General features: G+C 70.7%; 48 protein-coding genes, 1 tRNA gene, 1 pseudogene and 1 riboswitch (2 of these 51 cut by a window edge). Of the genes and pseudogenes, 7 read left to right on the top strand and 43 right to left on the bottom strand.

All coding sequences use genetic code 11. The features are described from left to right. Together ACGFNV_RS03035 and ACGFNV_RS03030 are read right to left on the bottom strand one after the other, a co-directional pair. A protein-coding gene (locus ACGFNV_RS03035; RefSeq protein WP_393618895.1) for a carbohydrate ABC transporter permease crosses the window boundary here: on the bottom strand, window positions 1–880 show its 5' portion. It extends 74 nt beyond the left edge of the window; only the first 880 of its 954 coding nucleotides appear in the window; its start codon is at window positions 878–880; the stop codon falls past the left edge of the window. Further along, entirely contained in the window at window positions 877–2,115 is a 1,239-nt protein-coding gene (locus ACGFNV_RS03030) for an ABC transporter substrate-binding protein (protein ID WP_393618893.1), read from the bottom strand. The genes ACGFNV_RS03035 and ACGFNV_RS03030 overlap by 4 nt, the downstream gene beginning before the upstream one ends. A gap of 387 nt (window positions 2,116–2,502) precedes the next feature. On the opposite strand from ACGFNV_RS03030, the gene ACGFNV_RS03025 reads away from it, so the two are divergent. Further along, entirely contained in the window at window positions 2,503–7,689 is a 5,187-nt protein-coding gene (locus ACGFNV_RS03025; protein ID WP_393618891.1) for a family 43 glycosylhydrolase, read from the top strand. 555 nt (window positions 7,690–8,244) lie between these two features. On the opposite strand, the gene yjfF is transcribed toward ACGFNV_RS03025, so the two are convergent. The 5 genes from yjfF to ACGFNV_RS03000 all read right to left on the bottom strand — a co-directional run bounded on the left by yjfF (window position 8,245) and on the right by ACGFNV_RS03000 (window position 14,191). Then, window positions 8,245–9,267, bottom strand: coding sequence for a galactofuranose ABC transporter, permease protein YjfF (gene yjfF, locus ACGFNV_RS03020; RefSeq protein WP_393618889.1), 1,023 nt, complete (start codon window positions 9,265–9,267; stop codon window positions 8,245–8,247). Beyond that, entirely contained in the window at window positions 9,267–10,388 is a 1,122-nt protein-coding gene (locus ACGFNV_RS03015; protein WP_393618887.1) for an ABC transporter permease, read from the bottom strand. Before ACGFNV_RS03015 ends, yjfF begins: the two co-directional genes overlap by 1 nt. Beyond that, window positions 10,385–11,923, bottom strand: coding sequence for a sugar ABC transporter ATP-binding protein (locus ACGFNV_RS03010; RefSeq protein ID WP_393618886.1), 1,539 nt, complete (start codon window positions 11,921–11,923; stop codon window positions 10,385–10,387). Before ACGFNV_RS03010 ends, ACGFNV_RS03015 begins: the two co-directional genes overlap by 4 nt. Before the next feature lie 100 nt (window positions 11,924–12,023). Beyond that, window positions 12,024–13,028: an ABC transporter substrate-binding protein gene (locus tag ACGFNV_RS03005; RefSeq protein WP_393618884.1), complete on the bottom strand. Its 1,005-nt coding sequence runs from the start codon at window positions 13,026–13,028 to the stop codon at window positions 12,024–12,026. A 134-nt stretch (window positions 13,029–13,162) separates the two neighbouring features. After that, complete coding sequence (locus ACGFNV_RS03000; RefSeq protein ID WP_393618882.1) at window positions 13,163–14,191, bottom strand: LacI family DNA-binding transcriptional regulator; 1,029 nt, start codon at window positions 14,189–14,191, stop codon at window positions 13,163–13,165. A gap of 477 nt (window positions 14,192–14,668) precedes the next feature. Here ACGFNV_RS03000 and ACGFNV_RS02995 point away from each other — a divergent pair, with 477 nt between their 5' ends. After that, window positions 14,669–15,232, top strand: coding sequence for a snapalysin family zinc-dependent metalloprotease (locus ACGFNV_RS02995; protein ID WP_393618880.1), 564 nt, complete (start codon window positions 14,669–14,671; stop codon window positions 15,230–15,232). Window positions 15,233–15,464: 232 nt separating this feature from the next. Further along, window positions 15,465–16,175 carry an alkaline phosphatase family protein gene (locus ACGFNV_RS02990; protein WP_393618878.1) on the top strand — a complete coding sequence of 237 codons (711 nt, stop codon included), beginning with the start codon at window positions 15,465–15,467 and terminating at the stop codon, window positions 16,173–16,175. 57 nt (window positions 16,176–16,232) lie between these two features. On the opposite strand, the gene ACGFNV_RS02985 is transcribed toward ACGFNV_RS02990, so the two are convergent. From ACGFNV_RS02985 to tdh, 8 genes are all read right to left on the bottom strand, one after another. Next, a tRNA-Pro gene (locus ACGFNV_RS02985) sits at window positions 16,233–16,306 on the bottom strand. A 246-nt stretch (window positions 16,307–16,552) separates the two neighbouring features. Next, a complete protein-coding gene (locus ACGFNV_RS02980; protein WP_393618876.1) occupies window positions 16,553–16,912 on the bottom strand; it encodes an MmcQ/YjbR family DNA-binding protein in 360 nt (119 codons plus the stop codon). 30 nt (window positions 16,913–16,942) lie between these two features. Further along, window positions 16,943–17,467 (bottom strand): GNAT family N-acetyltransferase, encoded by a 525-nt coding sequence (locus ACGFNV_RS02975; RefSeq protein WP_393618874.1) that lies wholly within the window; start codon window positions 17,465–17,467, stop codon window positions 16,943–16,945. Further along, a complete protein-coding gene (locus ACGFNV_RS02970) occupies window positions 17,464–18,042 on the bottom strand; it encodes a helix-turn-helix domain-containing protein (RefSeq protein ID WP_393618872.1) in 579 nt (192 codons plus the stop codon). The genes ACGFNV_RS02975 and ACGFNV_RS02970 overlap by 4 nt, the downstream gene beginning before the upstream one ends. Before the next feature lie 48 nt (window positions 18,043–18,090). Further along, the gene (locus ACGFNV_RS02965; protein WP_393619989.1) at window positions 18,091–19,464 is read right to left on the bottom strand and encodes a B12-binding domain-containing radical SAM protein; all 1,374 of its coding nucleotides are present in this window, start codon (window positions 19,462–19,464) and stop codon (window positions 18,091–18,093) included. A gap of 48 nt (window positions 19,465–19,512) precedes the next feature. Continuing rightward, on the bottom strand, window positions 19,513–20,415 hold the full coding sequence (locus ACGFNV_RS02960) for a LysR family transcriptional regulator (protein WP_393618871.1): 903 nt from the start codon (window positions 20,413–20,415) through the stop codon (window positions 19,513–19,515). Window positions 20,416–20,446: 31 nt separating this feature from the next. Next, window positions 20,447–21,646, bottom strand: a complete 1,200-nt coding sequence (locus ACGFNV_RS02955) for a glycine C-acetyltransferase (RefSeq protein WP_393619987.1) — start codon at window positions 21,644–21,646, stop codon at window positions 20,447–20,449. Window positions 21,647–21,664: 18 nt separating this feature from the next. Continuing rightward, a complete protein-coding gene (tdh, locus tag ACGFNV_RS02950; RefSeq protein ID WP_393618869.1) occupies window positions 21,665–22,693 on the bottom strand; it encodes an L-threonine 3-dehydrogenase in 1,029 nt (342 codons plus the stop codon). Between the two features lie 192 nt (window positions 22,694–22,885). On the opposite strand from tdh, the gene ACGFNV_RS02945 reads away from it, so the two are divergent. Further along, window positions 22,886–23,491, top strand: coding sequence for a GPP34 family phosphoprotein (locus ACGFNV_RS02945; RefSeq protein WP_393618868.1), 606 nt, complete (start codon window positions 22,886–22,888; stop codon window positions 23,489–23,491). A 49-nt stretch (window positions 23,492–23,540) separates the two neighbouring features. Here the strand turns inward: ACGFNV_RS02945 and ACGFNV_RS02940 are convergent, their stop codons facing one another. The 6 genes and pseudogenes from ACGFNV_RS02940 to ACGFNV_RS02915 form a co-directional block, all read right to left on the bottom strand. Next, entirely contained in the window at window positions 23,541–24,113 is a 573-nt protein-coding gene (locus ACGFNV_RS02940; protein ID WP_393618866.1) for a GAF domain-containing protein, read from the bottom strand. Window positions 24,114–24,173: 60 nt separating this feature from the next. Next, window positions 24,174–24,794, bottom strand: coding sequence for an ATP/GTP-binding protein (locus tag ACGFNV_RS02935; protein ID WP_393618864.1), 621 nt, complete (start codon window positions 24,792–24,794; stop codon window positions 24,174–24,176). Further along, window positions 24,772–25,143 carry a DUF742 domain-containing protein gene (locus ACGFNV_RS02930; protein ID WP_393618863.1) on the bottom strand — a complete coding sequence of 124 codons (372 nt, stop codon included), beginning with the start codon at window positions 25,141–25,143 and terminating at the stop codon, window positions 24,772–24,774. The genes ACGFNV_RS02935 and ACGFNV_RS02930 overlap by 23 nt, the downstream gene beginning before the upstream one ends. Window positions 25,144–25,145: 2 nt before the next feature. Next, a complete protein-coding gene (locus ACGFNV_RS02925) occupies window positions 25,146–25,583 on the bottom strand; it encodes a roadblock/LC7 domain-containing protein (RefSeq protein ID WP_393618861.1) in 438 nt (145 codons plus the stop codon). A gap of 2,059 nt (window positions 25,584–27,642) precedes the next feature. Continuing rightward, window positions 27,643–28,867: pseudogene (locus ACGFNV_RS02920) on the bottom strand (sensor histidine kinase); the annotation flags it as partial. Window positions 28,868–29,245: 378 nt separating this feature from the next. Next, window positions 29,246–30,478: an MBL fold metallo-hydrolase gene (locus tag ACGFNV_RS02915; RefSeq protein ID WP_393618859.1), complete on the bottom strand. Its 1,233-nt coding sequence runs from the start codon at window positions 30,476–30,478 to the stop codon at window positions 29,246–29,248. Window positions 30,479–30,681: 203 nt separating this feature from the next. On the opposite strand from ACGFNV_RS02915, the gene ACGFNV_RS02910 reads away from it, so the two are divergent. Together ACGFNV_RS02910 and ACGFNV_RS02905 are read left to right on the top strand one after the other, a co-directional pair. Next, the gene (locus tag ACGFNV_RS02910; RefSeq protein ID WP_393618857.1) at window positions 30,682–31,863 is read left to right on the top strand and encodes a Glu/Leu/Phe/Val dehydrogenase dimerization domain-containing protein; all 1,182 of its coding nucleotides are present in this window, start codon (window positions 30,682–30,684) and stop codon (window positions 31,861–31,863) included. Window positions 31,864–31,961: 98 nt separating this feature from the next. Then, window positions 31,962–32,582 (top strand): TetR/AcrR family transcriptional regulator, encoded by a 621-nt coding sequence (locus ACGFNV_RS02905; RefSeq protein ID WP_393618855.1) that lies wholly within the window; start codon window positions 31,962–31,964, stop codon window positions 32,580–32,582. 46 nt (window positions 32,583–32,628) lie between these two features. Here ACGFNV_RS02905 and ACGFNV_RS02900 read toward each other — a convergent pair whose 3' ends face one another. The 4 genes from ACGFNV_RS02900 to ACGFNV_RS02885 all read right to left on the bottom strand — a co-directional run bounded on the left by ACGFNV_RS02900 (window position 32,629) and on the right by ACGFNV_RS02885 (window position 37,929). Further along, the gene (locus ACGFNV_RS02900) at window positions 32,629–33,414 is read right to left on the bottom strand and encodes an SGNH/GDSL hydrolase family protein (RefSeq protein WP_393618853.1); all 786 of its coding nucleotides are present in this window, start codon (window positions 33,412–33,414) and stop codon (window positions 32,629–32,631) included. A 110-nt stretch (window positions 33,415–33,524) separates the two neighbouring features. After that, window positions 33,525–34,247 carry a DUF6250 domain-containing protein gene (locus ACGFNV_RS02895; protein ID WP_393618851.1) on the bottom strand — a complete coding sequence of 241 codons (723 nt, stop codon included), beginning with the start codon at window positions 34,245–34,247 and terminating at the stop codon, window positions 33,525–33,527. A gap of 242 nt (window positions 34,248–34,489) precedes the next feature. Beyond that, window positions 34,490–35,383: a peptidoglycan DD-metalloendopeptidase family protein gene (locus ACGFNV_RS02890; RefSeq protein WP_393618850.1), complete on the bottom strand. Its 894-nt coding sequence runs from the start codon at window positions 35,381–35,383 to the stop codon at window positions 34,490–34,492. Between the two features lie 4 nt (window positions 35,384–35,387). Then, a riboswitch (cyclic di-AMP (ydaO/yuaA leader) is annotated at window positions 35,388–35,549 on the bottom strand. A gap of 307 nt (window positions 35,550–35,856) precedes the next feature. Beyond that, a complete protein-coding gene (locus tag ACGFNV_RS02885; protein ID WP_393618848.1) occupies window positions 35,857–37,929 on the bottom strand; it encodes an alpha-galactosidase in 2,073 nt (690 codons plus the stop codon). Between the two features lie 222 nt (window positions 37,930–38,151). On the opposite strand from ACGFNV_RS02885, the gene ACGFNV_RS02880 reads away from it, so the two are divergent. After that, window positions 38,152–38,949 (top strand): tyrosine-protein phosphatase, encoded by a 798-nt coding sequence (locus tag ACGFNV_RS02880; protein WP_393618847.1) that lies wholly within the window; start codon window positions 38,152–38,154, stop codon window positions 38,947–38,949. A 56-nt stretch (window positions 38,950–39,005) separates the two neighbouring features. Here ACGFNV_RS02880 and ACGFNV_RS02875 read toward each other — a convergent pair whose 3' ends face one another. From ACGFNV_RS02875 to ACGFNV_RS02790, 18 genes are all read right to left on the bottom strand, one after another. Continuing rightward, window positions 39,006–39,128: a DUF6126 family protein gene (locus ACGFNV_RS02875; RefSeq protein WP_133925567.1), complete on the bottom strand. Its 123-nt coding sequence runs from the start codon at window positions 39,126–39,128 to the stop codon at window positions 39,006–39,008. Further along, window positions 39,125–39,757 (bottom strand): helix-turn-helix domain-containing protein, encoded by a 633-nt coding sequence (locus ACGFNV_RS02870; protein WP_393618845.1) that lies wholly within the window; start codon window positions 39,755–39,757, stop codon window positions 39,125–39,127. The genes ACGFNV_RS02875 and ACGFNV_RS02870 overlap by 4 nt, the downstream gene beginning before the upstream one ends. A gap of 73 nt (window positions 39,758–39,830) precedes the next feature. Then, window positions 39,831–41,252 (bottom strand): aspartate aminotransferase family protein, encoded by a 1,422-nt coding sequence (locus tag ACGFNV_RS02865; protein ID WP_393618843.1) that lies wholly within the window; start codon window positions 41,250–41,252, stop codon window positions 39,831–39,833. Continuing rightward, on the bottom strand, window positions 41,249–43,237 hold the full coding sequence (gene dxs, locus ACGFNV_RS02860) for a 1-deoxy-D-xylulose-5-phosphate synthase (RefSeq protein WP_393618841.1): 1,989 nt from the start codon (window positions 43,235–43,237) through the stop codon (window positions 41,249–41,251). The genes ACGFNV_RS02865 and dxs overlap by 4 nt, the downstream gene beginning before the upstream one ends. 28 nt (window positions 43,238–43,265) lie before the next feature. Beyond that, window positions 43,266–44,426, bottom strand: a complete 1,161-nt coding sequence (gene ispG, locus ACGFNV_RS02855; protein ID WP_393618839.1) for a flavodoxin-dependent (E)-4-hydroxy-3-methylbut-2-enyl-diphosphate synthase — start codon at window positions 44,424–44,426, stop codon at window positions 43,266–43,268. 4 nt (window positions 44,427–44,430) lie between these two features. Beyond that, window positions 44,431–45,453 carry an adenosyl-hopene transferase HpnH gene (gene hpnH, locus ACGFNV_RS02850; protein ID WP_133925571.1) on the bottom strand — a complete coding sequence of 341 codons (1,023 nt, stop codon included), beginning with the start codon at window positions 45,451–45,453 and terminating at the stop codon, window positions 44,431–44,433. A gap of 5 nt (window positions 45,454–45,458) precedes the next feature. Continuing rightward, the gene (locus ACGFNV_RS02845; RefSeq protein WP_393618838.1) at window positions 45,459–46,100 is read right to left on the bottom strand and encodes a 1-hydroxy-2-methyl-2-butenyl 4-diphosphate reductase; all 642 of its coding nucleotides are present in this window, start codon (window positions 46,098–46,100) and stop codon (window positions 45,459–45,461) included. After that, entirely contained in the window at window positions 46,100–48,196 is a 2,097-nt protein-coding gene (gene shc / locus ACGFNV_RS02840; RefSeq protein ID WP_393618836.1) for a squalene--hopene cyclase, read from the bottom strand. The genes ACGFNV_RS02845 and shc overlap by 1 nt, the downstream gene beginning before the upstream one ends. A 119-nt stretch (window positions 48,197–48,315) precedes the next feature. Beyond that, entirely contained in the window at window positions 48,316–49,380 is a 1,065-nt protein-coding gene (locus ACGFNV_RS02835) for a polyprenyl synthetase family protein (RefSeq protein ID WP_393619985.1), read from the bottom strand. Between the two features lie 71 nt (window positions 49,381–49,451). Continuing rightward, window positions 49,452–50,894, bottom strand: a complete 1,443-nt coding sequence (gene hpnE, locus ACGFNV_RS02830; protein WP_393618834.1) for a hydroxysqualene dehydroxylase HpnE — start codon at window positions 50,892–50,894, stop codon at window positions 49,452–49,454. Beyond that, complete coding sequence (locus tag ACGFNV_RS02825) at window positions 50,891–51,031, bottom strand: DUF6380 family protein (RefSeq protein WP_393618832.1); 141 nt, start codon at window positions 51,029–51,031, stop codon at window positions 50,891–50,893. The genes hpnE and ACGFNV_RS02825 overlap by 4 nt, the downstream gene beginning before the upstream one ends. Further along, window positions 51,031–51,981 (bottom strand): presqualene diphosphate synthase HpnD, encoded by a 951-nt coding sequence (hpnD, locus tag ACGFNV_RS02820; protein WP_393618830.1) that lies wholly within the window; start codon window positions 51,979–51,981, stop codon window positions 51,031–51,033. The genes ACGFNV_RS02825 and hpnD overlap by 1 nt, the downstream gene beginning before the upstream one ends. Next, the gene (gene hpnC, locus ACGFNV_RS02815; RefSeq protein WP_393618829.1) at window positions 51,978–52,880 is read right to left on the bottom strand and encodes a squalene synthase HpnC; all 903 of its coding nucleotides are present in this window, start codon (window positions 52,878–52,880) and stop codon (window positions 51,978–51,980) included. Before hpnC ends, hpnD begins: the two co-directional genes overlap by 4 nt. 359 nt (window positions 52,881–53,239) lie before the next feature. Next, window positions 53,240–54,016: an ABC transporter ATP-binding protein gene (locus tag ACGFNV_RS02810; protein ID WP_133925577.1), complete on the bottom strand. Its 777-nt coding sequence runs from the start codon at window positions 54,014–54,016 to the stop codon at window positions 53,240–53,242. After that, window positions 54,009–54,938, bottom strand: coding sequence for an ABC transporter permease (locus ACGFNV_RS02805; protein WP_393618827.1), 930 nt, complete (start codon window positions 54,936–54,938; stop codon window positions 54,009–54,011). The genes ACGFNV_RS02810 and ACGFNV_RS02805 overlap by 8 nt, the downstream gene beginning before the upstream one ends. Window positions 54,939–55,049: 111 nt before the next feature. Continuing rightward, window positions 55,050–55,895 (bottom strand): glycosyltransferase family 2 protein, encoded by an 846-nt coding sequence (locus ACGFNV_RS02800; protein WP_393619983.1) that lies wholly within the window; start codon window positions 55,893–55,895, stop codon window positions 55,050–55,052. 35 nt (window positions 55,896–55,930) lie between these two features. Next, complete coding sequence (locus ACGFNV_RS02795) at window positions 55,931–56,710, bottom strand: CDP-alcohol phosphatidyltransferase family protein (RefSeq protein WP_393618825.1); 780 nt, start codon at window positions 56,708–56,710, stop codon at window positions 55,931–55,933. Next, window positions 56,688–57,671: the 3' portion of an iron-containing alcohol dehydrogenase family protein gene (locus ACGFNV_RS02790; RefSeq protein WP_393618824.1), read on the bottom strand. It continues 78 nt past the right edge of the window; 984 of the gene's 1,062 nt are visible here — the last part of the coding sequence; its start codon lies beyond the right edge, outside the window; its stop codon occupies window positions 56,688–56,690. The genes ACGFNV_RS02795 and ACGFNV_RS02790 overlap by 23 nt, the downstream gene beginning before the upstream one ends.

Raw genomic sequence — 57,671 nt, 5'->3', positions numbered from 1 at the left:
AGATGAAGATCAGGACCGAGATCGCCGACCCGATGCCCAGGTTCAGCGCGGTGAACAGGTTGTCGTACCCGAGGATCGACACGGAGCCGGTGTCCTGGGCGCCCGCGGTCAGGATGTAGATGTTGTCGAAGATCCGGAACGCGTCCAGGGTGCGGAAGAGCAGCGCGACCAGGATCGCAGGCTTCATCAGCGGCACCATGACCTTGGTGAAGCGCTGCCAGGAGCTGGCGCCGTCCACCATGGCCGCCCTCAGGGTCTCCTCGGGGACCAGGGCCAGGCCCGCGAGCAGCAGCAGGGCCATGAACGGCGTCGTCTTCCACACCTCGGCGAGGATGATCAGCCACAGGGCGGACCACTGCTCGGTCAGCGGCGCCTCGCCCGAGGGCAGCAGCGCGGCGAGGTAGCCGAGATCCGGGGTCCAGGCGTACTGCCAGGAGAAGGCGGCGACCACGGTGACGATGCCGTAGGGGATGAGGACGGACGTACGGACGACGCCGCGCGTGAAGATCGTGCGGTGCATGACCAGGGCGAGGCACATGCCGAGGACCAGTTCGATGGCCACGGACACGGCGGTGATGAACAGCGTCACCCAGAACGCCTGCCACCAGAACGAGGAGGTCAGCACGGCCCCGTAGTTACTCAGGCCCACCCACTTCGCCTGCCCCGGAAACCGCAGGTCGTACCGCTGGAGGGACAGGTAGACGGCGTATCCGATGGGATAGGCGGTCACGGCGAGCATGACGATCACGGCGGGTGCGCACAGCAGCCAGCCGAGCCGTCGCTCCTGCCGGGCGCCCGCCGAGATCGCCGCCTGGTCCTGCTTCGGCTGCTCCGCCTCCGGGGGCTGCGGGGCTCCGGCCGGTTCGGCTTGCATGCTCACGGGATCACACCCTCGGATCGCAGGGCATCGTCGATCTGGCCCCTGATGGTCTCGATCGAGCTCACCGGATCGATCTCCGACGGCGGGGACAGCGTGTGGGAGACCGCGATCGAGATGTTCTGGTAGGCCGGAGTGATCGGCCGCACGCTCGCCGCCTGCAAGGAGGTCAGCACCTCCCGGGAGAACGGGTACGCCTTCATGAACGCCGGCTCGTCGTACAGGGCGCGCAGGGTGGGCGGCAGTCCGCCCTCGAGCGCGGCCGTGAGCTGGTTCTCCCGGTTGCGCAGGCACAGGGCCGCCTCGAAGGCGAGGTCGGGGTGGCGGGAGTAGGCGCTCACGGCCAGGTCGATGCCGCCGATGGTGGGCCGGGCCGGTCGGGCCGCGTCGACCCGGGGGTAGAGGGCCCAGCCGAAGTTCTTGAACAGGGCCGGGTTGTTCGCCTTCATCGACGGATAGACGAACGGGTAGTTGAGCTCGAACGCCGCCGTTCCCGACTCCATGGCGAGGCGGTTCTGGTCCTCCATCTGGTTGGACAGGGAGGGGTCCGCGCCCGGGGACGTCGCCAGCCGGCGCATGATCTCGGCGGCCCTGACGGCCGGCGGGCCGAGGGAGGGCGCGGTCGCGCTCGGGTTGAGGATGGAGCCGCCCGCGCTGTTGATCAGCGTGTTGAACCAGACGGTCAGGCCCTCGTACTGGGCGCCCTGGATCTCCACGAAGTGCGGCTTGCCCTGCTGGGCGAGGACGCGGGCCATGGCGATCATCTCGGCCCAGGTCTTGGGCGGAGTGGGGACCAGGTCCTTGCGGTACCACAGGAGCTGGGTGTTCGTGTTGTACGGGACCGCGTACAGCCTGCCCTTCCAGGTCGAGGTCTGCAGCGGTACCCGCAGGGTGCCGAGGACGGCCCGCGCCTTCGCGGCCCCGGTCCACTCGCGGATCCAGCGCGCCTCGGCGAACTCCGCCGCCCAGGTGACGTCCAGGCCCAGGATGTCGAGCGAGTCGTCCTTGGCGGCGAGCCTGCGGACCATCTGCTGGCGCTGGCCGTCGGCGGCACGCGGAAGCTTGTTGTAGCTGATCCGGTAACGGCCGCCCGACGCCTTGCTGCACCGGTCGGCGGCCTTCTGGAGCGCGCCGGAGTCATCGGGGAAGTTGTACCAGTTGAGGGTGGGCCGTCCGCCGCCCTCGTCGCTGCCGCACGCGGCGAGCATCGACGCGAGCAACGGCAGTACGACGAGCACCCGCAGCCCACGCCTTCTGCGGGGACGTGCCTTCTTCCCCACGTTCGGCCGACAGCCGCACCTCACGTGCACGCGCTCCACACCTCGCTTCCGGGACGGTGGCGCGGGGACGGGCCCCGCGAGGGTTCTCTCCCGCGAACGCTAGACGTCACATAACGGCAGACAAAGCACATATGACACCGAATAACCCGTACCGGCCAGTGGAGCCCTCGACCGTTCGGCTGGCCGGACATTGTTCGAGACCTCTTGACCTGGTGGTGTGTCACGTCTGACACTCGCGCAACGCGACGTCACACAGACGAAACCGGAGGGGCGCGCAGGGGGCGTCAGGTCCCGCCGCGCCCTCCTGTCGTTCCTTCAAGCCATGTCTCGACGAGGAGACTGTCCATGCTGCACACCCCCCGGCCCCGCGGCCGCGCGAGACGTAGGGCGGGCCGGCTCGCCGGACTGACCTCGGCCGCGCTGCTCCTGGGGCTCGCCGGACCGCTCGCCCCCGCCCGGGCGGCGGACATCACCGACGGTCTGGCCCTCTGGTACAAGCTCGACGCCGCCTCGGGCACCGTCGCGACGGACGCCTCCGGCAACGGCCGGGACGGCACCGTGAACGGCGCCGCCGGCTGGTCCGGCACCGGCGAGGGGCTCGCTTTCAACGGCTCGGACACCTACATCAAGGTGCCGAACAACATCATGAGCGGCATGGACTCGATCACCGTCTCGATGGACGTGAAGATCGACTCCACGCAGGCGACGCCGTACTTCCTCTACGGCTTCGGCAACACCAGCGGCACCGCGGGCAACGGCTACCTCTTCACCACCGGCGACGGCTTCCGGACCTCCATAGCCACCGGCAACTGGTCCACGGAACAGACGACCAGGCCCGGCGACTCGCACGCCCTGACCCGTGCCGTCTGGAAGACGGTCACCTACACCCAGACCGGCACCACCGGTGTGCTGTACGAGGACGGCGTCGAGGTGGGCCGCAACACGGCGGTCACCATCACGCCCGGCGCGATCGGCTCAGGCACCACCACGGCCGACTACGTCGGCAAGTCGGTGTATCCCGGCGACAGGCTCTTCAAGGGCCGGATCCGCGACTTCCGGGTCTACAACCGCGCGCTGGCCGGTACGGAGGTCGAGCAGCTCTCCCTCCCCGTGGCCACCCAGGGCGTCGCCGACGACAAGGCGGCCCTCACGCTCGGCGACACCGGCGCCGTCGTCTCCGACCTGACCCTGCCGACCGTCGGCACGGCCGGCGGCTCGAAGATCACTTGGGCCAGCGACAACACCTCCGTCGTGTCCGCCGCGGGCAAGGTCACGCGACCGCCCTCCGGTGAGCCGGACGGACACGCCACGCTCACGGCGACCCTGACGAAGGGCACCGTGACCGCCACCAAGAGCTTCGACGTCACGGTCCCCGCCGCCTTCGACGACGCCACGGCCACACAGCAGGCCGCCGAGGCGCTGACCGTGCACAACCTCGACGACGTCCGCGGCAACCTGACGCTGCCCGCGACCGGCGCCTACGACACCAAGGTCGCCTGGGCCTCCGCGAACCCGGACGTCGTCTCCGCCGGCGGAGTGGTCCACCGGCCCGCGCACGGTTCCGGCGACACCACCGTCGAACTGACGGCCACGGTCAGCAAGGGCGACGCGAAGGCGACCCGCGCCTTCACCGCCAAGGTGCCCGAACTCCCGGTCAAGGAAGCCCTCAAGGGCTACATGTTCAGCTACTTCACCGGCGAGGGCACCGCGGACGGCGAGCAACTGTACGCCGCCCTCAGCAAGGGCAACGACCCGCTGCACTGGCGGGAGTTGAACGACGGCAAGCCCGTCCTGACGTCCACGCTGGGCGAGAAGGGCCTGCGCGACCCGTTCATCATCCGCTCCCCCGAGGGCGACAAGTTCTACCAGATCGCCACCGACCTCAGGATCTACGGCAACGGCAACTGGGACGCCTCCCAGCGCACCGGCAGCAAGTCCATCATGGTGTGGGAGTCCACCGACCTCGTGCACTGGACCGACCAGCGCCTGGTGAAGGTCTCCCCCGACTCGGCCGGCAACACCTGGGCGCCGGAGGCGTTCTACGACGAGCAGCGCGGCGAGTACGTGGTCTTCTGGGCGTCGAAGCTGTACGACAACCCCGAGCACTCCGGCGACACGTACAACCGCATGATGTACGCCACCACGCGCGACTTCTACACCTTCAGCGAGCCCAAGGTGTGGATCGACCGCGGTTACTCGGTCATCGACTCCACGATGATCAAGCACGGCGGCGAGTACTACCGCTTCTCCAAGGACGAGCGGAACAACACCTCCTCCACCCCCGACAGCAAGTTCATCTTCGAGGAGAAGAGCGACTCGATCCTGAACCCGTCGTACACCCCGGTCGTCGCGGGCATCGGCAAGGGGACGATGAGCGCCGCCGAGGGACCGCTCGTCTTCAAGTCCAACACCGAGGAGAAGTGGTACCTGTTCGCCGACGAGTTCGGCGGCCGCGGCTACATCCCGTTCGAGTCGACCGACCTCGACTCCGGCCAGTGGACCCCGTCCACCGGCTACGACCTGCCCGCCAAGCCCCGCCACGGCACGGTGCTGCCGGTGACGCAGGCCGAGTACGACCGGCTGCTGCGCGCCTACCAGCCCGACCAGATGGTGGAGAGCGCCGAGGACATATCGGTGAAGACGCGTGTCGGTGAGGCACCGGTGCTGCCCGCCACCGTGATCGCGAAGTACGCCGACGGCGTCGAGCGTCCCGTCTCCGTCACGTGGGACGACGTCCCGGCGTCGGCGTACGCGCAGGCAGGCACGTTCACCGTGCAGGGCAGCCTGCCGGACGGCTCCGCGCTCAAGGCGAAGGCCGAGGTCACCGTCTCCGAGGAGGGCTCCGACGTACCGGCCGACCTCGTCCTGGACTACAAGTTCGACGAGTCCGGCGGCAACATCGTCCGCGACTCCAGCGGCCACGGCTACCACGGCACCTACGTCCGCACACCCGACTTCGGAACGGGCGTACAGGGCGGCTCCTTCAAGATGTCGGGCGGTAACAGCTCCTCCACCACCTCCCCGTACGTCCGCATCCCGAACGGCGTCCTGAAGGGCGCCGAGAGCGTCACCGTCTCCACGTACGTCAAGTGGAAGGGCGGGGACAACTTCCAGTGGCTCTTCGGCCTGGGTCCCGACAACAACAAGTACCTCTTCGCCACCCCCTCCAACGGCGGCGGCAAGCTGTTCTCGGCGATCACCAGGGCCACCTGGTCGGGTGAGAAGCAGATGACAGCGGGCTCCCCGCTCACCGCGGGCAAGTGGCAGCACGTGACCGTCACCGTGGACGGCCCGTCCGAGACGGCGGTCCTCTACGTGGACGGCGTCGAGGCCGCCCGCGCCACCGGCGTCACCGTCAAGCCGAGCGAGCTCTACGACGCCTCGAAGGGCTACTCCGGCTACATCGGCAAGTCCCTCTACTCCCCCGACCCGTACTTCGGCGGCGAGGTCGACGACTTCCGCATCTACAACCGGGCCCTCACACCCGCCGAGGTCCTCGAACTCAGCGGCAACACCACGGGCATCGCCGCGGCGACCCACCCGGCGCTGAAGGTCGACGCCATCGTCGACGACGCGCACAGCAGCATCACGCTGCCGCTGACCGAGGGCAGTGATGTCAGCGCCCTGGCACCGCAGTTCAGCCTCGCCCACGGCGCGTCCATCAGCCCGGCCTCCGGCACCCTGCGCGACTTCACCAAGCCGCAGACCTACGAGGTCACCGGCTCGGACGGCGCGAAGCGCACCTGGACGGTCTCGGCGCTGATCATGAAGAGCCCGGTCCTGCCGGGGCTCAACGCCGACCCGAACATCGTCCGCTTCGGTGACGCCTTCTACATCTACCCGACCACCGACGGCTTCGAGGGCTGGAGCGGCACGCAGTTCAAGGCGTACTCCTCCACCGACCTGGTCCACTGGAAGGACCACGGCGTGATCCTCGACCTGGGCCCCGACGTGTCCTGGGCGGACAGCAGGGCGTGGGCGCCGACGATCGCCGAGAAGGACGGCAAGTACTACTTCTACTTCTGCGCCGACGCCAACATCGGTGTCGCGGTCTCCGACTCGCCGACCGGGCCGTTCAAGGACGCCCTGGGCAAGCCGCTGCTGAAGGCCGGCCAGTACACCGGCCAGATGATCGACCCCGCCGTCTTCACCGACGACGACGGCCAGTCGTACCTCTACTGGGGCAACGGCCGGGCGTACGTCGTGCCGCTGAACGACGACATGGTGTCCTTCGATGCCGCCAAGGTCACCAACATCACCCCGAGCGGCTACAACGAGGGCTCCTTCGTCATCAAGCGCAAGGGCACCTACTACCTCATGTGGTCGGAGAACGACACCCGGGACGAGAACTACCGGGTCGCCTACGCCACCGGCCCCTCCCCGACCGGCCCCTGGACCAAGCAGGGCGTGATCCTCGAGAAGGACCTCTCCCTCGGCATCAAGGGCCCCGGCCACCACTCGGTGGTGCACGTCCCGAACACCGACGACTGGTACATCGCCTACCACCGCTTCGCCATCCCGGGCGGTGACGGCACCCACCGCGAAACCACCATCGACAAGCTGGAGTTCGACTCCGACGGCCTGATCAAGAAGGTCGTCCCGACCCTGACGAGCATCGACCCCGTCACCATCGTCCACGCGGGTCCGGACGCGAGCGGCACCGAGGGCAGCGCGATCTCCCTCACCGGCACCATCTCCGGGGCCAGCGGCCCCAAGTGGACGGTCCAGGACGGGGCGCCCTGCACCTTCTCCGACCCGGGGGCCATCCTCACCGCGCTCACCTGCGCGGACGACGGCACCTACAAGGTCACGCTGACCGGCGGCCGCAGCAGCGACTCGCTCACCGTCACGGTCGCCAACGCGGCCCCGGTGATCACGGCGGCGGCGGGACCGGGGCCGGTGGCGGCCGGCAAGGCGGCGGTGGTCACCGCGGACTTCACCGACCTCGGCACGGCCGACACCCAGACCTGCCGGGTCGACTGGAAGGACGGCACCGCGCCCACCACCGGCACGGTCACGGCCTCCCGCTGCCAGGCCACCCACACCTACACCGGGGCCGGAATCCACCGGCCGGAGATCACCGTCACCGACGACGACGGGGGCGCGGACAGCACCGAGCTGCCCGAGCTGATCGTCTACGACCGCGCGGCCGGTCCGATCGCGGGCGTCGGCATCATCTCCTCCCCGGCGGGCGCCTACCCGGCGAAGCCCACCCTGACCGCTCCGGCCGGCTTCTCCTTCGGGGTGGCGTACAAGAAGGGCGCGACCGTTCCCAGCGGCAACGCGACCTTCGACTTCGTCGCGGCGAAGCTGTCGTTCCGAGCCACGTCGTCCGACTGGCTCGTGGTCACCGACGCCGAGGCCCAGTACCAGGGCTCCGGCACCCTCAACGGCACCACCGGCTACGCCTTCCGCCTCATGGTCACCGACTCCCCGGACACCTTCCGCATCAAGATCTGGAAGAAGTCCACCGGCGCCGTCGTCTACGACAACCGCACCGGCAGCAAGGCCTACGGCATCATCTTCGGCTGACGCCAGGCTTTCACCCACCGAGCGGCGCCCGGGGCTCTACGGCCCCGGGCGCCGTTTCGTGTCTGAAGGCCGCCTCAGCGGGCCGGGCCCGCGGCTACGAAGGCAACCGGGAGACGCAGGCCGGCCCGTCGGGTTCGGCCACCTCTGGGACGGGCCTGCGCCACCTGCTGGGCTCAGCCCTCCACACACCGAACGACGTCCCGTGCGAGGGCCCTCCGAGAACTCGGGCTCCCTCGAACAGACGGCCCAAGCCGCCGAGCCCAGGCTCGTACGCCACCCGGGCCGGGCCCCTGCCACAGACCGGCCGGACGTCGGCGCCGAACGGCCCCTGCGCGGCTCTCAGCGCGCCCACGCAGCCGGCCACGGCCGAGGGGGCTGTACCGGCCCCGCCCAGCCGGGCGGGACCGGCCGAGGCCGACCTCCCACCCCCCTGCCCTTCCCCCCACGCCCCCGGCACCAACGCCGAAGCGGCCCGCCGCACGGTACGCGTGGTGCGTAGCTCGTGCGGCGGGCCGCTGAGGCTTGACGGGGCCTGGGGGTGTCCCCAGCGACGGCTCAGGTCTTCTTGCGGGCCGTCATCGCGCGCTGGATCAGGATGAAGGCGCACAGCAGCACACCCGTGGCGATCTTCGTCCACCAGGAGCTGAGCGTGCCCTCGAACTGGATGATGCTCTTGATCAGGCCCAGGACGAGGACGCCGAACAGGGTGCCCACGACGTAGCCGGAGCCGCCCGTCAGCAGCGTGCCGCCGATGACGACCGCGGCGATCGCGTCGAGCTCCATGCCGGTGGCGTGCAGCGGGTCACCGGACTGGATGTACAGGGTGAACAGCAGACCGGCCAGAGCCGAGCAGAAGCCGCTCACGGTGTACACGGCGATCTTCGTGCCGCCCTGCGGGAGGCCCATCAGCATGGCCGACTGCTCGTTGCCGCCGATGGCGTACACCCGGCGTCCGAAGCGCGTGTAGTGCAGCACGTAGAACGCCGCCGCGAGGACGACCAGGGCGATCACGGCCCCGAGCGACAGGAAGCCCGCCCCGAGCTGCACCTGGGTCTGGGCGAGGCTGCTCACGGAGGAGTCGCCGATGGAGATCGACTCCTTGCTGATGACCAGGCACAGGCCCCGGAAGAGGAAGAGACCGGCGAGGGTGACGATGAAGGGCTGGATCTCGAAGTTGTGGATCACGTAGCCCATCAGGAAGCCACCGAACGCCCCCACGCCCAGCGCGATGGGCACGACCACGAAGAGCGGCAGCCCCTGACGCTCCACCAGCCATGCCGTCAGCATGGTGGTGAAGCCGATCACCGAGCCCACGGACAGGTCGATGCCGCCGGACAGGATGACGAAGGTGGCACCGACGGCGGCGACCAGCAGATAGCCGTTGTCGATGAACAGGTTCATGAAGACCTGCGGTTCGGCGAACCCGTAGTTCTGGTACCGGCTCAGCCCGACCCCGTACATCACGAGGAAGAGCAGGGCCGTCACCAGGACGGGCAGGCGCCGGTCGCCGAGCAGACGCGTGACCTTGGACGTGGTGCTGCTGTCCGGGGCCGTGGGGGTCCGGGTGGTCGTGGTCATCACGACACCTCCATCTGGGGAGCGGCCTCGGTCTTCGCGACGCTTGCCGACGGTGCCTCGGCCGGCGTACCGCCGTCCTTGGCACCGGACTTGGGGCCGAACTTCGTACCGAACTTCGCGCCGAAGACCTTGGCGCGGAACTTCGGGGACTGCAGCAGGCAGACGACGATGACGACGGCGGCCTTGAAGACCAGGTTGGTCTGGGTCGGCACGCCGATGGTGTAGATCGTGGTCGTCAGGGTCTGGATGACGAGGGCGCCGACCACCGTGCCGCCGATGGAGAACCGGCCGCCGAGGAGCGAGGTGCCGCCGATGACCACGGCGAGGATCGCGTCGAGCTCGATCCACAGACCGGCGTTGTTGCCGTCCGCGGCCGAGGTGTTGGAGCTGATCATCAGACCCGCGATGCCCGCGCACAGCGCGCAGAACACGTACACCATGATCTTGATGCGCCGGGACCTGATGCCCACCAGGCGGCTGGCCTCGGCGTTGCCGCCGACGGACTCGACGAGCAGACCGAGGGCCGTCCTGCGGGTCAGCGCCACGGTGACGGCGACGACCACGGCCACCACGAAGATGGAGAAGGGCAGCGTCAGCCAGTAGCCGCCGCCGATCAGCTTGTACGGCTCGCTGTTGATGGTGATGATCTGGCCGTCGGTGATCAGCTGGGCGACACCGCGTCCGGCGACCATGATGATCAGCGTGGCGATGATCGGCTGGATGCCCATCCTGGCGACGAGGAAGCCGTTCCAGAGGCCGCAGACGACCGCGGCCAGCAGTCCGAGGCCCATGGCGAGCAGCACCCCGGCGAGGGCGCTCTGGTCGGACTGGTCGCTGATGTAGGAGCAGGCGAGGGCGCCGGTGATGGCGACCACGGCGCCGACGGAGAGGTCGATGCCGCCGGTGGCGATGACCAGGGTCATGCCGACCGCCACCAGGATCAGGGGCGAGCCGAACAGCACGATCGAGACGAGGCTGCCGTAGAGGTGGCCGCCGGTCATCTTGATCGCGAAGAAGTCTGGTGTGAAGGGAACGTTGACGAGCAGCAGGAGGACCAGCACCGCCACCGGCCAGAACAGGTGATGGTGTGTCAGCGCTCGCCATCGGGACGGTGTGCTCACTCGTGCTCTCCGCTCGCGATGGTCTCCAGGATCCGGCTCGGGGTGATCTCGGGCCCGTTGGCGATCTGCGCCACCAGCCGGCGGTCGCGCAGCACTCCGATGGTGTGACTGAGCCGGAGTACCTCCTCCAGCTCGGCCGCGATGTACAGGACGGACATGCCGTCCTCGGAGAGGGAGACCACCAGCTTCTGGATCTCCGCCTTGGCGCCCACGTCGATACCGCGCGTCGGCTCGTCGAGGATGAGGAGCTTCGGCTGGGTGATCAGCCAGCGGGCGAGCAGCACCTTCTGCTGGTTGCCGCCGCTCAGTTGACCGACACGGGCCTCGGGGTTGGCGGGGCGGATGTCCAGCGCCTTGATGTACTTGGCGACGAGTTCGTCGCGCTGGGCGGCCGGGATGGGCCGGGTCCAGCCGCGGGCCGCCTGGAGGGCGAGGATGATGTTCTCACGCACCGTCAGGTCCGGCACGAGGCCCTCGGTCTTGCGGTTCTCCGAGCAGAACGCCACGCCGGCGCCGATGGCGTCGTTCGGGGCGCTCATCGAGACCTGCTTGCCGCCGATGCTCACCTTGCCGCTGTCGGGCTGATCGGCTCCGAAGAGCAGCCGGGCGAGTTCGGTGCGCCCGGATCCCAACAGGCCTGCCAGGCCGACGACTTCGCCCTTCTTGATGTCCAGGTCGAAGGGGTCGATGGCGCCGGCCCTGCCGAGGCCCTCGGCGTGCAGCAGCGACTCGCCGACGTCGGCGCGCAGTTGGTGGTCGTGGAGCTCCTCCAGCTGGTCGAGCTCCTTGCCGATCATCAGCTGGACCAGGCCGACCTGGTCGAGGTCGGCGACCATGTGCTCACCGACGAGCGTGCCGTTGCGCAGCACGGTCATCCGGTCGCAGACCTCGTAGATCTGGTCGAGGAAGTGCGAGACGAACAGGATCGCCACGCCCTCGTCCTTCAACTGCCGCATGAGGCGGAACAGTTCCTTGACCTCGTCGCGGTCGAGGCTGGACGTCGGCTCGTCCAGGACCAGCACCTTGGTGCCGGATCCGCCGCCGACCTTGTCGCCCGTGCTCACCGACCGCACGATGGCGACCAGTTGCTGGACGGCCAGCGGGTACGAGGACAGCGGGGCGGTCACGTCGATGTCGAGGCCGAGCCGGTCGACCAGTTCCGCCGCCTCCTTGCGCAGGCGCTTCCACTGGATGCGGCCCGCGCGGGTGGGTTCACGTCCGATGAAGATGTTCTCCGCCACCGACAGGTTGGGGCAGAGGTTGACCTCCTGGTAGACCGTGCTGATGCCGGCCTGCTGCGCCTGCAGCGGGCTGCCGAACAGCACGGACTCGCCGTCGAGGGTGATGGTGCCGCCGTCGAGGGAGTAGACGCCCGTCAGCACCTTGATGAGGGTGGACTTCCCCGCACCGTTCTCGCCCATCAGGGCGTGGATTTCGCCGGGGAAGAGCCGGAAGTCGACGCCCGACAGAGCCCGTACCCCCGCAAACTCTTTGACTATGCCCGTCATCTCCAGGACGGGCCGCGGCTCTGCCATGGCAGCGCTCCTCATGAAATGGGTTCAGGCCCGCGGGGAGCCCCTTGGACCGGGTGAGTTCCCGGTCGGCCGGAGGCTCCCTGCCGGTGGTTGCCGTCGGTCAGTACTTGCGGGTGGGAAGGGCGGCCTTGGCCTGGTCCTGCATGAAGTCGCCCTCCTTGGTCTTGATCCAGCGCTCGACCGACTCGCCGTCCTTGACCTTCTTCACGACCTCCATCAGCTGGGGGCCGAGCAGCGGGTTGCACTCGACGATGGCGTTGATCTTGCCCTCGGACATCGCGACGAAGCCGTCCTTCACACCGTCGATCGAGACGATGAGGATGTCCTTGCCGGGCTTCTTGCCGGCCGCCTCGATGGACTGGATGGCGCCGATGGCCATGTCGTCGTTGTGCGCGAAGAGGACGTTGACGTCCGGGTTGGACTGCAGGAAGGCCGCCATGACCTGCTTGCCGCCGGCGCGGGTGAAGTCACCGGTCTGGCTGACGACGATCTTCCAGTCGTCCTTGTGCTCGGCCTCCATGACCTCCTTGAAGCCCTTGGCGCGCTCGATCGCCGGGGCGGCGCCGGTGGTGCCCTCCAGCTGCGCGATCTTCACGGCGCCCTTGTGGCCGGCCTTCTCCAGGACCTTCTCGAGGATCTTGGCGGCGCGCCGGCCCTCGTCCGTGAAGTCGGAACCCACCAGGGTCACGTAGAGGGAGTCGTCGGAGGTCTCGACGGAGCGGTCCGTGAGGACGACCGGGATCTTCGCGTTCTTGGCCTCCTTGAGCACCGCGTCCCAGCCGGTGACGACCACCGGGGAGAAGGCGATGACGTCCACCTTCTGCGCGATGTAGCTGCGGATCGCGGAGATCTGGTTCTCCTGCTTCTGCTGGGCGTCGGAGAACTTGAGGTTGTAGCCGGCCTCCTTCGCCGCGTCCTTCACGGACTGGGTGTTGGCGCTGCGCCAGCCGCTCTCCGAGCCGACCTGGGAGAAGCCGAGGGTGATGGTCTTGCTGCCGCCCCCGGAAGAGCCGGTGGAACCCTTGTCCTCCTTGGCGCAGGCGGCGAGTCCGCCCGCAGCCGCAACGCCGACCGCCGCAGTGAGGAAGTTCCGTCTGTTGAGCATGTTTCTTCTCCTTTGAAGAGCCGGGCCCGGGGTGGACCAGGTACTCGGGGGACCGGCCGCACTGCGTCCAGCCTGTCGATCATTGTTCGAGATATCGACCGCACGGGTGAGTAGGCCCGCCGGCCGGTATCACGTCAGGTGGGGGGCGCCCCCGATTTCGGGGCTCGTTGTGCCGTCTGCGGGAAGGTGCTGGCGCGGACGACGAGTTGGGGTTCGATGGCGATGCGGGGGGTTGTGGAGATCTCCCCGCCCTCGATGAGATCCAGGAGCAGGGCGATGCTGTGCTTGCCCACGGCCGAGAAGTCCTGGCGGACCGTGGTGAGCGGAGGTGCGAAGAACTCCGACTCCGGGATGTCGTCGAAGCCGACCACCGCCACGTCCTCCGGAGTCCGTACCCCCGCCTCCCGCAGCGCCCTCAACACCCCCAGTGCCATTTGGTCGTTGGCGACGAAGACCGCGGTGAGTCCCCGTCCTACCCAGCCCGCCAGTTCCTGGCCGGCACGATAGCCCGACAGCGGGCTCCAGTCTCCCCTCAGCAGCAACGGCGGTTCGATGCCGTCCGCTTCGAGGGTCGCCCGCCAGCCGGCCGCCCGGTCGGCGGCCTCCTGCCAGTCCTCGGGTCCGGCGAGATGCCAGACCGTGCGGTGCCCGGCCGCCAGCAGGTGTGCGGTGGCCAGTCGTGCGCCGAGGTGTTGGTCCACCGTGACGCACGGGGTGTCCACGCCGAGCCCGCTCCCCACGGTCACCACCGGGAACGGATGGCGCAGTCCGGCGAGGGCTTCGACCGCCGACCGCTGGGGGGCGATGGCGACGACTCCCTCCACCCCGCCGTCACCGAGGTGGTCCAGCGCCTCGGCGAGGGTGTCGACGGTCAGCTTGCGCAGGCTGACCGTGGAGACCAGGTACCCCTCGGCCCGAGCCGCCTCCTCCAGCGCGAAGAGGGTGCTGGCCGGGCCGTAGAGGGTGGTGTCGGAGGCGACGACACCCAGGGTGCGGGTGCGTCGGGTGGCCAGGGCCCGGGCGGAGGAGTTGCGACGATAGCCCATCTCCTCGATGGCCCGCAGCACTTTCACCCTGGTCTCGTCCCGGACGTTGGGGTGGTCGCCCAGCACCCGGGACACGGTCTGGTGGGACACGCCCGCCAGTCGCGCGACGTCGGCCATGGTGGGCCGCCGAAGCCGCGCCGGTACCACGGCAGCACCTCCTCGGCGGCCGTCTGCGGTTAAGGCCGAGTCGGCCGGGGAGGGGAACGGGGGCCTTACGGTCACGACGATCACACCTCCTCGAATGTCGTCGGCTGCCGACTGATGAATGCGGACGTCATTGTGAGCGCTAACAATTCATGGCGGTCAAGAGTGTTGCAGCGGGAAGTCGTCACGGTTGAATAACGCGACACGGAAGCGGGGTTGGTGACACGGACTCACTCCGGGATCGCCGGTCTCCCGAGGCAAAGCCCCCGGCCAAAAGGGGTTGACGCGCCTGGGGTGCGACTCTATCTTCGGCAACGAAACTTCGAACCGTGTACGAAATACCGGATGTTGACGTTGTTCACGGATGTCAGGGAGGAACATCCGCGACCGACACAGCCAGTGCGACAATGTCATGAGCACGACCACCCTGCCCCCACAAGGAGGTCGATCATGTACGTCCGTACGCTGACCGGCGGCCTGGCCGCTGCCTTGGTGATGTCCTTGCCCTTGACGGCCGGCCCGGCCGTGGCCGCTCCCCCCGACGCGGCGGAAGCCCCCCTGGCCGCCCGAGTCCTGACCTACGACGCCGGTGGCTCCGCGGAGTTCAGGAGCGCGGTCGACCGGGGCGCGGCGATCTGGAACGAGAGTGTCGACACCGTCGAGCTGCGGCCGGCCGCCGCCGGGCAACGCGCGAACATCCGGGTCCTCGCGGACAACGGCTGGCCGCGTGCCCTGCCCACCACCCTGGGCAACGGAACCGTCTACATCGGGCGCCAGGCCGTCGACCAGGGCTACGACACGATCCGTATCTCCGCCCACGAACTCGGGCACATCCTGGGCCTGCCCGATCGCAAGCCCGGCCCGTGCTCGAGCCTGATGTCCGGTTCCAGCGCGGGCACCGCGTGCACCAACCCCTATCCGAACGCGGCCGAAAAGGCGGAGGTCGAGGACAACTTCGACGCGGGGCTCGTCGGGCGGTCCCCGACGGCGCGTACAGAGGTGATCGTGGACTGAGGCGGTCCGTACGAGGCGTGAGCAAGGCGGGTCCGGTATCCCGGCAACGCTGTGGTGCCGGGCCCGCGCACCCCTATGGTTCAGCCATGCCTCGCGCGCATCGCCCCACCCCGCCCGGCAAGGTGCTCGTCGTCGGCATGGACGGGCTGCGCTACGACCGGCTGGTCCGCTCGCCGTCCGTCGGTCCCGTCCTGCACGGCCTCATGGCCTCGGGCGCCACGGCACCAGTCTGTTGCCCTACGGCGAGACGGACGGGCAGGCCGACCACGGGCCGACGACCAGCATGGCCTACACCGGCTCCGGGCCCGGCTGGTCGAGCGTGCTCACGGGGGTCTGGCCGGACCGGCACGGCGTGACCGGCAACGACTTCGCCGGGGCCGACTACCTCCGCCACCCCGACTTCCTCACCCGCGCGGCCACCGTCCGGCCCGGTCTGCGCACCGCGGCCGCGGTGTCCTGGGCGGAACCGGTACGCCGCGGCACGCTGGGCTCCGCCATCGGCCATCTCGTGCACCACGACGGCGACCGCGACGGCTACGGCCCCTCGGACGCGCTGGTCGCCGACCATGTAGCGCGCCGGCTCACCCCCGAGGACGACCCGGACGCCGTGTTCGTGTACTTCGGCGCCACCGACGAGGCCGGTCACGACACGGGGCCCCTCGGTCCGGCGTACGACCGAGCGCTGCGGGACCTAGGGCCTGTCGTTTGGATCAGGCCGGCCGTAAGGCTCGGTGCCTTGCAGCCGACCCGAGCGGGGTCTGGTGCGTGCAGCTGCAAGGCGGAGGAGGGCGTCAACGCGATGGGGGTCCCTCCCGCGCGAGCGAAGCCGAGCGTGGGGGAGTTGGCAACCGACGACAACGCGGCAGATGTGCGTGACATCGCCCCTGAATGGCATCTGCAAGGCCGCGTACTGCCGAGGGAGTCCACCGCGCCGCGCCACTGAACGACCCACACGAAAAGGGCCCCCACGGGCTCTCGCCCGCGAAGACCCTTCGCACGGTCGGGACGACAGGATTTGAACCTGCGACCCCTTGACCCCCAGTCAAGTGCGCTACCAAGCTGCGCCACGTCCCGTTGCCCGTTTGACCTGGGGTTTCCCCTGGCCGAGCGCGCATGGAAACAATACCGCACTCGGCTCGGTGATCGCGCACCGGTTTAGAGCTCCGAACAGAAGTGGAGCCCGATCAGCTCGCGGCGTCTGGTGCGTGCGATCGCAAGGCGCCGGAAGCTCCTCGTAGCGGAGCTACTAGGGGCTTTCGGCAACGCGGCGAGCGTGCGTGCCAGACGCCGCGAGCCGGGCTCCACTTCTGTTCGGAGCTCTTATTCGGCCGTCGGCAGCCCCAGCTCGGGGTAGGCCTCCAGGAGGCGGGTCGGGGCGGCCTGGCGCCAGGAGTCGGCGAGGATGTCGCGCAGCTCCGCCTCGTCCTCGACGGCGCCCAGGCGGACCCGCACCCAGGCGAACTGCGCCTCGTGCTCGGCGATCCAGAACTTCCCCGGCTCGGCGAGGACGAGTTCGTCGCGCTCCTCCTTCGGGCAGCGCACGGCGATGGAGGTCTCGTCCTCGGGCACCGTGGCGAACATCTTGCCCGCGACCCGGAACGTGGGCATGCTCCAGGCGATCTTCTCCGTGGTGTCCGGCAGGGAGAGGGCGATACGGCGTACGTCTTCGGCATCCGGCATGAGACGCACCGTAGCCGCTGCCACTGACAATCACCTGGTGGCGGACTTGTAGTACAGCGTCGTGGGCCGCAGCACCCCGTCGGGGCTCGCCGCGTAGTCGGGGATCACCCCGGCCCGGGTCCAGCCGGCGGAGCGGTAGAGGTGTTCGGCGGGGCTGTCGGTCTCGGTGTCCAGGTGCAGCAGGGTGCGTCCGGCCGTGGCGGCGAACTCCTCGGCGGCGGCCAGGAGCCGGCGGCCGATGCCGAGTCCGCGGGCGTCCCGGTGGACCATCAGCTTGACGATTTCGGCGCGATGACGGCTGTTGGGCTTGTCGGGGAAGGCCAGGCTGACGGTACCGACCACGCGCTCGTCGTCCTGGGCCACCCACACCGCGAGTGCACCGGCGGCCACCCCGGCAGCGCGCCCCTTCCACCAGGCGACGGCCTCCGCCCGGTCGAGGGGCGCGAGGAACCCGATCGAGGCACCGCCGTCGACGGTGTCGGCCAGCAGGGCCGCCAACTCCTCGACCAGTCCGAGCACTTGGGGCGCGTCGACGTGTCGCACGGTCGCCGTCACGGCAGCACCACCGCCAGCACGTACCGCGCCTCGCCCTCACCCGCGCACCGGAACCGCGTCGGCCCCCACACCCGCAGCCGCAGGCAGTCACCCGCACCAAGCATGTGCTCGACGTCCTGTGCCGTCACCGCGAGGGCCCCTTCCAGCACCCAGATGTGCTGCTCCAGGCCGGGCACGGGCGGGCGGTCGTAGGCGATGTCGGCGCCCGGGACGAGCCGCCCCTCGACGAGTTCGCCGCGCAGCCCGGTGTGCGGAGGGGACACGGACCGCCGTACGAAACCGGAGTCACGGTCCTCCCATACCTGCTGATCGGCTGCGCGCACCAGGAGCGCGGGCTCCGCCTCCACTTCGCTGAGCAGCTGGGACATGGTCCGCCCGTACACCGCGCACAGGCGGTTCAGCAGGGAGGCGGTGGGGCTGATCTCCGCGCGCTCGGCCCGGGAGAGAGTCGAGCGGCTCACGCCGCTGCGTTCCGCCAGCTCCCCCAGCGACCAGCCGCGTTCGGCCCGCAGCTCGGCGAGGCGGGCGCCGAGCCGGGCGTCGACGGGGTCCGGAGCGGACACATCCTGTTTCATATCCGGGATGCTATCCCAGATTCGAGACGACCGGGAGGCGGATCCCTGTCACTCGCGGCCCCCGAACGCCGCCAGCGTGCGTTCCAGGGCCGGCAGGGCCCGCACCACGCGCTTCGAGCGGATCAGCAGGTCCCAGGCGGGCTCGAACTTCTTCCAGCCGCCCGCGTACGCGAGGTGCCGCAGCCGCTCGTGCCGGCCGGGCTGGGCCGACGATCCGCGCCAGATGTTGGACCAGCGGTAGAAGTCGCGGTAGGCCCGCCAGTAGCCGTCCTCCAGCTGACGGGCTGTCATTCCCTTGGGCCGGTGGACGACATGGCGGGTGTCGTAGAGGTCCCAGTCGCGGTGCACGATGCGGTCCTCGGACTCCAGTTGCCTCCACAGGCCGGTCGACGGATACGGCGTCATGATGTGGAAGGTCGCCGTCTCGATGCCCTGCTCCACGGCCCACTCCACGGTCCGGTCGAACACGTCCGGGCCGTCCTGGTCGAGGCCGAAGACGAAGCTGGCGTTGACCATGACGCCGGCGTCGTGCAGGCGTCGTACCGCGGCCGCGTAGTCCGTGCCGATGTTCTGGTTCTTGCGGCGCTCGGCGAGGTTGGCGTCGTTGACGGTCTCGAAGCCGACGAAGAGGCTGCGCAGCCCCGCCTCCACCGCCCGCTCCAACAGGTCCGGCCTCAGTACGGAGCTGACCGTTCCCGCCGCCTGCCACAGCCGCCCCGAGCCCTTCATACCGTCGAACAGGGCCTCCGCGAAACGCCTGTTGCCGAGGAGGTGGTCGTCGAGGAAGTAGAGATGGCGGCCGGGGAGGCGGTCGATCTCGGACAGGGCGTCGTCGACTGCCTGGGTGTAGAAGGACTTTCCGCCCTCGAAGAAGGCGTCCTTGTAGCAGAAGTCGCAGTGGTGCGGGCAACCGCGCGAGACGACGATCGAGTTGGGGACGAGATACAGGTGACGCTTGATCAGGTCGCGGCGGACGGGCGGGAGTCCGGCCAGGTTGCGCTGCGTCGAGTCGTAGCGGCGGGCGGGGGCGCGGTCGCGGAAGTCCTTGAGGAAGAGCGGCCAGGTGTCCTCGCCGGGGCCGGTGAAGATCGTGTCGGCGTGGGCCGCGGCCTCCTCGGGGAGTGAGGTGACGTGCAGGCCCCCCATGGCCACGTGGACGCCCCGGGCGCGGAAGTGGTCGGCGATCTCGTAGCTGCGGCGGGCGGAGGTGATGTACGGCTGGATCACCACGAGGTCGGGTGTCTCCAGGGACTCCAGGTCGATGCGCTCCACGTGCTCGTCGTGCAGGGTGACCTCGTCGTCGGGGTCCAGGTAACCGGCCAGGGTCGCCAGGCCCAGGGGTGGGAACAGCGAGTACTTGATGGGCCGGAACAGCGGGCTCGTCGCCTCGGTCAGGGCCGGAAGGATCATCGTCACACGCATGCCCACCGAGACAGCGTGCGCGGGGTGGCCGGTTCCCGACCCCCGCTCCTATCCCTCGGCGGCTTCTCGCAGCGCCGCGAGAACGGGCCGGATCAGAGGGTGCTCCTCCGCTCCGCGCCGTATGGCCGCGAAGACTCGCCTGGTGGGCGCCACGCCGTCGACCGGGCGGACGACCACGCCGGTCAGGTCCATGCCCCGCAGCGCCGACCTCGGGACGAGCGCCACCCCCGCGTCGGCCGACGCCAGGGCCACCACCGCACGGAAGTCGTCCGAGGAGTGTTCGAGGCGTGGCTGGAAACCGGCGCTCTCACAGGCCAGCACCACCACGTCATGACAGGGGTTGCCGGGGTACGGCCCGATCCACGCGTCCTTGGCCAGCTCGGCCAGCGGCACCTCGGTCGCGTCGGCCAGCCGGTGGGTGACCGGGACGACCGCGTCGAAGGGTTCGGCGTACAGCGGTACGTGGGTGAGGCGGGGGTCGTCGGCGGGCGGGGCCCCGCGGTACTCGACGGCGACCGCGACATCGACCTGCCGGTCGAGGACCATCGGCAGGCTGGCATCCCCTTCGGCGTCCTGGACGCGCAGCCGGATGCCGGGCGAGGTCTCGGCGAGGCGGGCCACGGCGGGCGCGACGACCAGGGCGATGCCGGTCGCGAACGAGGCGACGGTGACGGTGCCGGCCGCGCCCGAGCTGTACGCGGCCAACTCGGCCTCGGCCCGCTCCAGTTGCGCGAGGACCACGTGGGTGTGGCCGAGCAGGATCTCGCCGGCCGGGGTGAGCCGTACGCCCTTCGCGCCGCGTTCCACGAGACGGTGGCCCGTCTCCTGCTCCAGGGCCGCCAGCTGCTGCGAGACGGCCGAGGGCGTGAGGTAGAGCGCGGCGGCAGCGGCCGTCACCGTGCGGTGGTCGGCCACCGCACGGAGGATGTGGAGCCGCCGCGCTTCGATCACGGGACCGATTCTCCCAGGTGTCCCGGGATGCTCAGGCCCCCAGCTCGGCCCGCGCCGCCACGAACGCGTCCACCGCGCGGTTCACGTCCTCGGTGGAGTGGGCGGCCGAGAGCTGCACACGGATACGGGCCTGCCCCTGCGGCACCACCGGGTACGAGAAGCCGATCACGTACACCCCGCGCTCGAGGAGCAGTTCCGCCATCCGGCCCGCCTTCGCGGCGTCGCCGATCATCACGGGCGCGATGGCGTGGTCGCCGGGGAGGACGTCGAAGCCCTCGTCGGTCATACGGCGGCGGAACAGGGCGGTGTTCTCGCGGAGCCGGACACGCAGGTCGTCGGCCGACTCCAGCAGGTCGAGCACCTTCAGGGAGGCCGCCGCGATCACCGGGGCGAGGGTGTTGGAGAACAGGTACGGCCGGGAGCGCTGGCGCAGCAGGGCGACGATCTCGGCACGGGCGGCGACATAGCCGCCGGAGGCACCGCCGAGGGCCTTGCCGAGGGTGCCGGTGATGATGTCGACGCGGTCCATGACGCCGTGCAGCTCGGGGGTGCCGCGGCCGCCGGGTCCGACGAAGCCGACGGCGTGGGAGTCGTCGACCATGACCATGGCGTCGTGGCGGTCGGCGAGGTCGCAGATCTCGGCGAGGGGGGCGACGTAGCCGTCCATGGAGAAGACGCCGTCGGTGACGATCAGCTTCCGGCGCGCACCGCCCTCGGTGGCCTCCTTCAACTGCCGCTCCAGGTCTGCCAGATCACGGTTGGCGTAGCGGAAGCGGCGGGCCTTGGACAGGCGGATGCCGTCGATGATCGACGCGTGGTTGAGGGCGTCGGAGATCACCGCGTCCTCGGGGCCGAGCAGGGTCTCGAAGACACCGCCGTTGGCGTCGAAGCAGGAGGAGTACAGGATCGTGTCCTCCTGGCCGAGGAACGCGGACAGCCGCGCCTCCAGCTCCTTGTGCACCTCCTGCGTACCGCAGATGAAGCGCACGGACGCCATGCCGTAGCCCCAGCGGTCGAGGGCGTCGTGGGCGGCGGCGATCACCTCGGGGTGGTCGGCGAGACCGAGGTAGTTGTTGGCGCAGAAGTTCAGCACCTCACCGGGGCGACCGCCCGCGGTGACGGCGACGGTCGCGGACTGCGGCGTGCCGATGACCCGTTCGGGCTTGTGCAGACCGGCGGCGCGGATCTCGTCGAGGGTGGCGCGCAGGTCGTCGCGGACGGAGTCGAACATCATCAATCCCTTGGGGTGTCAGTGGATCCAGTCGAGGATGACCTTGCCGCCGCGGCCGCTCGCCGCGTCCGCGAAGGCCGCCTCGTAGTCGCGGTAGCCGTAGCGGCCGGTGATCACGGGGGCGAGGTCGAGGCCGCCCTCCAGGAGGACCGACATCGCGTACCAGGTCTCGAACATCTCCCGGCCGTAGATGCCCTTGATGGTGATCATCGAGGTGACGATCCGGGCCCAGTCGACCGGGAACTCCTGCGCGGGCAGCCCGAGCATCGCGATGCGGCCGCCGTGCGTCATGTTGGCGATCATGTCGCGCATCGCCTCGCCGCGGCCGGACATCTCCAGGCCGATGTCGAAGCCCTCGCGCAGACCGAGTTCGCGCTGCCCGTCGGCGATCGACGCCTGCGCCACGTTCAGCGCGAGGCTCACGCCGATCTTGCGGGCCAGTTCGAGACGCTCCTCGCTCACATCGGTGATCACGACGTTGCGCGCACCGGCGTGCCGGGCCACCGCGGCGGCCATCAGCCCGATCGGACCGGCCCCGGTGATCAGCACGTCCTCGCCGACCAGCGGGAAGGACAGGGCGGTGTGCACGGCGTTGCCGAAGGGGTCGAAGATCGCGGCCACGTCGAGGTCCACGGGGACACGGTGAACCCAGACGTTGGTGGCGGGCAGCGCGACGTACTCGGCGAACGCCCCGTCCCGTCCGACACCGAGCCCCACCGTGGCCCGGCACAGGTGACGGCGTCCGGCGAGGCAGTTGCGGCACTTGCCGCACACCAGGTGGCCCTCACCGCTGACCCGGTCGCCGATCCGGATGTCGGTGACGTCCCGGCCGGTCTCGACGACCTCGCCGACGAACTCGTGCCCGACGACGAGCGGGGTGCGGATCGTCTGCCGCGCCCAGCCGTCCCAGTTCCGGATGTGCAGGTCGGTGCCGCAGATGCCGGTGCGCAGCACCTTGATCAGTACGTCTCCGGGGCCGACCGCGGGCTCCGGGACGTCCGCGAGCCACAGACCGGGCTCCGCCTTCTCCTTGACCAGCGCCTTCAACGCTACGGCTCCTGTGGGTGAGGTCCCGGGCGCGGGCGTGCGAAGGAAACCCGCGCCGGGAGAGGAGTGGATGTGATCAGCAATCTGCCGTACCGCGGACCTCCGGTCCATCGAGGATTTCTTAAGCGGCGCCGAAGCTTTCCTTCACGTGTCACGCTGGACATGGTTCGCCCGGCTGACCTGGAGCTCCTGATGACCACAGCACAGGATCTGATGATCGTCTCGATGGAAGTGACCCCCGTGCGCCCCGTGGGGCAGGGCGATCTGTCGCTCGCCCTGGCGGGTGCCGAACTGATCGACCTGCTCGAGTCCGGAGAGCTCGCCATCGACGACGACCGCATCGTCCCCGCCCCGCCGTCGGCACCGGACGACACCCTTTTGGCGGAGGCCGTGTCGTCCCTCGTACGGGTGCAGCCGTACGAGTCCGTCGAGGACTGGCTGTGGCGCCGCGGCCGTGAGCTGTACGCGGCCTATGCCGCCCGGATGGAGGCGGACGGGCTGATCACCCGGCCACGCCGCCGCGTGCTCGCGGTCGGGTCCCATCGGACGGAGCCCGCGGACTCACCGGCCCGCAGCCGTGCCACCGAGCGCTGGATGTCGCAGGAGCCGGTCCTCGCCGTCCTGGCCGCCGCGGTGGGGCTGCGGGAGGAGCCGGCCGAAGGCTTTTCAACGCCGCTCACGGACGCGGTCGAGACGGTCCTGGCGGCGGTCGGTGACGCGGTGGCGGAACTTGAGGCCGTACGACAGCGGCGGACCATCGAGCAGGCGGCCTTCGACAACATCTGGCGGGGCGCCTGACAGGGCACGAAGGCTCACGGCTCACAGCCCACGGCTCACGGCTCACGGCTCACAGCGGCGGAACCCCGTCGGCCTCTCGGCGTTCCAGCCGTCCGGCGAGGTCGGCCGCGGTCTCCTTGATGGTCTCCAGGCCGGCTTTCCCCCAGGGCCGGGGGGCCAGATCGGCGACGCAGACCGTGCCGAGCACCATGCCGGACGTGTCGATCAGCGGGGCACCGAGGTAGGAGCGGATTCCGTACTCGTCGACGACCGGGTTGCCGGCGAACCTCGGGTAGTCGCGCACGTCCTCCAGGACCAGCGCCTTGTGCCGCACGACCACGTACGGGCAGTAGCCGTACTCGCGGGCCAGCCGGCGGCCCACCTCGGGCTTGCCGCCCCGCGCGGCACGGCCGCCCGCCGGGGTGTGCAGCCCGGCGAAGAACTGCCGGTCCTCGTCGATGAAGTTGACCATGGCGTACGGCGCACTGGTCACCTCGGCGAGATGGTCCGCGAAGGAGTCGAGAGCGGGCTCCGGCCGCTCCCCGAGGCCGAGTCGGCGGAGCCTGCGGCTGCGGGCGGGAGCTTCCTTGTCCTCGGGCGTGAGCAGCAGTCGACCGGCCGGACGTGGCGGGTCGTAGGTCATGAGCGGGCTCCTTGACGGTGGACGGGCTTCATGTGCGGCTCCGGTGCGTGGTGTGCGGGGTCACATGTGGGCGCCGCGGCTCGGCTGCGGTGCCGCCGGGGCGTGGGCGATGAGGTACCGGACGAGGGTGAGCAGGGTCTGGACGCCGGAGGCGGAGATGCGCGCGTCGCAGCGGACCACGGGGACCTCGGGGTCGAGGTCGAGGGCGGCGCGCACCTCGTCGGGTTCGTAGCGGTGGGCGCCGTCGAACTCGTTGACCGCGATGATGAAGCCGAGGCCGCGTTCCTCGAAGAAGTCGACAGCCGCGAAGCACTCCTCCAGGCGGCGGGTGTCGGCGAGGATGACCGCGCCGAGCGCCCCCTCGGAGAGCTCGTCCCACATGAACCAGAACCGCTCCTGCCCGGGCGTGCCGAACAGGTACAGCACGTGTTCCGGGTCGAGGCTGATCCGGCCGAAGTCCATGGCCACGGTCGTCTCGACCTTGTTCTCGATCCCGTCGAGGTTGTCGGTCGCGGCGCCGACCGTGGTGAGCAGCTCCTCCGTACTGAGCGGGGCGATCTCGCTGACCGCGCCGACGAACGTCGTCTTGCCGACCCCGAACCCGCCCGCGACCAGGATCTTCAGCGCGGTGGGAAAGGGGTCGGAGCCGTCCTCGTACTCAGAGCTGTCGTCGTAGTCCATCGAGCACTGCCTCCAGAAGAGCCCGGTCTGTCGGGTTGTGGTGGAACTCGGGGGGCTTGGTGGTCAGCGCCCCGCAGTCGACGAGGTCGGACAGCAGCACCTTGGTGACCGCCGCCGGCAGCTTCAGGTGGGCTGCGACCTCGGCGACCGAGACGGGTGCACGGCACACGTCGAGGGCCTGCGCGTGCTCGGGACCGAGGTAGCCGAGGGGGGTCTCCCCCGTGCCCCTCACCTGTGACATCAGGTCCAGCGCGATGGTGGGCCGGGTGCGGCCGTTGCTGATCGTGAAGGGGCGGACCAGCCGTCCGGCCGCGTCGTCGAGCCAGGGCCCGTCGCCGACCGCCGCCACGTTCAACGCCTCATCGCCGGGGGTTCGACGGCATGCTGCCGGGGCGCGGTCATCAGGTACGGGCGGACGCTCTTGACCAGCATCGCCATCTCGTAGCCGAGCACGGCGGCGTCCGCCTCGCGCCCCGCGAGCACGGCGAGGCAGGTGCCCGATCCGGCGGTCGTGACGAACAGCAGCGTCGAGTCGAGTTCGACGACGACCTGCCGTACGTCCCCGCCGTCGCCGAAGCGGATGCCGGCGCTGCGGCCGAGGGAGTACAGGCCGGAGGCGAGGGCGGCCATGTGGTCGGCGCTGTCGGGGTCGAGGCCGTGGACGGACTTCACCAGGCCGTCGCAGGAGAGGAGGACCGCGCTGGTGGTGTGGGGCACGCGCTGCACGAGGCCGCTCATCAGCCAGTCGAGATCGGATACGTGGCCGGTCGTCGGCGCATCGCTCGCCATGGTGGATCGACTCCTTGGGGTACGAAGGTCTGCGGGAGCGCTGGGGGCGGGGGTGGAGAGGGGGGTGCTCATCCGGCGGGCGCGCTCCCGTCGTGCCGGGTGGGGTGGTGGTCGGGGCGGTCCGGGCGGCTGGGCGAGCCCAGGCCGTCGCGGGCGTCGTTCGCCTCGTGTGCCGCGTGCGTCTCGTGTGCCGCGTGCGTCTCGGGTGGGCGTCCGGGGCGCGACCCGGTTATGCGGCTCGCGTCCGGGCGGCGGACCTCCAGGGGCGGCAGGTTCCGGGGCGGTGGGGCGGTGCGGGGCGCGGGTACGGGCGCGGTCGTGTTCCGGGGCGACGGGTCCGTGAGGGTGCCGTCCGCCTCCAGGCTCTGCTGGGCCTCGGCGAGGCCGATGCCGCGCTGGAAGGCCGCCATCAGTCCCGGGTCATGGCCGACCGGCTGCCGCTCGGCGTCCGGACGCGGCGCCGGCCCACCGCGCAACTGCGGCACGATGTGCTCCTGAGCCCGCCGCCGCGGCAACTGCGGCTTCCCCATCGTGCCGCGCACGGTTCCGACCCGCGGCGTCGGCATCGCCCCCGCGTTCTGCGCCACGACATGCCGATCAGCAGCCCGAATCCCCGGCACGGCCTCGGCCGGATTGGGCCGCTGCGAACGCGTGCCACGCCTGGGGAGGGGAGCGGGGCGATCGGCGTCGGGGGTGGGGCGGGCGGCGTCCGGGGCGGGCGGTGCGGGGCGGGTGGCGTCCGGCGTTGCGGGGAGCGGGCGGGCGGTGTCCAGGTCGGGGAACACGGGGCGGCCTGCGTCCGACGCGAAGGGCACGGAGTCGCCGGGGCCCGGGGCGGGGAACACGGAACGGCCTGCGTCCGACGCCGGGAACACCGAGCTGCCCGCATCCGACGCCGGAGACACCGGGCGGCTGGCATCCGACTCGGGCACCGGGCGGCTGGCATCCGACTCGGGCACCGGGCGGCCTGCGTCCGACTCGGGCACCGGGCGGCCTGCGTCCGGGGCGGGAGACACGGGACGGCCCGCGTCCGGCACCGAGAACACCGAGCCGCCGACACCCGACGCAGGCACAGGGCCGATACCGGCTGCCCCCGAGGACGCCGGGCGACCGGCGTCCCTCGCAGAGGACTCAGGTCGGCCGACGCCCGGCCCAGAGGACGCAGAGCGGTCGGCGTCCGGTGCGGAGTGTGCGGGGTGGCTGCCGTCCGATGGTGCGGGCGCGGACCGACTGCGCTGTGCCCCGGGGAACATGGGCCCGTCGACGTCCGGCGCGGTGGGTGCGGGTACGCGGGTCTCCGACGCCGGGGGCGCGGTGGGGGACGTGGGGCGCGTGTGCTCCTGCGGACGGTGCGGTGCGGCGGAAGGTGCCACCGACTGCGTCGCGTCGGGCGCGGGCGAGCCCTGCGGGCGGTGCGGCGACGGCGCTACGGGGATGCTGTCGACGCCTGTGAGGCCGGTCGACCCGGACACGGTCACACGGTCGATCGGGGTTGCTCCGGCTGCCCCGCCGGACGTGCCCGGTACAGGGATGCCGCGGCCTCCCAGCGTCGCGTCGGCCGACGCGCTTCCCCGTGAGCTCGCGCCAGAGGCGCCCGGTGCGGCGGTTACGGGTGATCCCGACGCCGCTCCTCCGGCAGTTCCCGGCGTCACGATCCCGGAGGTTCCGGGCACCCTGGTGCCCCGGGGTCCCGCAGGGGCAACTCCTCCAGGGGTTCCCGAAGGCGCGGCCATCGGCACTCCAGGTGCCGAACTCCTCGGCGCTCCCGGGGCAGTACCTCGCCCCCAGGGGGTCGCACCGCCGGGGATTCGCGCCGTAGCCCCGGCGGCTCCCGGGGCCGGACCCCTCAGCCCAGCCACACCTCCGGACGCTCCGAGCCCAACCACACCACCGGGTCCGACAGGACCACCGGGCCCTGCCACACCACCGGGCCCCGCAGGACCACCGGGCCCAGCCGAACCACCCGGCCCAGCCGAACCCAGCGGCCTCGCCGACCCCCCCGTCCCAGCCGAGATCCCAGGCCCACCCGCGCCCGTCGCCTCCGCCCCTGTCCCCGCCTCAGCAGGGGCCGCCCCCGGCGCCGTCCCCAATAGCGCCCGCGGCAGCACGAGTACCGCCTGCACCCCGCCGTAGATGTTCGTCTGCAGGCGTACCCGGATGCCGTGGCGGCGGGCCAGTTGGGAGACGACGAACAGGCCGATGCGGCCGTCGGCGAGGAGGCGGGCGACGTTGACCTGGTCGGGGTCGGTGAGGAGGGCGTTCATACGGCTCTGTTCCTCGACGGGCATGCCGAGGCCGCGGTCCTCCACCTCGACGGCGAGCCCGGAGGTGACCAGGTTGGTACGCAGCAGAACCTGGGTGTGCGGCGCGGAGAACACCGTGGCGTTCTCAATGAGTTCGGCCAGCAGATGGATGACGTCGGCGACGGCGTGCCCGCTCAGCTCACCCTCGATCGGCGGGACCAGCTTGACCCGTGAGTACTGCTCGACCTCGGCGATGGCGGAGCGCAGCACCTCCGTCATGGAGACGGGGTTGCTCCACTGGCGACGGGAGACCGCGCCGCCGAGCACGGCGAGGTTCTCGGCGTGGCGGCGGATGCGGGTGGCGAGGTGGTCGACGTGGAAGAGGCCCTTGAGCAGGTCGGGGTCCTCCATCTCGTTCTCCAGCTCGTCGAGGATGGAGATCTCACGGTGCACGAGCGACTGCAACCGCCGCGCGAGGTTGACGAACACCTCGAGCTTCTGTTCGCTGCCGGTCTGGCTGGAGAGCTGAGACGCCTGGATGACGGCGGTGACGGCTCCGTCGTGCGCACGGGCCAGGTCCGCGGCGAGCAGTTCGAACTCGTCGGCGTCCTCGGGCGGCCCCCCGCGCGGCTTGCGCTGGGGCGCGCCCTCACCCCGGCGCAGTGCCTCGACGAGGGCCCGCAGATCGGCCTCGCCGCGGGCGCTGCTCTCGCGCAGGGCATCGATGCGGTCGCTCACGGACCTGGCCGCGCGGTTGGCGGCGACCGCGGCGATCACGATGCCCGCGCCGGTCACGGCGACCGCGCCACCCAGCACGCCCCACAGGGTGAGGCTGGGGCGGACCCCGGTGGAGCGGACGGTGAAGAGCACGGCCGCGCAGGCACTGAGGGCGACCGCGATCGGCGGAAGTACCGCGAGACGCAGCAGTTGGGGCCGTATGTGTGTCTCGGCCAGCGGCGGTACGGCACGGTCGACCGGGCGCTCGTGCCGCCCACCCTCACGGCGGTCTGCGCGTGCGGCCGGTGCGCGGAGGTGAGACATCGGCGTCCTCGTACTGGTACTGGTCCGTCGGGCCGGTGTCGGTCGAGAGAGCCGAGAAAAATGGGCCCTGCGTCGCCCGACGGACACTGACAGTAGTCGCCGATGCACCATGTGCGGTGAGCTGTTGACAAAGCGGCGCGCAGCGCTCCCGGCTGTGGTAGGAGCGCTGGTACGACAGAACGACAAGTACCTCGAAGAGCCCAGCCCCGAAGGAGAGAGAAGCGATCGGAGCTGGTCAGAAACGGTCGGAGATGCGCGCCACGCAGAGGGCGCGCTCTTCGAGGGCGCGACCGTACTTCACCCGATCGGGGGACGCCTCACACCCTCTCCGCCGGTTGACAGGTGCCCCCTGTGCCCCAGTGCCCCATGCCCCGTGCCTCAGCGCTCACCCGCGAGGTCGACATCGCCGCGAGTGACTTCCGGGGTCGCGGTCGGAGCACCGGGGCGCCACGGGTGCGCGAGGGGCGCGGACACCGCACGCCACCACGCGTCGGTCGGAAGCGTCCCGCCGGGCTCGAAGGGCTCGCCGGGGCGCGGGAACGCGGCCGCCTGCCCGGCCTCCTCCGCGGCGTCCTTCGTCCACTCCCCCGGCTCCGCCCACGCGTGCAGGGACAGGTTGAAGGTGCCCCAGTGGATCGGCAGCAGCACGCCGTGCGGCCGGCCGCCCTGCAGGTCGAGGTGGGCACGCACACCGTCCGCGGGCGACATGTGGATGTCCGGCCACTGCCCGGGAAGCGGGGTGCGGTCGGTGTGTCCCTCGGGCCAGTACTCGGAGTACGCCCCGATCTGGATCATCGTGGCGTCGAACGGCCCGTACTCGGCGCCTATGTCCTTGAAGCCCTCGAAGTACCCGGTGTCGCCGCTGTGGAAGATCCGGTGCTCGTCCCCGGCGACGGTCCAGGAGGCCCACAGGGTGTGCTGGGTGTTGCGCAGGCCGCGGCCGCAGAAGTGGCGGGCCGGGGTCGCGGTGAGGGTGAGGCCGCCGACCTTGGTCGCCTCGTGCCAGTCCAGCTCCCGCAGCCGGTCGGGGGACACGCCCCAGTGTTCGAGGTGGGCGCCGACGCCGAGCGGCACGGCGAACAGGGTGTCCGCGCCGGCCAGCGCCTTGATCGTGGGCAGGTCCAGATGGTCGTAGTGGTCGTGGGAGATCACGACGACGTCGACCGGGCCGAGCGCGGCCAGCGGGAGGGGTGCGGGGTGCAGCCGCCTGGGTCCGGCGAAGGGGAAGGGCGAGCAGCGCTCGCCCCAGACCGGGTCGAAGAGCACGCGGTGCCCGTCGATCTCCGCGAGCACACTGGAGTGCCCCATCCAGGTCAGCCGGAGTCCGGTGGCGGGCGGCTTGGCGATGTCGGCGAGTGTGGTGGCGTGCACGGGGATCGTGCCCGCGGGGGCGCGCCGGGCGCGGTCCTCCTTGGCGAAATAGCGCTTCGCGAAGTCGAGGGCCGAGCCGGAGGGCCGGATCCGGGACGGACCGCCGGGATTCTGGAAGACCCCGTCCTTGAAGTGGGGTGATCTGCGGATGCGCGCCATGCGCTCACCGCTCGGGTCCGCACCGAAGGCCGCGGGCTGAAGCGCGCGCAGCCCGGAGCTCGGGGAACGGAAACCGGTCACGGGACCTCCAGATGGAGTCGGGGTATCCCATTATGGTCGGACCCTCCGACAACCGGGGCCGGGCGGTTCACGCCCCGCTGTCCGGCCCGCCCCCGAAGACCCCCTCCCGGTGCGTCGACAGGGCATCCGGAGGCTGTCGATACTGAACCCACATTCAGTACGCTCGCCCGAAAAGCTGAGCGTCGAGGAGCTGAGGAGCCCCCATGACCGCGTCGCCCCTGTTGTCCCTGACCTGGGTCGACCACATCACCGGCCGCCGCGGCCATCTCGTCGTGGACCGGCTGGTGCGCGGAGTGGCGAGCGGCGGTCTGCGCATGCGGGAGGGCTGCACGCTGGAGGAGGTCGCCGGGCTCGCGCGCGGGATGACCATGAAGGAGGCGCTGCACTACGACCCCGAGAGCCGTTACGTCCCGCTGGGCGGCGCCAAGGGCGGCATCGACTGCGATCCGCGCCACCCGGAGGCGTACGGGCTGCTCGTGCGCTACCTGCGCGCCATGCGGCCGTACGTGGAGAGCTGCTGGACCACCGGCGAGGATCTAGGCCTCACGCAGGACCTGGTCGACCGGGCCGCCGCCGAGGCGGGCCTGGGGTCGTCGATCCAGGCCGTGTATCCGCTGCTCGACGACGAGGCCGCGGCCCGGCGGCGGCTCGCGGACGCGTTCGCCGTGGAGGTGGACGGCATCGGCCTGGACGAACTGGTCGGCGGCTGCGGGGTCGCCGAGTCGGCGCTCGCCGCCCTGGACCGGGCCGGGCTGCCGTACGCGGGGGCGCGGGTCGCCGTGCAGGGGCTGGGCACCATGGGCGGGGCCACGGCGCGTTTCCTCGCGCGGGCGGGCCTGACGGTGGTCAGCGTCGCCGACGTCAAGGGCACGATCGCCAACCCCGCGGGCCTGGACGTCGAGGCACTGCTGGCCGCGCGGGACGCCCACGGCACGGTCGACCGGGGTGTGCTGCGCCCCGGCGACCGCGAACTGCCGGGCGACGCCTGGCTGTCGGCCGACGCCGAGGTGCTGGTGCCGGCGGCGGTCTCGTACGCGATCGACGCCACGAACCAGGAGGTGATCACCGCGCGCTGGGTGGTCGAGGCGGCCAACATGCCCGTCCGGCCCGAGGCGGAGGCGCTGCTGTCCGCGCGCGGGGTGACCGTGCTGCCGGACGTCGTGGTCAACTCCGGTACGAACGCCTGGTGGTGGTGGACCCTCTTCGGCGACATCGGCCCGGACGCGGACGAGGCGTTCGCCCACACACGCCGCTCCATGCGGGCCCTGGTCGACCTGGTGCTGACCCGCGCGCAGACCGACGGAACGACCCCGCGGGCCGCCGCACACGCCATCGCCACGGACCGGCTGCCCGTGATCGCCGAGCGCTTCGGCTGGTACCGGTGAGGGCGCCCCTGGGCCTCGCCCGGGACCCCGAGGGCGCCCTTGGGCCTCCACAGGGACCGCCGAGGGCGGTCCTGGTCGGCCCGGGCTAGGGTGACCGCGTGGCGAGAGTGCGGTTGAGCGTGGCGGAGCGGCGCGAGGAGTTGTTGCGGGCCGCCGTCGAGCAGATCGAGGCGCGGGGCGTGGCGGCGGTGCGGATCGCCGATGTGGCCTCGACGCTCGGTGTGAGCAACGCGCTGGTGCTCTATCACTTCTCGACCAAGGAGAAGCTGGTCGCCGCCGCCTTCACTCACGCGGCCGAGGACGACCTCGCACATCTGCGCAAACTGCTCGGCCGCCGCACGACGGCACTACGACGGCTGCGGGCCGCCGTGCGCTGGTATGCCCCGACGGGCCAGGCCAAGGGCTGGCGGCTGTGGATCGAGGGCTGGGCGGCTGCGCTGCGCGAACCTGCCCTGCACGAGGTCACCCGGGACCTCGACCAGCAGTGGAAGGCGGCGATCACCGAGGTCATCGCGGAGGGCGTGGCGGGCGGCGAGTTCGCGTGCCCCGACCCCGCCGGTGCCGCCCTGCGCCTGACGGCCCTGCTCGACGGGCTCGCCGTACAGATGACGTCGTACGAGGGTGCGGTGCCCCGGGTGCGCGCCCTCGAGTGGGTCGACGACGCGCTGGCCCGGGAACTCGGCGTGGCACGGGAGGCGTTGACGGCGCCGGAGCGTTGATCGCTCTCCGGCGCCCGCCCGGCTCGCCGGGCCTCCCGGCCCGCCCTCACGCCACCGCTGAGATCCGCGTCCTGATGTCGTCCGGCGACAGCATGCCCTTGGCCGTCACATGATCGCCCGAGGACTCCCCGCGCAGCCGGCGGCCGATCCACGGCACCAGGTACTCGCGCGCCCAGTGGACGTCGTCGCGCCGCACCTCGAGCGTCCCGCGCACCGGGAGCGGCGGCCAGGGCTGCTCCGGGTCGGCGGGGATCTCGAGGCCGAGGGCCTGCCCGGCGCGCAGCGCCACGCGCGTGTGCCCCTCGGGAGAGAGGTGCAGCCGGTCGTGGTCCCAGGCCCGGCGGTCCTGGACGGACTTCAGGGACCACAGGTCGAGCACGGGACAGCCGTACCGGTCGGCGATGGCGCGGACGTGCCCGTTGTACGTGGCGATCTTGCCGCGCAGGTGCTTGAGCACGGGGATGCCACGGGTGTCGAAGCCGGTCGTCACCATCACCGTGCCGGCCGCGGCGGTCAGCGCGGTGATCGCCTGCTCGAAGCGCTCGGCGACCTCGTCCGGGTCGGTGCCGGGGCGCAGGATGTCGTTGCCGCCCGCACAGAAGGAGACCAGGTCCGGCGCGAGCGCGACGGCCTGCGGGAGTTGGTCCGCCACGATCTGGTCGAGGAGTTTCCCCCGGACCGCGAGGTTGGTGTACTCGAAGTCGCCCTCGGGCCGCCGGTCCGCGAGCAACACCGCGAACCGGTCGGCCCAGCCGACGAACGCCCCGTCGGGGCCGGGGTCGCCGACGCCCTCGGTGAAGCTGTCCCCCACCGCCACGTACGACCCGATCACTGATCTGCTGTCATTCTTCGAATCGTCTGCCACAGCAGTTCATGATTCACCCCCGAATGTGACCTACGCGACCGTAGGCAGGGGTTGACGGGCGGTGAGATAAGCCACTCCTAAAGAGTTTGCCAATCCGGGAATAGGGACCACACCCGGAAACCGCTGATGCGGAAGTGGCTCCACGTCGTGCGGAACGCGAAGTGGCCGCCGGTGTACGGCTCCGGGTCGGTGTGGTCGAAGACCAGCCGCCCGTTGTTCCACCAGCGGACCGTGGAACCGTCGGACACGACGCGGACGCGGTTCGGCTCGTTCGCGACGAGCAGCGGCTCGGTGTAGTCGTAGAGCAGCGGGCGCACCCCGGCCTGGCCGACGTAACGGCGCAGTCGGGTGGTGGTGTTGGTGTTGGCGCCGTAGCCGACGTAGTACGTCTTGAGGTAGTCGTACTCGGCGAGCGCGCCGCCGCGCCGGGTGGCGAAGAGGTCGTCGGGAGAGCGGACGTCGACGGCGTTCCAGAAGTTGTTGAGGTCCGAGACACGGTCGTTGACGCCCCCGGCGGAGACGGGCGTGGCGGTGTACTCGATGGCGTACGGGCCCGCGAGCGGTTTCCTGAACCAGATCGTCGCCCCGGCGGGTACGTCGACCTCCAGGGTTCCTCGGGCGGCGGTGACGGTGCCGCCCTGCTCGAGTTCGACGGCCCACTGACGCAGGCCGTGGCGGAAGTCGTCGTGGGCGATGAGGCGGCGGTGGCGGGGCGTGGCGCCGGCGGTGGTCGCGGGGGCGAGGGCGGCCAGGGCGGCGCCGGCGGCCAGGGCACCGAAGGCTCTGCGCGTGCTCGTCACGGGGTAACAGCTCCTCAGCGGGGCGGGACTACGGATGGAAAGCGCTTGCCGTCTGACGGGGATCACCTTCCCCCGACGCCGCCCCCGCTGTCGACTCCTCTGACGCCCCCGCCACAGGACCGCAACGCGGCGATCGTTCACGACTGTGACTGGCTTTACCGTGCCCGGACATACCGAAGGCCGGACCCGGGGATCGGGGTCCGGCCTTCGGCAGCGTGTCAGGCAGGGGGTGGCGTGGTCCGTCAGCCGACGGTGACGCCGTGCGCGCGGAGGTAGGCGACCGGGTCCACGTCCGAGCCGTAGTCCGGGGTGGTCCGGATCTCGAAGTGCAGGTGCGGTCCGGTCACGTTGCCGGTCGCGCCGGAGAGGCCTATCTGCTGGCCCTCGGTGACGGTCTGGCCCGCGGACACGGCGATCGAGGACAGGTGGGCGTACTGGGCGTAGTAGCCGTCGTTCAGCTTGATGACGACCTGGTTGCCGTACGCACCGCCCCAGCCCGCGGAGACGACCGTGCCCGCGGCCACGGCCTTGAGGGGCGTGCCGGTCGGGACGACGAAGTCGACACCGGTGTGGTAGCCGCTGGACCACATGCTGCCGGCCATGTGGTACGGGGTGCCGATGGTGGCGCCGGCCACGGGGAGGGTGTAACCGCTGCCGGTGGAGGCGCTGTCGGCCTGGGTGGCCGTGGTGGCCTTGGCGGCGGAGGACTTCGAGGACGTGGAGGTCTTCGAGGGCTTCGAGGAGGTCGGTGTGCCGGTGCTCGTTGCGGCCTTCTTGCCCAGGGAGAGCTTCAGGCCGGGGTGAATGAGCGACGGGTCGGAGCCGATGGCCTCGCGGTTGTCGGCGTAGAGCTTCTTCCAGCCGCCCTGGACGTGCTGCTCCGTGGCGATCTTCGAGAGGTAGTCGCCGGACTTCACCGTGTAGGTCCGCGTGCCGGCAGGGCCGGAGGTGGTCTTCTTCTCCGCCACCGGGGCGGACTGGACGGCCTTTTCCGGAACGGACTGGGAAGGAGTGGCATGGGCGCCGGTGGCCCCGAGAAGGGGAAGTGCGAGTGCGACGCCACCGGTTCCGGCGACGGCTATGGAGCGGGTGAAACGTTGAGTCTTCGGACGGCGGTGCTTACCCTTCGCGGGCATGGCGAATTCCTCTCCGGCGCCTGCGAGGTGAGCTGTCGGGTGCGAGCTGGAGATGCCCGGCCGCGCCGAGGCGCGACTTAACCCCAAGCCGTTCCGGGAACCGGAACAGGCGGTCTTACCTGTGGGTCCCCCGCTCCTGCCGTACACGGGTCAGTGGGGTGCGGTTCTCCGGGCGGCGGCAGGATTGGGCGTCCGTCCGGATTGGTGGATGAACGTAAGCGACCAGGACTCAAACGGACAAGCGGAGGGTTGCGCGGGAATGCGTTTCTCGTGATCGGCGCGAGAATCCCCGGTGACACTCCGTGCAGTACACAGGCATCGGTTTTCGTGAAAGTCCTTGAAAACCATCGGAATTACGTGGACATGACGAGCGACGCACCGTCACGGATATGACGCTAATCACGTGACGCCGCTCCAGACCCTTTTCTTTTAAAGCGAGTTCGGATCAAAATCCGCAAACTCGGACAGAACTCTCAGATGCGGCGCAGCCGGAGAACTGCCGCATCCAGGTCGCCCCGCAGCCCAGTACGCAATCCGTGGTGCGACAACACCGCCCCTCGGTGGATTTCGCCGGTTTCGAGGCATTCGTACGACGCTGCCGGGTCGAGCCCGCGCAGCCTCAGCGCCGGTACGGGCTCGCCGTGGTGCTGCGCCTGGAGCCAGGCCAGGACCACGGACTCGTCCCCGCGGACGTACTGCACGGCGCTGAGTCCGCCCCGCGGAGGCCGCAGCCGGTGGAGGTCGCCGTGCTGCACCAGCGGGCGGATCTTCTTGTACAGCTCCACCCACTCCCGGGCCTCCGCGAGCTCCTCCTCGGTCCACTGGGCGAGGTCGCCGCCGACCCCGAGGACGCCCGCCATGGCGCTGACGAACCTGAAGCGCAGGGAGCTGACCCGGCCGTTGAGCTGGGTGTTGGGACTGTCGGTGACCCAGGCGGCCATGACCCGCGCGGGGTGGATCTGGCTGAAGCCGTGCTGGATGGCGAGCCGGTCGAGGGGGTCGGTGTTGTCGGAGGTCCACACCTGGTCCGTACGGCTCAGCACGCCGAGGTCGATCCGGCCGCCACCACCCGAGCAGGACTCGAAGGCGACGCCCGGGTGGGCCGCGCGCAGCCGGTCCAGCAGGGCGTAGAGGGCGTTGACGTGGTCGACCCAGAGTCGCTGGGGGTAGCCCTCGCCGGGCCAGCCGGCGTCGGTGAAGCAGCGGTTGAAGTCCCACTTCACATAGTCGATCGGGGCGCTGGACAGAAGGGTGTCGAGCTGCCGCCAGAGGTAGTCCTGGACATCCGGGCGGGCGAGGTTCAGCACGAGCTGATTGCGGAACTCCGTCCGCTTTCGTCCCGGTTGGTACTGCACCCAGTCCGGGTGCGCCCGGTACAGCTCGCTGTCCGGGTTCACCATCTCGGGCTCGACCCAGATGCCGAACTGCATCCCGAGCGCGTGGACGTAGTCGGCGAGCGGCTTCAGACCGCCGGGGAAGCGGTCGGGGTTGGGCCGCCAGTCGCCCAGTCCGGCACGGTCGCTGGTGCGCGCCCCGAACCAGCCGTCGTCGACCACGAACAGCTCGACGCCGATGGCCGCGGCCCGCCGCGCGAGCGTGGCCTGCTGCTCCTCGGAGATGTCGAACTCGGTGGCCTCCCAGGAGTTGAACAGCACGGGCCGGTCCCGGTCGGCGTCCGGAACGACGTACGTCCGCTGGTAGGCGTGCCAGGCCCGGCTCGCCCCGCCGAAGCCGCCGTCGCTCCACAGGCCCGCGAAGACCGGCGTGGTGTACAACTCCCCTGCCGCGAGCCGCAGCAGGCCCGAGTCGTCGTACCCGGCACCGCCCGTGATCTGCACGCGCGCGTCGGGAAGCTGGGCCACGGCGATCCGCCAGGAGCCGGACCAGCCGAGCGCGCAGCCGTAGACCTCGCCGCGCTCCTCGGTCGCGTCGGTGTCGAGAGCGACCCAGGGCAGGTGCTGGTGACCGGTGTGACCGCGGCGGCTGCCGATGACCTTCTCACCGTAGGTGAGGGGGGAGGACGTCAGCCGGGACTCGGCGGCCCAGCGGCCGTGCAGGTGCGACAGGCGCCAGCCCTCGCGGTCGGGCAGGGTCCAGGTGGCGGAGTCGGCGCGCAGCAGCTCCAGGGACTCGGGTCCCTGGTTGTCGAGGGTGACCCAGCGCTCGACCACGTCGTCGCGCATCCGGTGGTGCAGGGTGACGACCAGCCCGGCGTCCCGGAAGCGCAGGCGCAGCAGGTCGCCCTCGGTGTCGTACGCCTCGAAGCGCCACTCGGTGCCACGTCGCTCGTCGGTGCGCACGGACAGCGCCGGGCGGGTGAAGCGGGGGCCGCCCTCGACGGGGTACTCCTCGCGGCCGTCGAGCGGGGACTCGAAAGGCCAGTAGTCGGGCAGCGGGCGGACGGCGAGCGCCTCGGCGTCCGCCAGGGCGATCTTGGGGCCCCAGTGCAGGTGGAGCAGCTCGTCATCCTCGGTGACGTGGACGGCGTAGCTGCTCGTGGGTCCCGAGAGCAGCCACGTACGGCCGTTTTCCGCGATCTCCAGCATGAGGCCTCACAGATCCGAGCAGGTGCGATCAAGCGGCAACATCATCGAGTCCCGGGGGCGTCACCTGCAACGTCTGTGGACAACTTGTCGTCGCGGGGTGTCGCTCCGGGACGGCCTGTGGACAACTCGTTGGTCTCTCCATCGGTGTCGTATGGTCGAGACCGCCCCCCGTCGGCCATTCGACGAGCCGCGCAGGCGGGGGCCCGACTGGGAGGAGCCCCCGTGACGCAGCAGGTCCCGTCGACCGAGCCCGAGCTGGCCGCAGTGCGCAACTTCCGCGACGTGGGCGGACTGCCGACGGCGGACGGACGGCGGGTGCGGTACGGGGTGCTGTTCCGCAGCGGCCATCTCGCGCACGCCACCGACGACGACGCCGCGTTCCTCGCCTCCCTGGGCCTGCACACGATCTTCGATTTCCGTAACGCGGCGGACCAGAAGCTGGAAGGGCAGGACGTCGAGCTGCCGGGCGTGCGCAATGTGAACCTGCCGCTGTCCGACCCGGCGGACGGCGCCGAGTTCTGGAAGATGGTCCGCGACGGGCATGTCGACCAGCTGCGCGGGATCCTCGGCGACGGCAAGGCCGCCCAACGGATGATCACCTCGTACCGCAAGATCATCAGGGAGCGCACGGCCGAGCACTCCCAGGTGCTGCACGCGCTCGCCGAGGACAGCGTCCCGGCCCTGATGCACTGTGCGGCCGGCAAGGACCGCGCGGGGCTGTCCATAGCCGTGACGCTGCTGGCCCTGGGCGTGGAGCGTGAGGCGATCGTCGCCGACTACCTGAAGTCCAACGCCAAGCACCGCCGGTACAAGATGCACCGCGGCGGTTCCTCCGCGGGCGCCTACTCCCCCGAGGTCGTGGAGCTGCTCAGCCCCCTCTTCGACGCCCGCGCCGCGTATCTGTCGGCGGCCTTCGAGACCATCGAGGAGACCTGGGGCGGCGTCGACCCCTACCTGGAGCAGGGGCTGGGACTCGCCCCCGAGACCCGGGAGCGGCTGCGCGAGCGTCTCCTCGACTGATCGGATCCCGGCCGATCGGGTCCTCCACCGATCGGGTCTTCGACCGATGGGGTCCGCTACTGCCGGGCCCCCGCCTCGAACAGCAGCCAGATGAAGGCCGCGAGGAGGTGTCCCCCGGCGATGTAGATGGCCAGCCGGACCCAGAGGGCCCGGGGGAACTTCTGCTCGAGGTCGCTCATGGCGTCTCTCCCGTGGTGGGGCCGAGGCAGAGCGTCGCCGTGGGGCTCTGCAGCAGCGTGTGGACGAAGAGGAGTTCGACTCCGTCGGGGTCCCGCGCGGCGATGCGGTGCGGGTTCAGCGAGTCGAAGTGGGCGCTGTCGCCCGGCCCGAGCCGGTGCGCCGTGTCGCCGAGGCGCAAGAGCAGCCGCCCCTTGAGGACGTGCAGCCACTCCTCGCCGGGGTGCACCCGCACGATGTCGCCCTGCGAGCCGTAGGGCACGTGCACGCGCAGGGCCTGCATCCCGCGCCCGGGGGCCCCGGCCTGCCAGTACGTCCAGCCGCCCGCCGCGGTCGGCTCCATGTCGGCGGCCCGTACGACCGCGTCCCGGTCGGCTGCCGTCTCACCGAGCAGTTCCGAGACCGTCGTACCGTAGATGCGGGCGAGCGCGAGCAGCATCGGCAGCGAGGGCTGGCGCTGCCCGGTCTCCAACCGGGAGAGGTGGGCGGGCGACAGGCCGGCGGCGCGGGCCGCGGCCTCCAGGGTGAGGGAGGCGCGGCGGCGCAGGGCGCGCAGGTGGGGCGCGACGACGGCTTCGATGCCGGCCTCACTGTCGGCCCCGGCCCGGGGGTCGGGTTCGGAGGGGTTCACGCCTCCATTGAGCCAGACGGTTTGCCTCTGCGGCAAACTCGTTGCCTCAGAGGCAAAAACCCGCCGGTCGCCTCTATCGGTTCGCCACCGCCTGCTTGATCAGCGTCTTGCTGAAGTCCCACATCAGCCCGCCCCCGTTGTGCGCGTCGTCCATCACCTCCGTGAAGGCGTCGACGAACCGGTCCACCTCGCGCTCGCCGATGATCAGCGGCGGGATCAGCTTGATCACTTCCAGGTGGTCGCCGGAGACCTGGGTGAGAATCCGGTGCCGCTGGAGCAGCGGGACGACCACCATCTGCGCGAAGAGCCCCTTGCGGGCGGCCTGGAGCATCGCCCAGCGACTGCGCAGCTTCAGTGACTTCGGTCTGCCGAACTCGATGCCGATCATCAGTCCCCGGCCGCGGACGTCGGCGAGCAGCTCGTACTTGTCGACCAGGGCGGCGAGCCGGGACCTCAGCAGCTCCCCGGTGGCGCGCGCGTTCGCGACAACCTGCTCGTCCTCCATGACCGACAGCACGGCGAGCCCCGCCGCCATGGCCTGCGCGTTGGATCCGAAGCTCGCCGAGTGGACCAGCACGCGGTCCATCGACGAATAGACCTTCTTGAAGATCCAGTCCTTGCCGAGTGTGGCGCCGACCGGCACGTAGCCGCCGGAGAGCGCCTTGGCCACACACACCAGGTCCGGTGCGACGCCGTCCTCGTGCTGGTAGGCGTAGAAGTCGCCGGTGCGGCCGAGTCCGGTCTGCACCTCGTCGGCGATCAGCAGCGCCTTGTTCCGGTGCAGCAGTTCCTGCGCGGCGCGGAGGTAGCCGGGCGGGGCCTCGTGCACGCCCTTGCCCTGGATCGGCTCGACGACGAGGGCCGCCACGTCGCCCTTCTTCAGCTCCCTCGCCAGTGCGTCGAGGTCGCCGAGCGGGACGGCGGTGTCGGGCAGCAGCGGCGCGAAGCCGTCGCGGAAGCCGGACTCGCCGTTGACGGACAGCGAGCCGGTGGTCAGCCCGTGAAAGGCGTGATCGCAGTACAGGACGCGGGGTTTCCCTGTCGCGTACCGGGCGAACTTCAGTGCTGTCTCGACCGCCTCCGTGCCGCTGTTGCCGAAGAACACCCGGTCCAGGTGGGGGCTGTGGGTGAGCAGCCGCTCGGCCAGCAGCCCGGGCAGGGGCTGGCAGTCGAAGCGGGTGAGGTCGGCGAGCTGGGCGTCGAGGACGTCGTGCAGCGCCTTGCGGACGACGGGGTGGTGGCGGCCGAGGCCCATCACCCCGAACCCGGCGAGCATGTCGAGGTAGTCGTCGCCGTCCGCGTCCCAGAAGTAGGCGCCCTCTCCCCGCTCGTAGACCTTGTCGAAGCCGATGGTGTGCAGCATGCGCGGGAGCTGGTGGTTGAGGTGCTTGGCGTGCAGCTCGTAGCGCTCGGCTCCGCGCTCGGCGAGCAGGGCACCGAGGTCGAAGTCCCCGGCCCGGCCCGACGGCTGCGACGCGGATTCGGCGGTCGTCATTCCTGTTTCTCTTTCCCCTTGGTCGTCTCTTCTTTCCCCTTGGTCGTCTCTTCGTCGACGGTCGGGCTCGCCCCCCGCGCGGCCGGACCCGCTTCCCTCTCTGCCGACCCCACCTCCCTCACGGCCAGGCTCGCCCCGATCCGGCCCGCGACGTCCACCGGCGTGAGGCCGATGTCGGCCAGCACCTCACCGCGCTTGGCGTGCGTGAGGAACTGCTCCGGGATGCCGAACCGACGGACCGGCACATCGACGTCGGCGTCACCCAGGGCGAGCGCGACGGCGGAGCCCACGCCGGCCGCGCGGCTGTTGTCCTCGACGACGGCCACCAGCCGGTGCTCGGCGGCGAGACCGGGCAGGGCCGGGTCGACGGGCTTGACCCAGCGGGGGTCCACGACCGTGCAGCTGATCCCGCGGGCCTCCAGCAGCTCGGCGGCCTGGAGGCACACCGGTGCCATGACACCGACGGCCACCAGCAGGACCTCGGGCGTGCCGGGCCCTCGGTGCAGGACGTCCAGCCCGCCGACACGGTCGATCGCGGGCACCTCCGGCCCGACCGACTCCTTCGGGAAGCGGACCAGCGTGGGCGCGTCGTCGACCGCGACCGCTTCCCGCAGCTGCGCCCGCAGTTGTTCGGCGTCTCGCGGCGCGGCGATCCGCAGACCAGGGACGACCTGGAGCACCGACATGTCCCACATGCCGTTGTGGGAGGCACCGTCGACGCCGGTGACCCCGGCCCGGTCCAGCACGAACGTGACCCCGCAGCGGTGCAGGGCGACGTCCATGAGCAGTTGGTCGAAGGCACGGTTGAGGAAGGTGGCGTAGACGGCGACGACGGGATGCAGTCCGCCGGTCGCGAGCCCGGCCGCGCTCACCGCCGCGTGCTGCTCGGCGATGCCCACGTCCCACACCCGGTCCGGGAAACGTTCGGCGAACCGGCCGAGGCCCACCGGGTGCAGCATGGCCGCCGTGATCGCCACGACGTCGTCGCGTTCCTCTCCGATCCGGACGATCTCCTCGCCGAACACCGACGTCCAGGACGGCCCGTGGGCGGGAACGAGCGGCGCGCAGGTGAGGGGATCCATGGCGCCGACGGTGTGGAAGTGGTCCTCCTCGTGCGCGAGGGCGGGCTCGTAGCCTCGGCCCTTCTCGGTGAGGCAGTGCACCAGGACCGGCCCGTGGAAGCGCTTGGCGCGGCGCAGCGCGGACTCGACGGCCATGGTGTCGTGCCCGTCGATCGGGCCGACGTACTTCAGCCCGAGGTCCTCGAACATGCCCTGCGGGGCGAACGCGTCCTTGAAGCCCTTCTTCGCGCCGTGCAGCGACTCGTAGAGGGTGCCGCCCACCAGTGGCGTCCGCAGCAGGACGTCCTTGCCCCAGGCCAGGACCCTCTCGTAGCTGTCCGTGGTGCGCAGGGTGGCCAGGTGGTTGGCGAGGCCGCCGATGGTCGGTGCGTACGAGCGTTCGTTGTCGTTGACGACGATGATCAGCGGCCGGTCCTTGGCGGCCGCGATGTTGTTGAGCGCTTCCCAGGCCATGCCGCCGGTCAGCGCGCCGTCGCCGATGACCGCGACCACGTGGCCCTTCCCGCCCTGCACCTGACGGGCCTTGGCGAGTCCGTCGGCCCAGCCGAGCGCCGTGGAGGCGTGGCTGTTCTCGATGACGTCGTGCTCGGACTCCTCGCGGGAGGGGTAGCCGGACAGGCCGCCCTTGCCGCGCAGCTTGGAGAAGTCCTGACGTCCCGTCAGCAGCTTGTGCACGTAGCTCTGGTGGCCGGTGTCCCACAGGATGCGGTCGACCGGTGACTCGAAGACCCGGTGCAGCGCGATGGTCAGTTCCACCACGCCCAGGTTGGGTCCCAGATGGCCGCCCGTTCTGGCGACCGCGTGCACCAGGAACTGTCTGATCTCCTCTGACAGTTCACCGAGTTCCGCCTCGGACAGCGCCTTCAGGTCGCGTGGTTGCCGGATGTTCTCCAGGATCGTCACGCTCGGGCCCCCTCTCGGTCCGTGCCGTTCAACTCACGGTGACGGTCGGTTCCCCCGACGCGGCGCCGCCTTCTTGCTCCATCTGCTCGGCGATCCTCATCGCCTCCTCGATGAGGGTCTCCACGATCTTCGACTCGGGCACGGTCTTGACGACCTCGCCCTTGACGAAGATCTGTCCCTTGCCGTTGCCGGAGGCGACCCCCAGATCCGCCTCCCGGGCCTCGCCGGGGCCGTTGACCACACATCCCATGACCGCGACGCGCAACGGGACCTCCATGCCCTCCAGGCCCGCGGTGACCTCGTCGGCCAGCTTGTAGACGTCGACCTGGGCCCGCCCGCAGGACGGACAGGAGACGATCTCCAGTCGGCGCTGCCGGAGCCCCAGGGACTGAAGGATCTGGATGCCGACCTTGACCTCCTCGGCGGGCGGCGCGGACAGCGACACCCGGATGGTGTCCCCGATGCCCCGGGAGAGCAGCGCCCCGAACGCCACCGCCGACTTGATCGTGCCCTGGAACGCGGGACCCGCCTCCGTCACCCCGAGGTGCAGCGGGTAGTCGCACTGCGCGGCGAGCTGGGTGTACGCCTCGACCATCACGACGGGGTCGTTGTGCTTGACGGAGATCTTGATGTCGCGGAAGTCGTGCTCCTCGAAGAGGGACGCCTCCCACAGCGCCGACTCCACGAGGGCCTCCGGGGTCGCCCTGCCGTACTTCTGCAGCAGCCGCCGGTCGAGTGAGCCGGCGTTGACGCCGATGCGGATCGGGGTGCCGTGGTCCTTGGCGGTCCGCGCGATCTCCTTCACCCGGTCGTCGAACTGCTTGATGTTGCCGGGATTCACCCGTACGGCCGCACAGCCCGCCTCGATGGCGGCGAACACGTACTTGGGCTGGAAGTGGATGTCCGCGATCACCGGGATCTGCGACTTGCGGGCGATGGTCGCGAGGGCGTCCGCGTCGTCCTGCGTGGGGCAGGCGACCCGGACGATCTGGCAGCCGGACGCGGTGAGCTCGGCGATCTGCTGCAACGTGGCACCGATGTCCGACGTACGGGTCGTCGTCATCGACTGCACCGACACGGGGGCCCCGCCCCCGACGGCCACCGGACCGACCTGGATCCGCCGCGACACGCGCCGCTCGGCGATCGGCCGGACCGGTACCTCGGGAACGCCCAGGGGGACGGCCGTCACGGCGTCACTCGCGGTTTCCGGAGACGGTCTCGCGCATGGCCCGCAGCGACTCCTTGAGGGAGCCCATGGTGGCGAGGACGGCGGTGGGCTCGTAGCCGCAGTGCGCCATGCAGTTGGCGCAGCGCGGGTCCTTGCCGCGGCCGTACTTGTCCCAGTCCGTGTCCTCGATGAGCTCGCGGTACGTCGGCACGTACCCGTCGCTCATCAGGTAGCAGGGACGCTGCCAGCCGAAGAGGGAGTAGTTCGGGATCGCCCACGCGGTGCACGGGAAGTCGACCTTGCCCTCCAGGAAGTCCAGGAAGAGCGGCGAGTGGTTCAGCCGCCACTTCCTGCGGTTGCCTCCGGCGAAGGCCTTCTTGAACAGTTCGCGGGTCTGTTCCACGCCCAGGAAGTGCTCCTGGTCGGGCGCCTTCTCGTAGGCGTAGGCGGGCGAGATCATCATCTCGTCGACCTTCAGGTCGTCGTTGAGGAAGTTCAGCACCTCGACGATGGTCTGCGGGGTGTCGGTGTTGAAGAAGGTCGAGTTGGTGGTCACCCGGAAGCCGCGCCGCTTGGCCTCCTTGATGGCCTCCACCGCCTCGTCGAACACCCCCTCCTTCGCCACGGACTCGTCGTGCCGCTCGCGCAGCCCGTCGATGTGCACGGCGAAGGCGAAGTACGGGGAGGGCTTGAACTTGTCCATCTTCTTGCGCAGCAGCATGGCGTTGGTGCAGAGGAAGACGTACTTCCTCCTGGCCACCAACTGGCGCACGATCTCGTCGATCTGCGGGTGCATCAGCGGTTCGCCACCGGCGATGGACACCATCGGGGCGCCGGATTCGAGCACCGCGCCGACGGCCTGGGCCACGGGCATGCGCTGCTTCAGCACCCCCGCCGGGTGCTGGATCTTGCCGCAGCCCTCGCACTTCAGGTTGCAGGCGAAGAGGGGTTCGAGTTCGACGATCAGCGGGAACTTCTCCCGCTTACGGAGTTTCTGTTCGGCGAGGTATGTAGCGACCTTGATGGACTGGCGCAGCGGCATGGCCATGAGGCTCACCTCCGGGGGAGCAGCACATTACGGTGCCATTCGAAGAAAGTAGGCAGGACGGAACGAAGGACACGGAAGGCTGATATTCCACCGCGCACCGTGCCGATCCGGACGAGTTCATGTTCTGGAGCGTCCACGACCACCCGGACGGCCGCAACCGGGCGCTCGCCCGCGTGGACGGCGCTCAGGAGCGTGGCCGCCGACTCCATGTCGACCGCGATTGCGCCGGTCGCGCGCAGAGCGGACCGTTCGTGTCCGCGCACGACGTGGTCGGAGCCCACCAGGGGGCCGGTGTGGACGGTACGCCCGGGCAGGGTACGCACCAGTTCCTTCACGAGCAGTTCGGTCGCCACACAGGGGACGTTTCCGCGGGGGTCGCGGGTCTCCTCGGCGACGACCAGGTCACCGGGGTGCATGCCGGGCGCGAGGCCCGCGCAGAACCCCGTGGCCAGCACGGCGGCCCCGCCGAGCGCCGGGTCGGCCAGCACCCGGCCGACGGAGCGTTCGGCCGCCCTGGGCCCCATGCCCGTCCGCAGGACGGTGACCGGCCCGCCGGCCCCGGTGCGATCGCCCATGCGCAGGGCGAGGTGCTCGATGCCGAGCGCGCAGGCGATCAGCAGCGGGGCCGGGGCGGGCTTGACGGTCATCAGCTCCCCTTGACCTCGGCGAGCGGCTGGTCGGTTCCGTCGGTACCGTCGGCTCCGTCGGTCCTGTCGGTCCTGTCAGTCCCGTCGGCCCTGTCAGTCCTGCCCGTCCTGCCCGTCCTGTCCGCGAAAGGCTCTCCGTGGAGGTAGCGGCCGAGCGCGGTGAGCGGGAAGACCTGCCGGTAGAGGTGGTAGTTGATGGAGAAGTCCCACGGGAAGCCGGTGCCGGTGAAGTGGGGCTCGTCCCAGGAGCCGTCCTCCCCCTGGGTGGACGCGAGCCACTCGACGCCCCGTTCGACCGCCTTGGAGTCCTGCTCCCCCGCCGCCAGCAGGGCCATCAGCGCCCACGCCGTCTGGGAGGCGGTCGAGGCACCCCGGCCGCTCCACTCCTTGGCGTACTTGTAGGAGCGCAGGTCCTCGCCCCAGCCGCCGTCGTCGTTCTGGACGCGCTCCAGCCAGGCCACGGCCCGCCGGATCGCCGGGTGCGAGCCGGGCAGTCCGGCGGCGGTCAGGGCGGGCACCACCGAGCCGGTGCCGTAGACGTAGTTGACTCCCCAGCGTCCGAACCACGAGCCGTCCGGCTCCTGTTCGGCGAGCAGCCAGTCGATGCCGCGCCGGGTGCGCGGGTCGTGGGTGAGGCCCTCGACGGCGAGCATCTCCACGACGTGCGCGGTGACGTCCGCGGACGGCGGGTCGATGACCTCGCCGAAGTCGCAGAACGGCAGCCGGTTGGGGAACGGGCTGGTGTTGTCGACGTCGAAGGCGCCCCACGCGCCGTTCTTCGACTGCATGCCGAGGTTCCAGCGCACCCCGCGTCCGATGGCCCGGTCGACGCTGTCCGGGTCGGGATGCTTGACGCGGCGCAGGGCGAGAACGACCTCGGCGGTGTCGTCGATGTCGGGGTAGTTGTCGTTGTGGAACTCGAACGCCCAGCCGCCCGGCGGCAGTTTGGGTCGTTTGACGGACCAGTCGCCGGGCCGGACGATCTCCTCGCCGAGCATCCAGTCCGCGGCCTTGACGAGCTGCGGGTGGTCGGCGGGGACCCCGGCGTCGACGAGGGCGATGGTGGCGAGGCAGGTGTCCCACACGGGCGACTGGCAGGCCTCCACCATCCGGGCCCCGTCCTCGCGCCAGACGGCGAACCGGTCCAGTGAGGCGAGTCCCTCGCGCATCACGGGGTGTTGGAGGTCGTAGCCGAGCAGGTGCAGCGCGATGAGGGAGTACACGGCCGGAGGCTGGATGCCTCCCCAGCAGCCGTCGTTCTCCTGGCGTTCGATGATCCAGCGGGCGGCGGTGTTCATCGCGGCCCTGCGCAGTCTGCGCGGGGCGACCCTGCGCAGGGCGTGCAGTGCCTTGTCGAGGCGTTGGAAGGCGCCGTCCCAACTGGCCGCCGGAGCAAGGGGCTTGGGCGGATTGGGATGGAGCGGGTCGGTGTGGAGCTCGTCGAGCGGGAAGGGCGCGGGGCGTACCGGGCGCTTCGCGGAGACGATGGTGAGCGGCACGATGGTCTGCCGGGCCCAGCACCCGAAGTCGTAGATGTTGAGCGGCACCCACTTCGGGAAGAAGATGAGCTCGGGCGGGAGTTCGGGCAGGTCCTCCCACTTCCACCAGCCGAACAGAGCCAGCCAGATCCGGGTGAAGACACGGGCGGCGGCGATACCGCCCCGGGCGCGGATCCACTCCGACGCCTTCGCCATGTGGGGGTCGTCCGGTGCGTCGCCGGCCAGGCGGAGGGCGACGTACGCCTCGATGGTGGTGGAGAGTTCGCCGGGTCCGCCGTAGAAGGAGGCCCAGGTGCCGTCCTCGCGCTGCTCGCCGCGGATGAAGAGGGCGGCGGCCCGGGTGGTCGACTCGTCACGGATGCCCAGGAACTGACGGAGCAGCAGGTCCTCGGCGTCCATGGTGACGTTGGTCTCGAGGTCGCCCTTCCACCAGCCCTCGGCGTCCTGGCGGGAGAGCAGGAAGTCGGTGGCGCGCCGGACCGCGCGCGTGGCGGCTTCGTGGACCCCGGCCGCCGCGGGGACGTTGCTGTCGGATTCGCTGGCCGCGGCAGCGCGGGGCGGCGGGGCCCCGGTGCTTCCGTCGGTCGTCGCTGTCATGGCTTCCCCTTCGTGCAGTGTGCAAGTGGTGCTGTCTGCTGTGGGTCCGCCGTCGGCCGGTGCGTGGGTGTCCGCGACACCGGCCGGCGACTACGCGAGGAGTATTCGACCGATAGTGATCATCTCTTTCGTACGACGACGAAGTCCGCGAGCGCCGTGAACCGGGCCCGCACCGGGTCGGGCATGTCGACGGCGTCGAGGGCTTCGATGGCGATGGTGTGCTGACGACGTGCCTCTTCGGCGGTCCACTCGCGGCCGCCGGCCTCCTCGATGAGGGCGGCGCGGGCCGCGAACTCCTCCTCGGAGAAGTTCTCGAAGTCGCTGCTCTTGGCGTCGGCGGCGAGCATCTCGCCGAGCCGCTCGGAGGCGCTGCCGCCCGCCGCGAGGGCGGCCACGACGGGCAGGGACTTCTTGCGCTGGCGCAGGTCGCTCCAGGTCTGTTTGCCGGTGGCGACCGGGTCGCCCCAGATGCCGAGGAGGTCGTCGACGGCCTGGAAGGCGAGGCCGAGGTGGTAGCCGTACTTCTCCAGCGTGTCGGCGGTGTGGTCGTCCGCGCCGCCGAGCACGGCGCCGATGGAGCTGGCGCAGGCGAGCAGGGCGCCGGTCTTGTTGCCCTCCATCTCCAGGCACTCCTCGACGCTGACGCGGTCGCGGTGCTCGTAGGAGATGTCCTGGGCCTGGCCGTCGATCAGGGCGCGGGTCGCGGTGGTCAGACGGCGGGTGGCGCGGCCGGCCTCCACCGTGCCCAGTTCCAGCAGGACCTCGTTGGCCAGGGCGAACAGGGCGTCGCCGACGAGGATCGCCTGGGCGGGACCGTGCACCTTCCACACGGTGTCGCGGTGGCGGCGCTGCTCGTCGCCGTCCATGAGGTCGTCGTGCAGGAGCGAGAAGTTGTGGACCAGTTCGACGGCGACCGCGCCGGGCACACCGACCTCGGGCGCCGCCCCGGTGACCTCCGCGGACAGCACCGCGAGGGCGGGGCGCACGGCCTTGCCGCCGTCGCCGTCCGTGGGGTTGCCGTGGGCGTCGATCCAGCCGAAGTGGTAGGCGGAAACAGTGTCCATGGGCGGCGCCAGGCGGTCGACCGCCGCACGCAGTACCGGGGTGGCCAGGGTCCGCCCGCGCTCCAGCAACGCGGTCACGTCCACCGGTGTCCGCCGGGCGGCCGTCGAGGCCGGGGGCACAGTGGGCACAGTCTCTCCTCTTGTTGCGGTACCGGAGGTGCGTTGACCTGCCGAGCCGTGCTGATCGATCCTCACGCGGCCTCCTCGAAGTCGAAGAGGTGGCGGGGACGGGGGCGGCCCAGGGCGCTCAGCGCGGCGTCCGCCGCGCTCACACCGCTGCGGACCGCACTCTCCATGGTCGCGGGCCACCCTGTGGCGGTCCACGCTCCGGCCAGGTAGAGGCCGGGGGCCTTGGTGCGGGCGCCGGGCCTGAGCCGTCCGACGCCGGGGGTGGGCGCGAACGTCGCCGTGCGCTCCCGGGTCACGAAGAAGTCCCGTACCTCGGCGCCCCGCGCGGCGGGCAGCAGCCGCTCGAGTTCGGGCAGGTAGCGCTCGCGCAGGGCGGCCACGGGCTCCTCGATCTCGTCGTGCGCGGCGGACTGCGACAGGGCGAGGTACTGGCCCTCGCGCAGGCCCGACGCCTCGGTGCGGTCGAAGACCCACTGCACCGGGGAGCCGAGGGCGGTGAAGAAGGGCCGGGTGAGCACCGTGCGGTCGTAGACGACGTGCACGTTGAGGATCGGAGCGGTGCCGATCTCCAGCAGTTGTCCGGGGGCGTCGAGCGCTCCGTCCGGCAACAGCCCGTGGGCCTCGCGCTGCGGTACGGCGAGCACGACCGCGTCCGCCGCCAGTGTCTCGCCGGGCATCTGAACGCTCCAACGCCCGTTTGCGTCAAGGGAGATGGAGGTGACGCGTGAACGGACCTCGGTACGCACGCCCGCGGAGTCGAGCGCCTTGCGGGCCAGCCGGTCGTGCAGTTCGCCCAGCGGGACCCGAGCCCAGCCGATGTCGGCCGCGCCCGGGTCGGACAGCAGACCGGTCTTGAACACCATCGCGGCGAGCCCCAGTGAGGCGTCGCCCGCGACCGCGTTGAGGGTGGCGACCCCGACCAGGTCCCACAGGGCCTCGACGGCACGTGCCGACTGGCCGTGCGCGGTCAGCCAGCTGCCGAAGTCCTGTGCGTCCAGGGTCGGATCGGCGAGGTCGAGCCCCTTGAGCGCGAGCGCGGCACGGCCGACCCTGGCGCGCTCGGCGAGCGAGAGGTGCGGATACGTGGCGAGGCTGCGCCCCAGGTGCAGGGGCACCGGCAGCGCGTCGCGGCGCAGTCTGCCCAACCGCCGCCCTTCGGGCTTGGTGACGTCGAGGACGGGCACATCGAGGCGGTCCTGCAGCGGGGCCAGCGCGGTGCCCTCGATCCGGTCGAGGAACCAGCGGTAGGCGGTGCAGCAGCGCAGGTAGACGTGCTGGCCGTTGTCGACGGTCAGTTCGCCGCGCTGGAAGGAGAAGGCGAGCCCGCCCAGTCTCGGCCTGCCTTCGAGCAGGGTCACGCGCACACCGGCGTCGGCGAGCGCGAGCGCGGCGGTGATGCCGGCGAGCCCGCCGCCCACCACGACGGCGTCCCGCGTTCCGCGCTCATGGACACCGTCTCCGGTGGCGTCCGCGAGCAGCCCGTCGGGCCGCGTGCCGTCGGTCATCGTGCGCCCTCCCCTGCGGCCCCGCCGACCTGCGACGGGCGTGCTCGGCGAGCCGTCGCAGTCAGGGACGCCGCCGGGTGCCGGAGGGTTGCGTGCCGGGCGCCGCCGGTGGTCTCGCCCCGGTCCAGGTCGCGCATCACACGCGCCTCCTGACGGTCTGCCGGGACACGTGCCGGGTGTCCAGACCGGAGAGGCCGCGGACGGCGACGTACGCCTTCTCGCGGCCGGGCAGCGAGACCCGGCCGCGCAGTACGGCCTCCGGGTGGCGTTCGATGCGGTCGAGGAGGCGGCGGTAGATGCCGGCCATGGCGGCGACACAGGCGCCGCTGCGCCGGTCGAGCATGGGGAGCAGCCGGTAGCCCTCGGCGAAGAGGGCGCGGGCCCGTCGCACCTCGAAGTGCACCAGGCCCGCGAAGTCGGAGCCCTCCGGTGGTCTCGGCCCGCTGAACCCGGCGGAGCAGCCGAACTTGGCGAGGTCGTCGGCGGGCAGATAGGTGCGGCCGCCCTCGGCGTCCTCGCGGATGTCCCTGAGGATGTTGGTGAGTTGCAGCGCGAGACCGAGCGTGTCGGCGTACTCCGGCGCGCGCTCGGTGCCGCGCGCCCCGGGTTCCGTACCGAAGACGCCGAGTGAGAGCCGCCCGATGGCTCCGGCCACGCAGCGGCAGTACACCTTCAGGTCGTCCCAGGTCTCGTAGGTCTCACCGCGTACGTCCATGAGCACGCCGTCGATGAGTTCGTCCAGGCCGCCCAGGGGGATCGAGAAGGCCCGGGCGGCGTGGGTGAGGGCGACGGCGACCGGGTCGGTGTCGTCCTCGTCGACCTCGCCCTGGCGGATCCGGGTGAGCAGCGCCCTGGTGTCCTCCAGCCGCGCTGCCTTCACGTCGTCGCCGAGCGCGCCGTCGCCGATGTCGTCGACGCGCCGGGAGAACGCGTAGAGCGCCGACATCGCGCGGCGCTTGGGCGTGGGCAGCAGTCTGATGCCGTACGCGAAGTTACGGGCCTGCTGTCCGGTGACGGCCTCGCAGTAGCTGTAGGCGGCGAGTACCGGTGCGGGCACGTTCGGTGCTGACTCCACGGTCCGGATCACCCCTCTCCTCGCAGAGTCAGGCCCACCTCGCGCAGCAACCGGAGCTTGCCGGGCTTGGGCGGGCCGGGAAGTACGTCGAATTCGGCGGCGGAGATCGCGTGGATCGCCGCCCTTCCCCCCGCCACGAACCCCGCGAGCAGCAGCTTGAGTCTGCCGTGGACGCTACCCACCAGGGGGGCGCCTTCATTCAGGAGGTCGCGGGCGCGTTGGGCTTCGTAGGCGACCAGTGCGCGCACCGACGCGCTCGCGGTGTTCGTGGCGAGATCCGCCTCCTGGACGTGAAAACGCTTCATGTCCGCGGCGGGCAGGTAGACGCGGTCGCGGCCGAAATCCTCGGCCACGTCCTGGAGGTGTTCGACGATCTGCAGGGCGGTGCAGATCGCGTCGGAGCGGCGGATCCGTTCGGGGGTGGCGGTGCCGGTGACGGCGAGGACGAGCCGGCCGACGGGGTTGGCGGACAGTTCGCAGTAGGCGAGGAGGTCGTCGTAGGTCTCGTAGCGCCGTACGACCTGGTCCTGGCGGTTGGCGGCGATCAGGCCGAGGAAGGGCTCGGGGGTGAGCGAGCGGAGGTGGACGGTGGGCTGGAGGCGGAGCAGCAGGGGGTGGCGCGGGGTGCCGTCGAAGACGCGGTGGAGGTCGGCCTCGAAAGCGTCCAGGAGCACCAGCCGGTCCTCGGCGTCGTGCGGCTCCACACCGAGCAGGCGGGCGTCGGCGCCGCCGGGGGCGAGGTCGCCGTCGCCGATGTCGTCGACGAGGCGGGCGAAGCCGTAGACGGCCATCAGGTCGGTGCGCCAGGCCCTGGGCAGAAAGAAGGGCGCCACGGGGAAGTTCTCGTCCGCGGCCTTGTCGAGCGTGCCGCGCTCCGCGGCGCCGGCGTCCGGCGCGTCGGTTCCCGTCACCGTCGGCTGCCCGGGGCGGGGACGGCACGTGCTGCGTTGAGCTGGGGAGTTTCCGTAGCCATTGCCGTCACATCTCCCGTTCTACACTGCCGACCCAATACACACTATTTCGGACACGCCGCCCAGCCTTCCGCGCGGAGGCCCTACCGAAGGGTGTCGCGCATTATCGCCCCACTTGCCGCGTTTCGGCACCGGTACAGCTTACGTTGTACAACGCGTCGAGGACCGTGGGGGTGTCCCGCGCATCACAAGAACACACCGATTGGCGTCAAGATTCCTAAGCATGCCTGGAGTTGACGCTTACTTTGCAGACGCAGGGCCCCGCCGGACCAGTTCCGGCGGGGCCCCGACCGATCGGGCTACTTGCCCGTGAACTTCTCGTACTCCTTCAGGACCTCTTCGGTCGGGCCGTCCATGCGGAGTTCGCCGCGCTCCAGCCACAGGACGCGGTTGCAGGTGTCGCGGATCGACTTGTTGTTGTGGCTGACGAGGAACACGGTGCCGGCTTCCTTGCGCAGTTCCCGGATGCGCGCCTCGGAACGCTTCTGGAAGGCGCGGTCACCGGTGGCCAGGGCCTCGTCGATCATCAGGACGTCGTGGTCCTTCGCGGCGGCGATGGAGAAGCGCAGACGGGCCGCCATGCCGGAGGAGTAGGTGCGCATCGGCAGGGTGATGAAGTCGCCCTTCTCGTTGATCCCGGAGAAGTCGACGATGTCCTGGTAGCGCTCCTTGATCTCCTCACGGGACATGCCCATGGCGAGCCCGCCCAATATGACGTTCCGCTCGCCCGTGAGGTCGTTCATCAGCGCCGCGTTCACACCGAGGAGCGAGGGCTGACCGTCGGTGTAGACCTTGCCCTTCTCGGCGGGGAGCAGGCCGGCGATGGCCCGCAGCAGCGTCGACTTGCCGGAGCCGTTGGAGCCGATCAGGCCGATGGCCTCGCCCCGGTAGGCGACGAAGGAGACCCCCCGCACCGCGTGCACCTTGCGCACGCCGCGCTCCTCGCCGCGCTTGACGATACGGCTGAGGGCGGCGGTGGCGCTGCCCTTGCCGGTCTTGGCGCCGTTGACGCGGTAGACGATGTGCAGGTCGTCCGCGATGACGGTCGGAACCAGTTCGGTCTGCTGCTCAGCCACGGCCGTACCTCTCCTCCGCCTTCCAGAAGTACACGAAGCCACCGACGGCGAACAGCGCGGCCCAGCCGCCCGCTGCCGCCCACACGTGGTCGGGCAGGTTCTCGGAGCCGTAGCCGTCGATGAGCGCGAAGCGCATCAGGTCCATGAAGATCGCCGCCGGGTTCCACTGGAGGAGGTTCGCCACCCACTGCGGCTTGTCCTCCAGCATGATCGGGATGGAGAACATCACACCGGACGCGTACATCCACGTACGCATCACGAACGGCATCAGCTGCGCCAGGTCGGGCGTCTTCGCACCGGCCCGGGCCATGATCAGGGCGAGGCCGGTGTTGAACAGGAACTGCAGGACCAGCACCGGCACGATCAGCAGCCAGGACAGGTCCGGGTAGCTGCCGAAGCCGGCCGCCACCGCGAACAGCACGATCATCGAGAACAGCAGCTGCTGGAGCTGCTGCAACGAGAAGGAGATCGGCAGGGAGGCGCGCGGGAAGTGCAGCGCGCGCACCAGTCCGAGGTTGCCGGAGATCGCGCGGACGCCCGCCATCACCGAGCTCTGCGTGAAGGTGAAGACGAACACACCCGTCACCAGGAACGGGATGTACACCTCGCGCGGCATGCCCCGGTCGGCCTCGAGGATCACGCCGAAGATGAAGAAGTACACGGCCGCGTTCAGCAGCGGTGTGACCACCTGCCACAGCTGTCCGAGCTTGGCCTGGCTGTACTGGGCGGTCAGCTTCGCCTGGGAGAAGGCCAGGATGAAGTGACGGCGTCCGAAGAGCTGGCGGACGTACTCCCCCAGCCCGGGCCGCGCGCCGCTCACGGACAGCCCGTACTTGGCGGCGAGCTGCCGCGGCGGGAGGCCCTCGTCGGGCGACGGAGGCGCACTCACCGCGACTCCACCGTCATGCGTTGTCTCACTCACAAGTGGAAACTTTCGTCTTCGAGATGCACAGCCTGTGCGGGCCTGGCATGAGCCGGGGCCGGGGTACGACCCGAATGATCTCAGGCCCGGACGCTCTCAGGAACGAGCTTGTCAGATGACCGGGGGTCGTCCCAGTCGCGTCAGCCGCCACACCGTACGCCACTTCATGGGCCGGCGAGGTCCGCACGGTGTGGTCCAGCCCTCCTTGAAGCCGCCGAACCACGCCTTCAGCGCGGGCCGCGAGGGGCGGCGCGCCAGCGTGAGCAGCATCCAGACCCCCAGGTAGACGGGGACGAGGAGGGCGGGCAGGTTCCGGCGGGCCAGCCAGACCCGGTTGCGCGCGACCATGCGGTGGTAGACCGCGTGCCGGGAGGGCGCGGTCGTGGGGTGGTACAGCACCATGTCGGACCGGTAGTCGATCATCCAGCCCGCGTCGAGGGCCCGCCATGCCAGATCGGTTTCCTCGTGGGCGTAGAAGAATTCGTCCGGGAGCCCGCCGACTTCTTCGAAGACCTTCGTACGGACCGCGTTGGCCCCTCCGAGGAAGGTGGTGACCCGCGAGGAGCGCATCGGGTCGGCGGCCCGCAGCCGGGGCACGTGGCGGCGCTGGGTGACGCCGGTGTCCGGGTCGGCGATGCGGAAGCTGATGATGCCGAGGTCCGGGTCGGCCGCGAAGGCCGCACGGCACAGCTCGGCGGTGTCGTGGTGCGCGAGCAGCCCGTCGTCGTCGAGGAAGAGCAGCACGTCGACGTCGCGGCCGCCGGGGCCGAAGGCCTCGATGCCGACGTTGCGGCCGCCGGGTATGCCGAGGTTGTCGGGCAGCTCCACGGTCCGTACGCCCTCGGGGACGTCCGGGACGGGCGAGCCGTTGCCGACGACGACCACCTCGACCCGGTCGCCGTCCTGCTTGGCGACCGAGTCGAGGAGGGCGCGCAGTTCGTCGGGGCGGTTGCCCATGGTGATGACGACCGCGCCGACCTTGATGGGCGCGGTCACTTCAGCCTGCTCGAAGCGAGGATGGACACGAGGTGCAGCACGGTCTGCAGCATCGCGATGCCGGCCAGCACCGCGACACCGAGCCGGGTGTAGAAGAGGTCGCCGCGCATCTGGTCCACGATCGCGAGGACCAGGATCAGCAGGGAGGCCTCGATGCCGAGGATCAGCCGGTGGAACTTGAAGGCGGCGGCGGCCCGGCGGGCCAGCGCCATGCCGGAGGAGCGCATCTCGGAGGCGGCCTCCTGGACCGGCGGCTTGCCGGTCTGGTGCCGCGCGACGCCGACCAGGTCGGTCTCGGCCTTGATCAGGATGGCGCCGAGGGCGGCCAGGGTGCCGAGGAAGGCCCACAGCCAGTCGATCCGGCCGCTGCCCCACAGGTCGGCGGCGCGCAGGCCGAAGCCGACGAGCACCGCGGCGTCGGTGAGGTAGGCGCCGACCCGGTCGAGGTAGACGCCGCCGAGCGAGTACTGCTGCCTCCAGCGCGCGATCTCGCCGTCGACGCAGTCCAGCAGCAGGTACATCTGGACGCACACCACGCCCAGGACGGCGCCCGCGATCCCCGGCACCAGCAGGGCCGGGGCCGCGAGCACGCCGAAGACGGTCATCAGGTACGTGAGCTGGTTGGGCGTGACCCTGGTGTTCACCAGGTAGCGGTCGACCCGCAGGGACACCTCACGCATGTAGAGGCGTCCCATCCAGTGCTCACCGCTGCGCCGGTCCTTCACCCCTGCGGGATGGACGACCGGACGGAGTTCAGCTACCGATGGCCTTGACATAGTCGGCGTACGTGTCCTTGATCTGTTGGGAGGTGAGGTCGAGGTGTTCGAGGATCGTGTAGCGGCCGGGCCTGGTCTGCGGGGCGTACTCCACGGCCCGGACGAACTCGTCCACCGTGAAGCCGATCTCGCCCGGCGTCACCGGCAGACCGTGCCGACGCAGCACCTCGGCCATGTACACCGACTCCTCGTGGGCCCCGCGCAGGTACATCGCGAAGGCCGCGCCCAGGCCGCACTGCTCGCCGTGGGCGGCCGCGCGCTTGGGGAAGAGCAGGTCGAAGGCGTGGTTGATCTCGTGGCACGCGCCGGAGGAGGGGCGTGAGTCGCCCGACACCGACATGGCGATACCGCTGAGGACCAGCGCCTCGGCGAGCACCTGGAGGAAGTCGTTGTCCCCGATGCCGCCCGGGTGCCTCAGCACCGCCTCGCCGGCCTGGCGGGCCATCGCGGCGGCCAGGCCGTCGATCTTCTCGCCGTTGACGCGGTTGGCGAGCTCCCAGTCCGCGATCGCCGAGATGTTCGACACCGCGTCGCCGATGCCCGCCCGCACGAAGCGGACCGGGGCCTCGCGGATGACGTCCAGGTCGATGACGACCGCGATCGGGTTCGGCACACCGTAGGAGCCGCGCCCCGCGTCGTTGTCGAGCGTGGCGACCGGCGAGCACAGGCCGTCGTGGGCGAGGTTCGTCGGTACGGCGACCAGCGGCAGGCCGATGCGCGCCGCGGCGAACTTGGCGCAGTCGATGATCTTGCCGCCGCCGAGCCCGACGACCGCGTCGTAGTGGCCGGCCTTTATCTCGCCGGCCAGCCGGATCGCGTCGTCGAGGGTGCCGCCCCCGACCTCGTACCAGGTGGCGCCGGGCAGGCTGGGGGCGATCCGCTCGCGGAGCTTGGCGCCGGAGCCGCCGCTGACGGCGACGGCGAGCTTGCCGGAGTGCGAGATGCGCTCGTCGGCGAGGAC

It is taken from the genome of Streptomyces sp. NPDC048751 (assembly GCF_043198595.1).
In the GTDB taxonomy this organism is placed as follows: Bacteria; Actinomycetota; Actinomycetes; order Streptomycetales; family Streptomycetaceae; genus Streptomyces.
Note: the sequence above shows the minus strand (reverse complement) of the source record. Positions and strands in the feature narration are given on the sequence as shown.

Excerpts from the sequence above, each read along its gene's own strand:
- ACGFNV_RS02940 (WP_393618866.1), bottom strand. The coding sequence starts at position 24,113 with ATGACCTACGACCCGCCACGTCCGGCCGGTCGACTGCTGCTCACGCCC.
- ACGFNV_RS02910 (WP_393618857.1), top strand. The coding sequence starts at position 30,682 with ATGACCGCGTCGCCCCTGTTGTCCCTGACCTGGGTCGACCACATCACC.
- ACGFNV_RS02825 (WP_393618832.1), bottom strand. The coding sequence starts at position 51,031 with ATGCGCGACCTGGACCGGGGCGAGACCACCGGCGGCGCCCGGCACGCA.
- ACGFNV_RS02845 (WP_393618838.1), bottom strand. The coding sequence starts at position 46,100 with ATGACCGTCAAGCCCGCCCCGGCCCCGCTGCTGATCGCCTGCGCGCTC.
- hpnH (WP_133925571.1), bottom strand. The coding sequence starts at position 45,453 with ATGGCCATGCCGCTGCGCCAGTCCATCAAGGTCGCTACATACCTCGCC.
- ACGFNV_RS02885 (WP_393618848.1), bottom strand. The coding sequence starts at position 37,929 with ATGCTGGAGATCGCGGAAAACGGCCGTACGTGGCTGCTCTCGGGACCC.
- ACGFNV_RS02995 (WP_393618880.1), top strand. The coding sequence starts at position 14,669 with ATGTACGTCCGTACGCTGACCGGCGGCCTGGCCGCTGCCTTGGTGATG.
- ACGFNV_RS02800 (WP_393619983.1), bottom strand. The coding sequence starts at position 55,895 with ATGGGCAACCGCCCCGACGAACTGCGCGCCCTCCTCGACTCGGTCGCC.
- shc (WP_393618836.1), bottom strand. The coding sequence starts at position 48,196 with ATGACAGCGACGACCGACGGAAGCACCGGGGCCCCGCCGCCCCGCGCT.
- ACGFNV_RS02980 (WP_393618876.1), bottom strand. The coding sequence starts at position 16,912 with ATGCCGGATGCCGAAGACGTACGCCGTATCGCCCTCTCCCTGCCGGAC.
- ACGFNV_RS02965 (WP_393619989.1), bottom strand. The coding sequence starts at position 19,464 with ATGCGTGTGACGATGATCCTTCCGGCCCTGACCGAGGCGACGAGCCCG.
- ACGFNV_RS02865 (WP_393618843.1), bottom strand. The coding sequence starts at position 41,252 with ATGACGACCGCCGAATCCGCGTCGCAGCCGTCGGGCCGGGCCGGGGAC.
- ACGFNV_RS02935 (WP_393618864.1), bottom strand. The coding sequence starts at position 24,794 with ATGGACTACGACGACAGCTCTGAGTACGAGGACGGCTCCGACCCCTTT.
- ACGFNV_RS02945 (WP_393618868.1), top strand. The coding sequence starts at position 22,886 with ATGACCACAGCACAGGATCTGATGATCGTCTCGATGGAAGTGACCCCC.
- ACGFNV_RS02925 (WP_393618861.1), bottom strand. The coding sequence starts at position 25,583 with ATGGCGAGCGATGCGCCGACGACCGGCCACGTATCCGATCTCGACTGG.
- ACGFNV_RS03000 (WP_393618882.1), bottom strand. The coding sequence starts at position 14,191 with ATGGCCGACGTCGCGCGACTGGCGGGCGTGTCCCACCAGACCGTGTCC.
- ACGFNV_RS03005 (WP_393618884.1), bottom strand. The coding sequence starts at position 13,028 with ATGCTCAACAGACGGAACTTCCTCACTGCGGCGGTCGGCGTTGCGGCT.
- ACGFNV_RS02875 (WP_133925567.1), bottom strand. The coding sequence starts at position 39,128 with ATGAGCGACCTCGAGCAGAAGTTCCCCCGGGCCCTCTGGGTCCGGCTG.
- ACGFNV_RS02955 (WP_393619987.1), bottom strand. The coding sequence starts at position 21,646 with ATGTTCGACTCCGTCCGCGACGACCTGCGCGCCACCCTCGACGAGATC.
- yjfF (WP_393618889.1), bottom strand. The coding sequence starts at position 9,267 with ATGACCACGACCACCCGGACCCCCACGGCCCCGGACAGCAGCACCACG.
- ACGFNV_RS02890 (WP_393618850.1), bottom strand. The coding sequence starts at position 35,383 with ATGCCCGCGAAGGGTAAGCACCGCCGTCCGAAGACTCAACGTTTCACC.
- hpnE (WP_393618834.1), bottom strand. The coding sequence starts at position 50,894 with ATGACCGACGGCACGCGGCCCGACGGGCTGCTCGCGGACGCCACCGGA.
- ACGFNV_RS02970 (WP_393618872.1), bottom strand. The coding sequence starts at position 18,042 with ATGAAACAGGATGTGTCCGCTCCGGACCCCGTCGACGCCCGGCTCGGC.
- ACGFNV_RS03010 (WP_393618886.1), bottom strand. The coding sequence starts at position 11,923 with ATGGCAGAGCCGCGGCCCGTCCTGGAGATGACGGGCATAGTCAAAGAG.
- ACGFNV_RS02795 (WP_393618825.1), bottom strand. The coding sequence starts at position 56,710 with ATGTCAAGGCCATCGGTAGCTGAACTCCGTCCGGTCGTCCATCCCGCA.
- ACGFNV_RS03025 (WP_393618891.1), top strand. The coding sequence starts at position 2,503 with ATGCTGCACACCCCCCGGCCCCGCGGCCGCGCGAGACGTAGGGCGGGC.